This window comes from Companilactobacillus suantsaicola, from assembly GCF_004745525.1.
Classification (GTDB): Bacteria; Bacillota; Bacilli; order Lactobacillales; family Lactobacillaceae; genus Companilactobacillus; species Companilactobacillus suantsaicola.
This window is the reverse complement of the sequence record NZ_RKLY01000004.1, coordinates 57,672-111,348: the sequence shown is the minus strand read 5'-3', so window position 1 is coordinate 111,348 and position 53,677 is coordinate 57,672. Positions and strand designations below refer to the sequence as shown.

The window sequence follows — 53,677 nt, the reverse complement described above, 5'->3', positions numbered from 1 at the left end:
AAGCCACAGGAGGCATTCTTCTTGGCTTGCGGCTACTAATAATCTGGCACTCCAATCCTGATAGATCTTAAGTTTTTTTTATTTTTTCGGAGTGGCTAACTTGTTCTTGCAATTTGCGGACATGAATTAAATGGGAAACGTGAATTTATTTCATGTTTCCCCTTTTTGGGGGTAATAAAATGACAAACAAAGTAACTGTCGTGGGAAGTATTAATGTTGACAGTATTTTACATATTGATAACTTACCAAAACCTGGTGAGACTATTAAGATGAATTCATTTTCCAAGGCCGCTGGTGGAAAAGGCGCCAATCAAGCGGTGGCAGCAGCTCGCTCAAAAGCTGAGACTAGCTTTATCGGCCGGGTTGGGGATGATGCTAATGGAGAATTTATGTTGCAACAATTAAAGGACAATGATATCAACGTTGATCACGTGGTTGTAACAGAAAAAGAAGACACGGGACAAGCTTACATTTTGCTTCAAAAGAGTGGTCAAAATTCAATTATCGTTCAAGCTGGGGCAAATTTTCTCGTTACTCCAGTAGACGTAAAAAAGGCCCAAGCAACCATTCAAGCAAGTGACTTTGTGGTGACTGAATTTGAAACCCCAGTTCCTGTTGCGATTGAAGCTTTTAAAATTGCCCATGAAGCTAAGAAAATAACGATTCTAAATCCAGCTCCTGCCCATAAAGAGATTCCCGAGGAATTGTTGAGATTAACTGACGTCATTACGCCAAATGAAACTGAAAGTGAATTGATCACCGGAATTAAAATTACTGATACCGCCTCGATGAAAGATTCAGCACATTTCTATCATGAGTTAGGAATCGGCTGTGTGATCATTACTTTAGGTTCCAAGGGTTCATTTGTTTCTTACCAAAACGAAAGTGAACAGATTCCTGCCTTTAAAGTAACTGCCGTCGATACAACAGCGGCTGGAGATACCTTTATTGGGGCTTTGTCAGCGGAATTAAAGACTGACTTTTCTAATCTTCATGAGGCAATTGTCTATGCAAGTAAAGCTTCTTCGTTAACGGTTCAAAAATTAGGAGCCTTTCCATCGATTCCTAATCGTTCTGAAATCTAAAAAAGACACGTCGAAAAATTCGACGTGCCTTTTTATATAAGAGAGTTTATAAAATTGATTTGTACTTGGATCGATACAAATTGGGAGGATATTTATTATAAGTAGTATTAATGAGAAAATCACATTTTGTAATGTATATCTAAGGAGAATATTTGCCAGGTAACTATCTACCTGACACCTTTAATGTAGTTTCTTTTGGAGTGATAGTTAAATAATTTGATTGTCTTATTCGCGATATTTGCGTAATCCTGGTGCTTGAAAAGTGGTGATAAATTGTCCAATTTCGGAGAAGGAATCGCTGAATAGCAACGTTTGGCGGACCTTTTTATCTAGAAATCCTTGGGTAGTCATCTCATCGTAGAAACTTGCCAATTTGTCATAGTAGTGATTGGGATTAAAGAAGATACAGGGATGACTGCTTTCGCCAATAATGGTCCATGAAAACGCCTCTGAAATTTCCTCCAACGTTCCTGGACCGCCTGGTAAAGCGATATTGGCAACGGAATCTTTGAGCATCAATTCTTTTCGTTCAGACATAGTTTCGACGACGTCCAATTTGTTTAGGTTGGTATGAGCCAAATTCCGGTCGAACAACTTTTGAGTAATAATGCCGTGAACGACTCCTTGTTGTTCCAGAACACTATCAGCGACAATTCTCATCAAACCTTTAGAACCACCACCATAAGTAAGCCCATAATCATTTTCGACCAGCCAGTGGCCCAATTTTCTGGCACTAGTTTGATAAATTTTTTGGTTACCAGTTGAGGCACCACAGTATACAGCAATATTTTTCATAAATTTTTATCCTCAAATTTCAAAGTTAGTTTCACGCTTCAAACGTCTATAATACAAAACAGAAGCTGTGTCCAAAGCCTCTAAGGCACGTAGTTGATCTTCTGAAAGTGATTTGGTACTGAGGGCGACTAAGATAAACGTCGTATAAAGCTTTTTAGGTGCCAAATCAAGCCCTGTCGACTCACTATCTCTTTTCAAGTCACGATGTAAAGCGGTCACAGTCAAGAGTGGCGAATTGGCAGCCTTGTTTCGGCTCAAGAAGAGGTTGTCATTATCCCAAAAATTTTTGTAAGGCTCAATATAATTACGGTAGAGCTCTAGGAAATGTTCTTCGTCACGGTTGAATTTCAATTGATTGAATTTTTTATAGAAATCCACTTGCAGAGCTTCCTTGTAATTAAAGCCTTTGGAGATGATCAAAATCAAGAGTCTCGTATAGATGCTGAGATCCATTTGTAAATAATCAGAGAGCTTTAAAAAGACTTGTACCGGAAAGTCTGACTGTTTAGGTACAGTGACACTGTTAATGTTTAAAGTCGGTATTTCAGGTGTTTTTTTAACGCTGAAAAGGTATTTAAAGTAAACATTTAAATTACTGATGACCTTGTTGATCGTACTAGGACTTAATTGAAGATTTTCTAACATGAAGTCCTTGAACAGTCTGACATCCATTTCGTGGACATCAGTAATTTTTTCGGAAATTTTAAAATCATTATTATGTTGAACTGTATAGTTGAAGAAATCATTTAGCGAGTTCATATATTCAATATGAGCTTTTGGTGAGATGTGTCGAGTTTTTAAATAGGCATTGAATCCTGTTAAATAGGGGACTTTAACCATTTTCTTCACCTCCTGAGTTTATTATACCTTAGTTAAAGAATTGTAAAGAAGAGCAGGGCATAGCAGGCTAAGTTTTTACGTATTAAAACAAATCGGCCAAGGTAAATTATTTACCCTGACCGATTTTAAGTACAAAAATTTATGTTCTATTCATGCCATAAACTCAGGCAATCGAATTGTAAATCATTTGTTAATTGACACTGACATCCATTGCTTTATCGCCAGCCAAAACATCCTTCTCAACAAATTCGCCCATTTCTTTAACTTCATCAGAGTTAGTGATAATGGTCATTAGGGATGTATCTTTACCGGCTTCTTTAACTTGTTTCAAATCCATTGTAGCAATTTTTTGACCAATTTTAACGGTATCGCCTTCTTTAATGAACATTTCAAAAGGTTTGCCTTTTAACTCAACTGTGTCGATACCAAGGTGGAGCATAATTTCTAGTCCGTGTTTACTTGTGATCATCAGTGCGTGTTTAGTAGGGAAGACTGTCCCGATAACACCACCAATTGGTGCTACGATCGTGTCTTCAGTTGGTGCGAGTGCATAACCGTCTCCCATGAGTTTTTGTGAGAATACTGGATCACTGACTTTATCTAAATGAATCAACTTACCTGTGGCAGGTGCTACGAATTCATCAATCTTTTTTCTTGTGAACAACCCCATATATAATCTTCCTCTCAAGTTTTTCAGTAGATGAGTTCTACTAAAATGTTTACAACTTTACAGTTATATTATAGATGTTTTTAAAGCTTGTGAAAAATAATTTAAATAAGCCTTAAAAAAGCTCGATAATAGCTTGTAAAGAGTCACTGTAAGCGCTTAACTATTAATTAATAGTATAACTACCATTGTGTAATTTCAATAAAAATTGGTTAAAAGTGGTCTAGATTAATAAAAAAACAATAATTTCCCAGATTGTTAGGAAATTATTGAATAAATTTATTCAGAGAATTTGAACTTACTCCATGGCTTAATAAAGTCTAAGAGAATGAGTTCGTCAGGACTAATACTACCGATTTTATTTTTACGTGCTTCACTGTGTGGTTGTAATACTATTTGTAGTTCGTTTTTGTAAATTCCAAAGCCGTCGTTACCAACTAAAACATCCCCACGTTGAAATTCTTGTTCATTATCATGTGGTTTGTTAGGAACTTCTTTATATGTTACTCGAGGCATAGTCGAGCGAATAACTAAATTGTTCATGTCGCCACGTCTAAAGTGTTGTGGAGTAAGGGCAACTGTTTTTTCGATCTCATTGACGTCCGGTACAAAATTAATATGAAATTCGACTTGATATCTATTCAAACTAGACATTGCTTTCAATTCTTCTTCAGAAGCATAGGCATTTCCAATAATGACATCATCGATCATATTTGAAGCGAATAGATGTTTTGTTTGTACTTCAATTGGTAAACGACGATCCATTTCAAGGGTAGGTAGACCATCATTAACATTCCAAGGTCCCATATTACCAACTTGACTGGCCACAAAAGCAGCAGTATGAATATTGAATTTTCTAAATCTTTCACTACATTTCATAAAGAAATCATATGGCAAAGCAGTTCCCACTTGAGGATAGAAATTGTGACACCCATAGATATGGGATGTATTAGCTTGGTAACTAATGATGTTATTCAAATAATCAACATTGTTACTCATATTTAGTTCAATGATCAAGCCATATTTGTTGTAAGAAAGCATTGCTTCGGTTGCACCATCGAATCCTTGATCTAGTCGGATGCCGGCTACGTGAAGATCATGGAAGAATTCGAGGTCATCATAACTAATGTGTAATTGATCAAAAATTCTTGGAGAAACATCGATAATTGTTTGATAACCTAATTTATTACCAACGTCAACGATCTTTTGGTATTTAGCCTTCGTTTCTTCGACGGAGCCTTGAACTTCTAACATACTCATAAAAATCCTTGAAAAGCCATACTTGTGACCTAATTCTAAGTATGCCTTGTTCTTTTCAAAATCGCTGTGGTCAGGATAAATTGATAAACCTAATTTTCTCATTGTCATTTTTAATTACTCCTTAATTATTTATTCCATAGTGGCCAAAAGATGGCTCCTCGAGCATTGTTAGTATCTACAACGGACGCATTGATATCTGGGTAAGATTTCAAGACATTTTCCGTCAAAAACTTACGGAAAATGGCGTTGTGAACTAAGACAGATCCTGATAAAGCAATGTCCTTTGGATACTGGTCTTGATATCTTGAGAACAAGCCGATGATTTCGTCACTTAAAGCAAGAGCTTCCTCTTTGATTACTTCAATAGCTTCCTGGTCATCATTATCTGCTAATTTAGCAATTTCCAGTGCAATCGCTGCAATCTCTTTTCGATTTAAGGCATAAAAGTTTTTTACAGCTTCTTTGGGAGATTGTGCTTTTAATTGAGATAGGAGGGTAGATTGTAGTGATGAAGTTTTACCCAAATCATATTGATGAAGCATAATTTTCATGGCTGTAACCGTGATTTTATAAGCACTACCGGTGTCGCCTAGTAAGTTACCCCAACCGCCAAAGCGAAGCATATGCTGATTTTGGCGTCCATAAACGACTGATCCAGTTCCAGAAATCACTAAAGTTCCATCTTTTCCTTCCAGTCCGTTTAAAAGTGCTAACTGTGCATCACTGATCACATAAGTTTTTATTTGGAACTTTTCGGTCAATCTTTGAGCGACTTCTTTTGAATTTCCCTTCGTTTCAACGCCAGCGATACCTATTAGAATGTATTTGCAATTAGCACGACCGTGCTGAGTTGTTAAAGAATCAATTACTTCACTAAGATTCTTTAAAGTTTCTTCTTCATTGAGAAAAATATTACCAGGTCCACTTTGAACTTGCGAAAGTAACTGGTTATCTTCGTTAAAAGCTTGACCAACGATGTGGGTTCCACCGCTGTCGATACCTATTACGTAACTCATAAGAAAATCTCCTTTGACATTTTTGATGTAAGCCCTTACTCTTAATTATATTTATTTGAAATTTTTTTTCAACATTTAATTGAAAAATGTGATTTTTTGTTTTATAAATATAATTAGGATAATAAGGAGAAAAAGAGGTAATTATATGGCCGTTTTAAATTTAGCAAGATCTTCTAAGATATTGAGTAATCAAACTAATGTAGTCGCTATTTTACCGGATGAAATAAAAATTCAAGCAAAAATACCAGTGATCTGGTTATTTCACGGTTTAGGTGATAATGGAACTTGTTGGTTAAGAAAAACTAGTTTGGAAAGAATCGCTAGTAAATACAATGTGGCAGTAATTATGCCTGACATGCAAAGAAGTTTTTATACAAATACAGCTTTTAACGTTCGCTATTGGGATTATTTGACACAGGAATTGATACCTCAAATGCAAAGGTATTTTCCATTGAGTCAAAAAGCTAGTGAAAATTACTTAGTGGGTAATTCTATGGGTGGATATGGTGCATTAAAATTGGCAGCTAACTTTCCGGATAAATTTTCCGCCGTTGCAACAATATCTCCAGTTACTAATTTAAAAGTGGTACAAGATATTATGCCAGACTATCAAGCAATTTTTGATGATTATCAAGCAAGTCAATACCAGCTGGAAAGTATGTTTAAAAAAGCTGACTTAACACAACTGAAATCATTACAGTGGTATGTCGCTACTGGAAATGATGATTTTATGAAAAGTGATTGTGATAAATTTACCCAATTTTTAACAAAAGACATTGGCTTAAACCTTACTTATGATGAACAGCCCGGCAGTCACAACTGGGATTTTTGGGATATGGAAATAGCAAAAATTTTTGAATGGTTACCTTTAGGGAAAATATAGGAGAACGAAAAAATGAAAAGAATGACAGAAGCACGTAATAAAGAAACTATGCACATTGATACGATGAACACTATCGATATTTTGAGTGTGATCAATAAACAGGATCAAGCAGTCCCCAAAGTAATTGGTGATTCAGAAGTAATGAATGCTATTAGTAAAGTCGTTGATACAGTTGTCGATTGCTTAAAGAAGGGCGGCCGTCTCTTTTATACTGGTGCTGGAACTAGTGGTCGTTTAGGTATTTTGGATGCGGCTGAATGTGTGCCAACTTTTGGAACCAGTCCCGAGTTAGTTCAAGGATTGATTGCCGGAGGGAAAAAGGCAGTTACTGATGCAGTTGAAGGAGCTGAAGATTCAAAAGAAGAAGGTCAAAAAGATTTAGAAGATCATGAACTCAGTGAAAATGACTTTGTCTTAGGAATTGCAGCCAGTGGAACGACGCCCTATGTCATTGGGGGATTGGATTACGCTAAAAGTATAGGTGCCAAGACTGGAGCTTTATCTTGTAATCAAGATGCCTTAATTAGTCAACACGCAGATATTGCAATCGAGGCAGTAGTGGGTCCTGAAGTCGTAACTGGTTCTACAAGAATGAAAGCTGGAACTGCAGAAAAGTTGATCCTAAATATGATTTCGACTACTAGTATGATTAAACTGGGTAAAGTTTATGGTAACTTGATGGTTGATGTTAAACCAACTAATATTAAACTAGTTGATCGGGCTCAGAGAATTATTGCAGAAGCTACCGGTGTTTCAAGAACAGAAGCAACGAAGTATTATGAATTATCAAACCATCAACCAAAAGTTGCCATAGTGATGATTATTGGAGACTGTAACTTTGAGGCGGCTAACGATGCCTTGGATAAGAATGATGGATTTATTGCAAAAGCAGTTCAAAGTTTACGTTAATTTTTTAAGGTGAGTATTTGTCACCTTATTTTTTTAAAATGAAAAAATAGAAAAGAGGATGAGGTCATGTCAGTCAAGGGTCGAATACTGAATACACAATCGGAGTTATCAACAGCAGAGAGTAAGGTAGCAACGTTTATTTTAAATAATCCAGAGAAAACTATTCAAATGACGGCGGCCCAACTAGCTAAAGAATCAGGTTCGAGCCCGGCGTCAGTTATTAGACTGACTAAAAGTTTAGATATCGATAGTTTTACCACTTTGAAAATTCTTTTATCATCAGATCTAACAAAAAAAGAGTCGGATCCTAAAATGAATGATGATATCAAACCAAATGAGAATTTGAAATCTATTAAGGGAAAACTACTGACTAGTGCTTTAGATTCAATCAGAGAAACAACAGATCAACTGAACGAAGATGAGGTTCAACGACTAGTCAAGGCTATTTCACAGGCTGACCGTTTGTTTATTTTTGGTGTGGGTGCATCTCATTTGGCGGCTGAAGATATTTCGCAAAAATGGAATCGAATTAATTTCCCTACGATTGGGGATGATGACTTAAATGGTCTGATTCCTAAGTTAGTCAATGCTAACGAAAAGGACATTTTGTGGGTGATTTCAAATTCTGGTCAATCTCCTGAAGCTTTGATGGCCGCTAAGTTTGCTAAAAAATATGGCATCAAACTAGTTTCTTTAACTCGCTTTGGTAACAATGATTTAGCCAAATTATCAGATATTGCGGTGCATACTTCACAACCAAAAGAAAGCCCAAATCGAATTGCGGCTACTAATTCGTTGTTGGCCCAATTTATGATTATTGACGTCATTTTTTATTATTTTGTCAGTCAAACATTTGCTGAGAGTTCAAAAGCTCTAACTGCCTCACACGACGCGATTCAGGAGTTCAAACGAGCATTACTAAAATAAATTTATTTAAAAATAAATATCAAAAATTCACCTTTTTTAGAAATTATATTGAAATATAATTTCACCGTGTTACAATAACTTTGGAAACGGATACAAAAACAATCTTTTTAGAGGGGTGAATTTTTTTATGGATAAATTTATGAAAGTGGTGGAAGATAAAGTCGTCCCACCTATGGCCAAAATTGGATCGCAACGTCATTTGCTAGCTATTCGTAACGGTGTTGTTTCTACGTTGTCCTTGGTTCTAATTGGTACATTTTTCATGGTATTCGTAAACTTGCCAGTTGATGCATGGAAAAATGCTCTGGCACCATATACAAATACGATCGTATTGCCTTACCGTATCACAATGGGCTTGATGTCAATCTATGCAACATTCGTTATGGGTTCTGACTTGGCAAAGTCATACAAGTTGGATGCTGTAACCGGAGGTATTTTATCTCTAGGTGCATTCTTCATGTTACAAGTTCCAGTTAATATTTTGACACCAAAGAGTGCTCCACTTGGATTTGTTCTACCAATGAATTCATTGGGTGCTTCAGGTATGTTCTCAGGTATCTTAGCAATGATTTTCGCTGTTGAAATTTATCGTTTCTTCACGAATCATCACATTACAATTAAAATGCCTGAACAAGTTCCACCCGCAGTTGCTCGTAGTTTTGAGGCTTTGATTCCCGGAGCTGTTATTTTAACATCAGTTTGGATTATCCGTGATATCGCCAACATTGATGTTAATGGACTATTATTGAAATTATTCCAACCACTAACAAATATTCTTGGTAATAACTTGTTAGGTGCCTTGCTACCAATGTTCTTCATTCACATTTTGTGGTCATTTGGTATTCATGGTATGAGTATTGTTGGTTCAGCTGTAAGACCTCTATGGTTGATTATGTTGGATGGTAACGCCAAAGCTTTAGCAGACGGTACTTCAGCTACTCACTTACCATATATCGCACCAGAACAATTTTATCAATGGACTGTTACAATTGGTGGTGCCGGTGCTACTGTAGTTGTTGCTTTCTTGTTCTTAGTAGTATGTAAGTCTAAATTCTTAAAAGAAGTTGGACGTTTCTCAATTATTCCTGGTATTTTTAACATTAATGAGCCTATGATCTTCGGTGCTCCAATGATGTTAAACCCTTATATGTTTATTCCATTCAACGTTGTTCCATTAGTATTAACTACAATTAGTTACTTGGTTGTTAAGGCCGGTTGGGTCAATGGTTTCACCACGATCCCAGCTTGGACATTGCCTGCTCCAATTGGTGGTTATCTATCAGCCGGTAATGACTGGCGTGTAATCGTCTTGATCGTCTTTAACTTGATAGTTGCTACAGTTATTTACTATCCATTTGTTAAGGCTTATGATAAACATATGCTTGAAACAGAAAATGAAGATAAAGCTGCTGAAGATGCAGAAAATACTGACGCTAACACAGAAACAGCTAACGCTTAATTAGATTAAAAGAGGTGCTTTTATGACTTATCTTTACTGGTTTTTAACTTTTGTTGCTTTTATAGCATTACTATTCTTTTGTACGAGATTTCTTAAATGGATCAAAGCCCATGGTGTAAAAATTAATCGTTGGATTTGGGCTACGGCAGCCTTTTTAGTTGTTATAATCCCCAAAGCTTTGTTCCCACATTTGAATAGTGTGATTTCAATTATTCTCTATGTATTGTGTTCCGTTTTTGCACTAAACTTTATGATTGAACAACATGAGTGGCTAATAAAGTCAAAGATATAAAACACCATAAGAAAGCAAGTTCAAATAGGACTTGCTTTTTTTGTCACTAGAAAAGGAGAACATAATGGAAGCGATTAAATACCAATCGTTTAGTTTCAAAAATCATCAATATATTATTGCCGGCAATAACGATTCTTTGCAATTCGTTGGTTCCTGGGATAAAGGAGTCAGTGAGTTGATTGAGTTTTTTCCAAATTCTCAAATAGTTGAAGTAAAAACAGGTTTAGAGAAATATCAAAAGCAATTGAAAGAATATTTCAATCGTCAGAGAACTACTTTTACGATACCATTTGAATTCCACGGTACTGACTTTCAAAAAGCGGTTTGGAAACAATTGCTAGAGATTCCTTATGGTCAAACGAGAAGTTATACGCAAATTGCTCAGGCAATCGGTCGTCCTAATTCAGTTCGGGCTGTCGGTTCGGCAATTGGAAAGAATCCTTTGTTGATCGTAGTACCTTGTCATCGGGTTTTGACTAAGGATAATCGTTTAGGCGGTTATCGTGGTGGTCTGGAAATGAAGCAATCGTTATTGCAACTAGAAAAAAATTAAACTTAGAAAAAATGTCGGGCTAGAAAAATTAGCTCGACATTTTTTTATCCAGTATTATACTTAAATTATCAAAAGTGAGTAAACACTCACCTGAAGAAAAGAGGATGTCTTTTGGGTCAGAATGTAATTGAAATTAGTCATTTGATGAAGAAATTTGCTGCTCAGACAGTTTTAAATGATATCAACTTGCAGATTGCAAATGCGAAAATTATTGGTTTGATTGGACCATCGGGAGCCGGGAAATCTACTATCATTAAGATTATTTTAGGGATGGAGTTACCAGATAGTGGTAGTACGAAGCTTTTAGGAAAGCAGATGCCTAATCGGTCGTTACTTAATAAAATCGGTTATATGGCTCAGAGTGACGCCTTATATGAACAGTTGACTGGATTAGAGAATTTGAAATTCTTTGCGGGAATGAAGAAATTACATCATGCGACGAGTCTTATTGACCATATCGCCGAAGTAGTTGACTTATCAGATGCTTTAGATAAGCGAGTGATTAATTACTCAGGAGGAATGAAACGTCGTCTGTCGTTAGCAATTGCACTTTTAGGGGATAATCAAATCTTGATTTTGGATGAACCGACAGTCGGAGTCGATCCAGCACTGCGCAAGAAGATTTGGTCAGAGTTACAAAGATTGCGTGATCAAGGGATGACTATCTTAGTAACGACCCACGTGATGAGTGAAGCTGAGTTAACAGATGAAGTAGCACTCTTAATGGATGGAAAGATCATTGAATTTGACCAACCGGAGAAGTTAAAAGAAAAATATCAAGTAAAAACGGTTGAAGAAGTCTTTTTGAAAGCTGAGGAAACCTTATGAGAATTTGGATGATTGCGAAGAGAATTTTGATAGAACTGTTACGCGACAAACGCACTTTAATGTTGATTTTTATCGCACCACTATTAATTTTATTTTTAATGAAACTAGTTTTCTCTGTCAATTCTCAAACGGACGTAACCGTGGGGACTGTTGATGTAAATAGTTCATTAGTTGAGAAATTAGATAGCAAGCATATGAAAGTCGTCAATTACGCGACCGAAAAACACGCTCTCAAAGAATTAAACCAAAATTTAGATGCCGTAATCGTTTCCGAAAATGATGATTTAGACGTTACTTATAGTAATACCGATGCTAGTAAAACAAAATTCATCAAACAAAGGTTACAGATGGCTTTAATAAGTACTCGTTTATCACAGTTAACTAGTAGCGTGAAGAGGATTTACAGTGTACCTGAAAAAAAGTTTAAAATAACTAATCACTATCAATACGGTAACGAGGACACGAATTTCTTTGACAAGATCGTCCCAATTTTGATGGGATTTTTCGTCTTTTTCTTCGTCTTCTTGATCTCGGGGATGTCGTTGTTGAATGAACGAACTAGTGGTACTTTAAATCGACTATTGGCGACACCGGTTAGAAGAAGTGAGATCGTTTTTGGGTACATGTTGAGTTACGGCCTGGTTGCTATCGTGCAAACTTTAATAATTGTCTTTTTTACCATTTGGGCGTTAAAAGTTGAGGTAATCGGTAACCTCTTTTACGTAATTTTAATTAACTTCGTTTTAGCACTAGTAGCAATGGCTTTTGGCCTCTTAATGTCGACATTTGCTAAGTCAGAGTTTCAAATGATGCAATTTATTCCACTGATCATCGTGCCACAAATCTTTTTCTCAGGGATGATTCCATTAGAGACGATGGCTAGTGGCGTTCGGGTAATTTCTTACTTTCTACCAATGAAATATGCCGGAGACGCCTTGACTAAAGTAGTTATGTCAGGAGCAAATTTTGCCGACATCTACCAAGCGTTACTGATGTTACTAGTCTTTTTAGTAGTTTTAACGATGTTAAATATTTTCGGATTAAAAAAGTATAGGAAGGTTTAAACCTATGAATAGAGTTTTTGAAGATGTCGATAATTGGTTGAATCTAAAACAGATGCCTAAAGGAAAGCAAAAGGTGATCAAAGCAGCGATGACCTTATTTTCGCAGTACGGCTATCACGCGACCTCAACAGCAATGATTTCTGAAGAATCACAGATGAGTCAAGCAACGATCTTTAAATATTTTGAATCAAAAGAGGCTTTGTTGTTGGTAATTATCAAACCGATGATTGAGCACGTTTTGCCAACTTACGGGCAAGATTTTGTTGCTGAAATCAAAAATAATGGTGGCGATTTGGAAGAGTTGGTTCACTTTATGGCTTATGACCGTTTTTATTTTCTCAAACAAAATAAAGATGCCGCGATGATTTTGATTACGCAAGTTTTAAATGACGATTCGACTAGGAACATGTTACTCGAGAAAATCGAACTTTTTAAGAAGACTTTTGCCAATGAACTTTGGAGCGTTTTACAAGATACCGATGAATTGAGGGATGATGTGACCTTAGAAGATTTTATCCACGTCTTTGTCGGTCAAATAGTCTTTTATTTCGTGCAATCGCAGCGATTAATCGTTGTTGATGACGAAAAAATTATTGAAAAACAGTTGGATAAAATTATTCAAAACGTGATTCTAGCAATTAGAAAACAATGAGAGTGTGATATGCTTATTTTAGTATTTTTATGCAGGGGAGAAGTTGACCTTGAATTTAGAAACGATTTTAAAAGATGAATTCGGATACGATACTTTTCGAACCGGTCAAAAAGAACTGATCGAAATGGTTTTAGCTGGTAAAAAGGCTATGGGCATCATGCCAACGGGTGGCGGAAAATCAATCTGTTATCAATTGCCGGCCACAGTTTTACCAGGATTAACTTTGGTCGTCTCACCACTGATTTCTTTAATGAAGGATCAAGTTGACAGTTTGAATGAGGTAGGAATTCCCGCAACCTTTTTGAATAGTACTGTTGAGTGGCACGACCGAGAAGAACGGATGCGCTATATTGAAACCGGTGCGGTCAAATTACTGTTTGTAGCCCCGGAGAAAATAGTCAACGAGGAGTTTTACAGTTGGCTATCACAAATCGATATTTCTCTGATTGCAATTGATGAGGCGCACGTTTTGTCGTCCTGGGGGCACGATTTTCGGAGTAGTTATTTGAAGATGGTTGGACCCTTAAAGCAATTACCAGGTAAACCAGCTTGGTTAGCTTTGACAGCTACTGCGACTGAGCAAGTTCAAAATGACTTGGCGGATATTTTAGATATTCCGACTGAGAACATTGTCAAAACTGGTTTTGCTAGAACTAATCTAACCTTAAAAATCGAACGTGGTGTCGATAAGATGAAGTTTGTCTTGAATTACGTTGAATCACATCGCAATGAGTCAGGTATCATCTATGCTGGTCGGCGTGAAGACGTTGATAATCTCTATCAATTTTTACTGAATAAGGGGTTTAAAGTCGGTCGCTATCATGCAGGATTAAGTGATCAAGAGCGGCATCAACAACAAGAGGATTTCCTGTTTGATAAGATCGATTTGATTATTGCCACGAACGCCTTTGGAATGGGAATCAATAAGACTAATGTCCGGTATGTACTCCACTATACGATTCCAGGGACGATTGAAAACTATTATCAAGAGGTTGGTCGTGCTGGTCGTGACGGATTGCCGGCCGAAGCTGTTTTATTATTTGCTCCAGCTGATTTACAGTTGCATCGCTTTTTTATTGATAAATCCTTAGGTGATGATCAATATAAATTGAGTTTAAAGAATAAATTGTTCAAGATGAGTCAATATGCCGGTACGGAGTCTTGTTTAATGAAGTTTATTCTGGATTATTTTGGTGAAGAAGATACTCAGCCTTGTGGTCGCTGTTCTAACTGTCTCGATAATCGGGAGATCGTTGACATTACGAGTGATTCTCAAAAAGTACTCAGTTGTATTGTTAGAATGCATCAACGCTATGGCAAGAAAACTATCACCCGGGTTTTAGTTGGTAAAGATGATGTTGCTAATGATTGGCGTCATTTTGAAGAATTATCGACTTTTGGGATCATGAAGGATAATACTTTAAAGCAAACTGGCCGTTTGATTGATTTTCTATCCGCCAATGGTTATTTAAAGAGCAGCAATGGGAGATATCCAACGCTTTTATTGTCTGATAAGGGGCTTCAGGTCTTAAAAGGCAAGTTGAATGTAATCCGTCGCAAGGAAGAAGAAATACCCTCAGAGCCTAAATCAATCGTGGCTGACGGCAGCTTTGATGTAGATCTATTTGAAAAACTACGTAAGTTACGTTTGGAATTGGCTCGCAAGCAAGAGGTGGCACCATTTATCATTTTCTCTGATCGGACCTTGAAGAACATGTGTGAACTCTTACCAACTAGTAGCGAGGAATTTTTGAACGTCAGTGGGGTTGGAAAGATGAAACTGGAACAATATGGGGAAGTCTTTCTTAAAGCGATTGCTGAGTATCAAAGTGAAAAAGTTTCTGGTTAATTAAAGAAAGAGTATAACGAAATGTTTTACGAAAACAAGGCAATCTAAACAAACCAGGGTAGAAGACCGCTACAAAGGGATTCTTGGAAGTGGAGAAGTCTAAAAAAGTCGAAAATGAAGCTCAAAAACGAAGAAAAAGTCAATATAAGCGTTATATATGGGGCTGTTTTTGACTTTTTTGTGATGAGTTGATGCATTTCTAAACGAACTGAAGCACAGAGAGCGCATCTGATTCAAAAAGGACACGCAAATTTTTAAATAATAATAAATGTTTTACGAAAACATAGAAACAAAAATAAAAAGAGAGTAACTATGAAAAAAATCGCACTAATATCAGATATACATGGAAACTACACAGCATTTAAGAGGGTACTTCAAGATGCAAAAAAGCAGGGCGTAGAAGAGTATTGGTTTCTCGGTGACCTACTTATGCCCGGCCCCGGTACCAACGCTATTTTGAAGCTGCTCGACTCAGTTAATACTACTATCAAATTACGCGGAAATTGGGACGACTTCTTATTTGAAGATGTCTCTCAAATCAGTAAGCAATACATTGACGAGCCTCAAACTACCTACATATTGGAACTATATAAATACATTTATCAAAATCTCAATCAAAAATACATCGATCAAATGCGCCAATGGCCTATTACTGCCAAGACAACTGTCGGTAACCTCAATATCACCTTAGCGCACAACTATCCGCAAAAGAACTTTGGACATGAATTACTACCTTATGAGAAGCAGCAAAACTTCGATAAATTGTTATTTGATGACGACTGTGACATTGCTGTGTACGCTCATACACACCATCAGTTGCTCAGAACCAGCAGCAAAGATCAATTAGTTATCAATCCTGGTTCAATTGGACAACCATATACTGCCTGGAGCAAATTCAGTGCTGACAGACGCGCTCAGTACGCCATTTTAACTTTTGATCAATCAACTTATCGTGGAATCGACTTCAGAAAAGTTGATTATTCAGTTGAAGACGAATTACAGTACGCTAAAGATAATCAATTACCATTTTTTGAAATGTATGAAAAAATCTTTACTGAAGGCAAAGCTTTTACTCATGATAACGAAGTTTTAAATGCTGTGATTGCTAAACATCATTATAAAGAAGATGCTTTGAAATATTTACGGACTCTTGATTAGTTTCCGTAAAATAATGTAACTTCTTATAATACATATTATGTAACCTTAAACATCAAAATCTGATTTAGTGATTGGATTTTGATGTTTTTTGCTCTGCTCCACTTTTTACTCTTATTGTTCAAAATTTTAAATTCACCACTTTTATTTCTTTTTAAAATAAAACTAACAGTGAATTCTCTAGATACTTTGTTACGTATTAAATGTTTGATACTGAACCAATTCAGCAAGAAACTCATTTAGATCATTGATTGGCTACTGCATTAGCCATCTAATTGGATCTAGTTTGATAGGTTTGATTTTAAAAACGAATTTTACCACTAACCCGAGGTTTTTATAAATATATGTGCAGGTTCACATATTATAGCAAATTGCTAAAATCCAGTTTTTTTGCGCTTATTTTGACTGTTAAATCTCCAACTAATTATGTAATTTATCATACTGTTGAATTAATTATGATAAATGATCCGCTAATTTATCCGTATCTTGAATTAAAAACGATATTTCGTTGATTTGTTGCTATTAATTCCAATGGAAAATATCAATTACGCTGGTTTGCCGTTGATCCTGACTTTCAAGGTTTAGGGATTGGTAGTAAATTATTGGATACATTAAAGGACCAAGTTAAGTTAAAAAATATTGATGAGGTCTATCTTTGGACTGTTGATGAACTTCAAGGTGCACGCAATTTGTATAAACAGTATAGGTTCACTTTGATTGAGTCAAAGGACAATAATGATTGGTGTGATCACCCTATTCATGAAGAAAAATGGTTGTATAAGAAGGAGGACGAAACTATGACTGAAAAAAGGACCGAGTTAATGCATCTGATTGATGTTGCATATAACAATGTTAAAGATAATAAATACGAAAACTTTAGAAAAGAATTACCGCGATACTATAAGGATTTACAAAACGACGAAGATTATCTTAAAGTGATGCTCAGTTTAAAATCAGCCCTACTGCAAGCTGATTTAACTTTGAATATTAAACAACGAATTTCTGGACTACCGGCTGAATATGGGGATATCTATAAATTCATTGACCCACAATTAAAACAAGTTGATTCAAAGACAATAGATAAATATTCACATTATGGTTTTGTCCCTCTTAAATTAGGCAGTACCATTAAGTATTTCTAAAATGAAAAATTGGGTAATATAACATTCATCTAAACCAAACAGAACCTGGCAATCAAAATACAATTGCCAGGTTCTGTTTTTTTATCTATATCCTATTTAAGTTAAATATGAGATTCTTAAAGTTCTTTATGAGGATATAACTTGATCAATCCAGAAAATAAACTGAAATTGGGAAAAAGATAAATGCAATATTAATAAAAATCCAAGTAATAGCGTATTGTTTGTCAAGCATTAATGAATTAAGTATATCAACATTGTTTTTTACATTATTCTTTTCCAGATAATCATTAGTAACATTACTGCTTAGTCTATATTGGATTATCTGAATGATGGATAGGAAAATTGAAACTATTAAACAAATTGGAATTATTTGCAGGGAAATAATCAAGTCAAGTTGTCTTAATACAAATAAGACTAAAAAAGCTATATAAGAAATAAAGAAAAGCGCGATAAAGATTTTCGAAATAGTTTTAACTCTTAATAGCATTTTGGACTCATTTGGGTATTTTACAGCAATTAATTTTGCAAAGTTATGAACACTTGTTTTACTGACCATTTTAGTATTCTTATTTAACTTTATTAATTTGTTTACACTTATGATAATAATGGTAATGGCAATCAAGTATACGACTGAAATCGCTAATGATTTTATCATAAAATTCCTCCGCTAAAGTATTAACATTAATATACACCTATTGCCTGCGTACAAAATATTGGACTTTTTTTAAAAGAAATTAGTTTCTTTATCACATAACTATTTATTTTAATGAAAAATTTGAATCCTCCATCATTATATATAATCCTGTCATAACGTATCCTTACATTTTTATGTTACATTTGAACTATTAAGAGTTAAGGAGTGAATCAATTGACAATTCAAAATGAATTAATGCAATCTTTAAACGATTCAGCAACGGAAATTATCCAAATTCGTCGCTACCTTCATCAACACCCAGAAACGTCTTTTCATGAAAAAAATACCTCAAAATATATTAAGGACTTCTATCATGAATTAGGTATCGAAACTAAGGATTTTGGTGATGGCTATGGTTTTGTAGTCGATATAGATTCAGGTCGACCTGGAAAGTCAATTGCTTTACGCGCTGACTTTGACGCTTTAGCCATTCAAGAAGAAAATGATCTACCTTTTAAATCGGAAAATTCAGGTGTCATGCACGCATGTGGTCATGATGGACATACAGCTTACATGATGGTTTTAGCCAAGAATTTATACCAAATGAAGAACGAATTACACGGTAAAATCAGAATCATTCACCAACCCGCAGAAGAGATTACTCCAGGCGGTGCGAAAAGTATGATTAAAGATGGTGTACTCGATGGTATCGATGAGGTCATTGGCGCACACGTAATGACATCAATGCCAACTGGTTCCATCGGTTATCACTGGGGCGAAACTCAAACTGGTCGAGCAGATTTTTCAATTAAATTTATCGGTAAAGGTGGACACGCCTCAATGCCCCATTTGTCGAAGGATGCCATCGTTGCTGGTAGCTATTTTGTCACTGCATTGCAAACGGTTGTTTCGCGTAATATCGATCCTTTTGATACAGCTAGCGTAACTATTGGGTCATTTGATGGTGTCGGTTCAAATAATGCCATCAAAGCCTCTGTTGAATTAAAAGGTGACGTTCGAATCATGAAGGAATCAACTAGATCAACGATTCATCAACGTATCGAAACGATTGCTAACAGTGTTGCTACAATGTTTAATATGGAAGTCGAAATTGATTATAATAACAATTATCCAGTTTTGGTCAATGATGAAAAACTAACCAAGCAAGTAGTAAATTCGCTTAAAGATGCTGAAACTCCAGAAGTTAAGCAAGTCTTTGATTGCGGTCCACAAGATCCCTCTGAGGATTTTGCTTACTTTGCCCAAAAACGTCCTAGTTGTTTCTTCTATGTTGGTTGTGACCCTGATGATGGTAAGAATCATCCACACCATAGTCCAGAATTTTTAATGGATGAAAAATTCCTGCTTGTAGCAGCAAAAAGCATGGGTACAGTTGCTTTGAATTGTCTAAATAATTAGAAATATATCGTTTCATTTAGTAATGGTTGAAAAAATCATTACTTTTTTCTTACCCAATATTTAATTATGTAAACCGTACCAGTATAATAAATAAGTTATATCTTTTTATTATCTGGGGGAAAAATATGGCCACAAAAATTTCTAAACATCGTCTACATATCTTTATTGCGATGTTCACGTTGATCTCATTTATGCTCGGTTGTAATGAATTTATGGTCGTTGGCAACCTGACTTTGATCGCAGATACTTACAATGAATCACTGAGCCAAATCTCGGGACTAGTTTCGGTCTTTGCTTGGACATTTGCGATTATGACCCCTATTTTGGCAATTTTTACCAATAAAATTCATAAATACTATTTACTGATTACATTATTAGTAATCTTTCTGTTTGGAACAATTTTGAGTTCGATTGCTCCATCATATAATTGGCTCTTAATTTCGAGAATTCTAACCGGATCAGTTGCTGGAATGCTTGAGTCACTATTATCAGTAATTGCTTTTCAGACTATCGCCGACCCTAAACAACGTTCGATGGCAATAGCTTACATATACACGGGATACAGCATTGCCTCAGTCGTCGGAATTCCACTGGGAACAATCATCGCCAATCATTTACGTTGGCAAGATGCCTTTATCATGGTTGCAATTATTACTTTTATTGCTACGATTATAGCTCTTAGAGTCATACCGAGAAATTTGCCCGGTGGTAGTGGCAGTTATAAGAATCAACTAATCTTGTTAACTGATAAGAAAATTTGGCTCGGTATGTTCTTCGTTATTTGTGCGGCGGGTAGTTTTTACGGATATTATACCTACATCCGTCCCCTAATTCGGCAAACACTACATTTCAGTGCTGGTCAATTGAGCTTTTTATTAGTGATTATTGGATTGATCGATATCTTTGGTAGTCAAATATCTGGCAAAATTGCTGCTGGTAATGGTTTGCGGACGTTAAGACCAATTTACCTCTTAGATCTCGTAATTTTTGCAGCCTTTTCAACTATGATGCAGAACCAATGGACTGGGATTTTTACTTTATTTTTACTTACCTTCATGATGGTTTTATTTGATTCACCAATTCAGGTATTTTTCCTAAATCAAGCGACCGAAAAATATCCTAGTGCAATCAATTTAGCCTCTACCTTGAATGCAGTTTTTTATAACGTGGGAATTGCTCTAGCATCAATGACTGGTGGTTTCATGCTCAAATCAGCTGATTTATCTAATTTAGGGTGGAATTCATTTGGATACAGTTTAGTAGCAACCGTACTTATCTTTTTGTTGTCACGAAGAACAAGTAAATAATTTGTTGGCAGTTGATTTTTAAACTTCAGAAGTAAGATAATACAACTATTGAGTATTTAAGAATATGGGGGATTTTTCATGACGATACTTTTAGGCATCGGATTAATAGTTTTAGCAATCTTTGCTATCGTTGGTAACATCAGTAATTCGAAGCAATTTGGTAGAAAGATAATGTCGAACAAAATGTATTTTTACATTTTAATATTAGTTGGTGGAATAATTTTGATTTTTTTCTAAATATAGTTAATACTAACCATAACAATATCTAAGGAGTCTTGATTATGACGACAACTGCAACTACCCTTTCCGAAGCAAGAAAAAATCTAGAAAAACTAACTGATGATGTGGTTGATTATGGTAATCATGTAATCATTACAAAACCTCAGAATCGTAATGTAGTTATCATTTCAGAAGAAGAATTTATATCTTGGCAAGAAACGATGTATCTACTTGGTACAGAAGCTAATCGCAAAAATCTAGACGAATCCTTAAAACAACTTGAAATGAGTAATTTGACAACATTTTCTAAAGAAGAATGGGATAAATTCTAAAAATCTATAAATATTAAAAGCCAATCAGCTCACAATAAAAAATGAGTTGATTGGCTTTATTTTTACTATTCATTTCTAATAGATACGACGATACTTACTAAAATCAGTCCTAAGCCGACAAAAAATCCAACTTTAATTGATTCATTCAAAAATAACCATCCCAATAACGTTCCAACGATTGGTTGAAACAAGAAGAACAATCCTGAAGTTGGGCTGTGAAATAAGACTAAACCTTTATTCCAAAGGAAAAATGCAATTGCAGTAGAAATTATTCCTAAGTATAAAAGACTTAACCAAATATTTACACTGCTCCAGGAGATATTTAATAAGGTTCTCTTTTGTATGAAAATAACAGGTGTTAAACAGACAATAGCAACTAAAGTACCTAAAAAAGTAACCTGAATGATGCTGTACTTTTTATCAATTAATTCAATCAAGACTGACATCAAAGCCCAAGTTAGACCAGCAATCAACAAAAAGAGTACTCCTAGTAGTAAGTTCTTTCCTTCAAAGTGGAAACCGACGATTGATACAACACCCAGTATTGCTAAAGATAAACTGATCCACTTACCTTTGGTTGGTTTTATTTTTAATAATGGCCAACTGAAGATGATCATGAATGCCGGTGTTGCTGTTGTCACAACTGAACCTAATTGTGCTGAGGAAAACATCGTGCCTGTTTCTTGAGCAACGATAGAAATCGTATCACCAATTAATCCAATCAAAAAAATCAGTAGTAAATTTCTTTTATCCCAGTGCCACTGAATCTTTGTGACTAAAGCGATTACCAATAAGGCGATTGAACCAATCAGATATCGTAGCCAAACTAATTGAATTGGTGGAATTTCACTGACGACTGATTTGACGACGACAAACATCCCACCCCAAATACATGCTGCTAATGTTAAATATATGCTACCTATTATTTTATTTTTGTTCAAAATATGAAACCTCCGCTTTATTTACTTAATTAGTTAAGAAATCAGCGGATTCACACCACTGATTAGCGGTATGAAGGTACATCACATTCGAATAATGGTGAATATAACAAGATGAAAGCCTCCCTTTGAGAAAATATAGTTTTAATTATATGTTTGTATTAGTTTAATTACAAATTGGTATCTCACTCACCGAAGCTTTTTAGGGGGTTAAATTTTAATTATGATATCTAGTTTAACCATTAATCATCCAATCGTGAAATTCAGGATATTTTTTAATATCATAATTTCCATTTTCATCGAGAGTGATGGTTTCTTCAGGAGTATGATTTAACAATTGATTCCAATCCAATTTCTTTTTGAAAATCATTTCAGATTCGTTTCGTTTTGATAGTTTACTTGATTCTTGATTTTCTTGCATCTCTTAAATCTTCCCTGAAGGTTAAAGCATCTTTCAATTTAAATTGAGTATATTATAAAAAGTAGTTTCAAAAAAGGTATAGATTAAATCTAGAGAATTCATCCTAATCATGTTTCTATACTATTGAAGACTTATATTCATGTATCTTATGAGATTTTGACAACTAAGTTTCCTGGTAATAAGGTTGATGATTTCTTATTAAGGTTGTCGAAAATACTTAGATCATAATTTGTAAAATACAAAAAGAACCTTTCCAAAAATTAGGAGAGGTTCTTTATTTGTCATAAATTTTTTAATCGTTTCATTAAGTTAGAATGCTTGTCATATAACCTCTTAGCAATTTCAAGGATTTCTGGACGTGCTCGTTCACTATTTGATGATCTATGATTTTCATTTTCAATATTTGATATTTTTCCATCTTCTTTTGAAATTTGTATCATCCCCTCATATGCGCATAGCTTATTTTTTGTTTCTTTTTTCTATTATATTGGCGATTTCCTTTTCAGTTAAAGTCAAATCTACTGGATAAGAATTAGTCTTAGCAATCTGTTTATATAAAAGAGTTATTGCATCTTTTGTAGTCATCCCAAGATTCTTGAGGACTCTTTTGACATCTTTTTGTAGTTTCATATCGACTTGAATAGTAACCTCATCTTCTTTAGCCACAGTCATCGTTCTCCATTTAATATTAATTTCAAATATATAATACCAGCATTTAAAAATGATAACAGCTTTCTGCGATTAATTACTCTAATTTATCAAACGTCTGCTATTAAAAATTCCCTTAATCATCACCAGCACTTAAAATATCAACTAAAAGAAACAATAAAAAGGTGCCATCATAGTAAAAAATTATGATCACTATTTTACATTAGCATTGAAATATCGCTTAGCATACACATCAGTTCGACCAACGAAGCGCTCTTTAAAAAGCTCAACTTTCCTATTTAAGTCAGTATTATTTATTTTCTGCGAATCAAAATAACTAGCTAACTCCAAAAGTGGCATCGAATAGTAATCCTGAGTTCCAACCGTCCGATAGACAGCAATTTTACCTAAATTAGCTTTGCTTTGATCCCTTGCTATGGCGACAAGTTCGTAATCTTGGTTAAAAAGTTTAAAGCGTCTCATTCATTGACCCCAATCACAAATTTTAATCCTGTACTCATTCAGTGCTTATTTAAAACACTCCTAATATATTCAATTATATATTATATCGTTGGGCATCTAAACTAAGCAAAATAACAAAAAGAGCGGAGATAATTTTTATCTTCACTCTTTTTTACTAAATGTCTTCTATTAAAAATACCCTTAATCATCCCCAGCACCTAAAATATCACCTAAAAGAAACATTAAGAAGGTGCCGTCATGAGTAAAAAATTAAGACCGTTATTCTACATAGCCGTTGGTATATTGTTTGCTTTTGAAACTTATTGTCTTTTAACCGATAGTAAATATACCTTATTAATAACTAGTTTGCTGCTTTTTACATTGGCATTGAGTTACTGGTTAGATACTAGAAATTAGAGAAATTCTTTAACGGCTTCCGATAATTTGGTCAAAGGATGCCCTAGAACTCGTTCGAATTCAGAGTTATTAGCCAAATTTTCACCATTACCTTCATTCAAGGTATATTGTTGATAATTTTCGGTTACTCCAATCCAAATTTGAGAAATTCCAGCTAAAATTAGGTCTGGCGTAAATACATCTTTAGAAACCGATTTGATATCTAGCTCCCCATTCATTGCCACTTTAGTTGCTTGGGCAATTTCTTCATAACTTCTTGGAGTATTAGCCAAATTAATGATTTTCTTATCACTTTTCTCGACAATTACTCTAGCTCCAGCATACTCACGTCTTAAAGCAAATGACAACTTACCTTTAGTGGCAAAGTATTCAAATTTATTAGTTTGTTTAGCGTAATCGAATAACGCTTGATTGACTTCCATATACCAACTGTTACGCAAAATAGTATAAGGAATTCCCGAATCTTTGATCCATTGTTCAGTTTGTTTGTGATTGATTTCTAGCCCAAATTTGTCATATCCAGGTTGGTAAATACTAGTATAAGCAATGTATTGAACCCCAGCTTCTTTAGCGGCATCGATAACATTCTTTTGGATATTAGGAATCGGTGAAGAAACAAACAGCAAACGGTCAATTCCTTGTAAAGCTTTCTTCATCGAATCTAAGTCTGCATAATCACCAATTCTAATGTTAATTCCTTTTTCTTTTAAAGCAGCACCTTTATTTTCACTTCTAACTAGTCCATAGAGTTTGGCTTGAGGGATAAATTGTTGAAGATAGTCAAGAGCTCGACTACCATATCCACCATTGGCACCTGTAACTAAAATATTCATCAATGACACACTCCTTTTTAATCTATATCGAGTACTATACAAGCTAAATTTTCATTTGGAACTAGATGAAAGTGATAAACTGTATAAAAACTAGATATAATTGAAATTTCATATAAAAGGAGTTTGTTAAAATGGAATTGAAAAATCAAACTAAATTGCTTTTTGCTCGGGAATTGGAAGAAATGTTAAAGACCATTCCCATGGATAAAATTCGAATCGTCGATTTATGTAAAAGGTGTAATACCATCCCTCAAACCTTCTACTATCATTTTCATGATAAGTACGAATTAGTAGCTTGGACCTTTTTATATGATTTTTCTAAAACTTATGTTAGTCAAGTTCTTGAATATTCCGTTGAAAGTATTGTCGATAACCTAAAGCAGATGAATCAACGGAGAATTTTTTATCAAAAAACTTACACTCAACGCTCACAAAATTCGATTGACCAATACATTCAAAAATTCAATATTCATTCAGCAATAGATGCGATAGAAAAATATTATCAACAGCCTGTTGCTTTTGACCAGCTTTTAGAAATTAAATACCACTCGTACGGGATGATGGGCCTATTTCAAGAATGGATCAATGACAAAAATACTGTTTCTATCGAACAACTAGCTCAATTTCAATTCGATCATACACCAGATTTTTTAAAGATTGCTTATCAAAATTATTCATTTAAGAAAGTATCAAAAAATTTCACTAACGAATCCAATTATCAAGCATGAAGAATTCTTAAATTTTATTGAATAAGACATTTCTAGATTTTGTCCCAATCAACACCATTTGTTATATCAGTTTCACCAGAATCATCAGCAATGGCTTTATGAACTTTATTAAGCGTACCATCATTCATTAAGTAGAGTGTTTCCTGTAATGATCTATAATCTTTAGCACTCATAATAACTGCACTGTCATCTTCCGTTCGTCCATTTATTTCTATAGGAGTAGAATTTTCATTAACTGATTTAATAATTTTATAAAAGTCTTTTCTTGCTTGAGTAGGATTAGTCATTCTTTGCATTACATGATTCCTCCTTATATTTACTTGCATTCTTAGTATACAGGTACGTGTTTAAGTACGCCGAACAACAAACGCTTTTACCATAATTTCTTTTTGAGTTACAATTTCTATATCAATAATAATGAAAGGAAATTTACCTTGGCATTCAAAACACCCTTAGCTGATCAAATGCGTCCTACTAAATTGAACCAAATGGTCGGCCAACAAGAACTCTTAAAATCAGGTCAACCGCTTCGCCAAATAATCGATAAGACTGTCAACATCCCTTTGATTCTCTGGGGACCTCCCGGGACAGGAAAAACTAGTTTGGCGAGAATTATCGCCAAAAAATATAAATATCCCTTCGTTTCATTCAACGCTTCGACTGACAATAAAGCTCAATTAACACAATCGATCGACACCTACCCTTATCAGTCCTTCGTTTTATTAATTGATGAAATTCATCGCATGAACAAGACACTACAAGACTTTCTGCTACCTTATTTAGAAAATGGTCACATCATGTTGATCGGTTCGACGACTGAAAATCCTATCATGTCAATCGTTCCCGCCATCCGTTCAAGATGTCAGATTTTTGAATTTAAACCGCTAGATACTGAAGATATTACCAAAACTTTGAAACGAGCTACTGATGAGATTTTTAAATTAAAAGAGGATCAAATTGAAGATGACTCTCTAAAATTGATTGCTATTTCTTCTGGTGGTGATCTCAGGATTGCCCTAAATATTTTAGAAACGATTCATGCTATCAATCCCGATAAAATAACTGTCAAAGATGTCAAACGATTCGCTAAACAGCAACATTTCAGCTACGACAAGAAAGCCACTAAACATTATGATTATTTGTCGGCTTATTCTGACTCGATGGCCGGCTCTGAAACTGATGCTGCACTGTATTATTTAACTGTCCTTCTCAAGAACAACGATTTGCATTCGGTCGTTAGGAGATTACGAGAAATCCCTTATACTTATATTGGCCTTGCCAATCCACAACAAGCTACCCAAATAGTGATTGCGGCTAATCAAGCGGAAAAAATCGGGATGCCAAAAGCTAAGTATCCGCTGATGTTTGCAACAATGTTGATGTGTCTGTCACCGAAATCGGGTTCCTTTGATGAAACCTGGGAATTGTTAGATAAGGATACCGAGCATCCCAATTTACATCCAATGCCAAAAGGTTTACGGGATGCTCACTACAAACATTCAGAAGAAATAACTGGTGGTGGTTTGTTCAAAAGTCCCTTTGCATCACCATTTCAAATCGCTTCTCAAAACTATATGCCCGAGGGTTTTACTGGTAAGCGTTACTATTACCCTAAAAACAACGATAGTGAGAAGAAGTTTGGTGAACAATACTTAAAATTACATAAATTCATTTATCACGAAGACTACAAAAAATAGTTCACAAAATTCTATGAGCTATTTTTTTGCGTGACACAGATGATTCACGATAATAATTGCTCAAAAAAAAGGCCCTTCAATTTAATGAAGAGTCTTTTCTTAATTTACTTATTCCCAATCGTAGTTCGTTGGGTCATTTAGTCCACGTCCAGTTGCTTTGTCGAGCATGATTCTTTGTTCGAAGTGAGCAACGTTACGTTTTGTAGCTTTGACCATATCAGGGTTAACTGATACATAGTCAATACCACAACGGATCAAGAAGTCTGTGAAGTCTGGATATTCTGATGGAGCTTGTCCACAAATTGAAACTGTCTTGCCATCTTTGTGAGCTGTCTTGATCAAGTGGTTGATTGCACGTTTAACAGCTAAGTTACGTTCGTCGAATAGATGAGCAACAGTATCATTGTTTCTATCACAACCAAGAATCAACATAGCTAAGTCGTTTGATCCAATTGAGTAACCATCAACGTATTGATTGAATTGATCAGCCAAGATGATATTTGTTGGAATTTCTGCCATCATGTAAATCTTGAAGTCAGCTCCACGAACCAGGCCTTCTCCTCTAATGATGTCAGTAACTTTCTTAGCTTCATCAACTGTTCTAACGAATGGAATCATGATGTTCAAGTTCTTGAGTCCAAGCTCGTTACGAACTTTCTTAACAGCTCCTAATTCTAGTTTGAAGGCTTCAATGTATTTAGGATCGTAGTAACGTGATGCACCACGCCAACCTAATAGGTCAGCTGGTTCATGTGGTTCATACTTCTCTCCACCTTTGAGGTTACGATATTCACTTGACTTGAAGTCTGAGAGACGTAGAACAACTGGTCTAGGTGCCATTGCACGAGCAACTTTAGCAATACCATCAGCCAACATGTTGACAACTTTTTCTGGATGGCCTTGTTCGATCAAGTATAGTGGATGTTCATGAATGAAGGTTGTCCATAGGAATTCTTCTCTCATTAGTCCAATACCATCAGCTGGTAAGGTTGAGTACTTGTCAGCAAGATCAGGATCACCCAAGTTCATCATGACACGTGTTGCTGTTGGAGCAAATGTTTCAGCAGCTACTACGTTTGCTTGAGCTTTTTCGTCATTCTTCTTCAAAATACTGTCAACTTTACCTCTGTATACAGTACCATTTGTAGCATCAACAGTAACTACATCACCAGTCTTCAATTCGTCAGTAGCAGCAGCACCTCTACTCTTAGTACCAACAATACATGGAATCTGCATTTCTCTAGAAACGATAGCAGCGTGGCAAGTCATACCACCATTGTTAGTAACAATAGCAGCAGCTTTCTTCATAGCAGGAACCCAATCTGGAGAAGTCATTAATGTTACAAGAACTTCACCTGTCTTGAATTGGTCGATGTCATCAGGACTATCAATAACGTGAACAACGCTACTTGTTAGACCTGGGCTGGCTGGTAATCCGCGAACAGCAACTTCTGCATCTGCTTCTGCTACCACATTCTCATCCCCTGCATTCTTCTTTTCGTTCTTCTTTTGTGACCATACGGTTTCTGGACGAGCTTGGACGATCCAAAGTTTATTAGTGTTCTTATCCAAGGCAAATTCCATATCCATATAGCAACCATAGTGACGTTCAATTTCCTTAGCATAGCCAGCTAATTCAATAACTTGTTCGTCAGTAATAACTTGTTTGTCTTGTAATTCTTCAGGAACAGCCTCTTCAACAGTTCCTCCATCTTCAACTCTTTCCAATTGAATTGTTTGTTTAACAATTGTCTTGTCGTTAATCTTCATTGATTGTTTGTCAACTACAAAGTGGTTAGGTGTAACTTTACCTAAAACAATATACTCACCTAAACCATAAATTGAGTCGATCACAATCTTTGAAGGGTCTCCGTTAGCAACGTTAACAGAGAACATAATACCTGAAGCTTTGGAGAATACCATCATTTGAACTGCGGCTGATAGAGCAACTTTTTCATGTGGGAAGTGTTGCTTGTGTCTGTAGTAAGTAGCTCTATCAGTAAATAGTGAAGAATAACATTGTTGTACACGGTTAACAACATCTGCAGCCCCACTGATGTTTAGATATGATTCTTGTTGTCCAGCAAATGATGCATTTGGCAAATCTTCAGCCGTAGCTGATGATCTGATAGCAACGAATGGATCTTTTTGACCCATCTTTTCTGCTAAGTCAGCATAGCCTTTTTCAATGTCCTGTGCCAAATCATCTGGCATCTTTGCTCCAACAATCAAATTTCTAATCTTTTCGCAAGTTGCATGTAATTCATCTGAGTTTTCGTAGTCTTTGATACCCTCAAGCAATGCATTAACCTTGTCGTTCAATCCTGTCTGGTCCATAAAGTACTGATATGCACGTGCGGTTGTTGCAAAGCCATAAGGCACCGGTACATTCATCGAAGATGTCATTTCACCAAGTGATGAAGATTTACCTCCTACTAGATTGACATCCTTGCGGTGTAATTCATCAAACCATAGAACATTAGCAGTATCACGACTACTCATAAATATTACCTCCCTTTAAATTTTGCCTTGAATCTCTTCAAAACTATGATGTAACCGTTTTCAAATTACAATTTTATTATAGTTCACTTTGTAACAAAATGTTACCCCATTTTCTGTTTTTCTTATATTTTTTTATGATTATTTTTGACTGTTTGAATTGGTCTAATTATACTGCAATCCTTATATTTAGCTGATTGCTCATGATTGTAAATGATTGGTATTGATTGAGACAAAAAATATTTTTTGTTTCTTGCAAATTAATTGTTTCACAATATGGAATTTTTTTTGATCATTTGTATCAATCTTTTCTTCAAAAAATTGCCGTATCATCTGATTATCTTAAGGCAATACTCTCTTCTTCGTCTTGTAAGCACAAATCAGAAGTGATTTATCGATTTAGAGAAAACGACAACTGTCTAATGATGATTTGATTGAATAGTTAGCTATATTATGGTTTAAACTGTCTCAATTCCGCATATATCTGAGAGACGCATTCTATGAATCACTTGTGTATAGTTGGTGGTTTAGAAAATGAACTCGACCGTAGAATTAACATTTGGGAAAATGACCTTTTTATTGCCGAAACAGGGGTTATTTGTAATAAATAGCCCCTATAAAACATTGACGTAGCAAGCCAAAAAAATTACAATTAATAACAAAGGTCTATTTATCTAGTATTCTAAATAATAACCCCCACATTAAAGAAGCCTATTAAACCGCTATTTTAAGTAATTAACCTCTAAAATCATCATTAATTGTTCTGAATGGAGAAAAAATGAAACAACTAGTTTTACCAATTAAAGACAGTAACATTTTAAGTGAAGTTCAAGATACGTTGTTACGAAATTTTAAATATGGTCGCAGAAATTATACAATCTTTCAAACCGGCAAAGCTACCCTACTTCGGGTCTCTGATGTTTTAGCTTTGAAATATGACGATGTTTTTGATGACTATGACGAATTAAAGAAAACGGCTTTTATTCATGATAAAAAAACCGGAAAGCCCAATACTTTATACTTGAAACCGATCACTCGTGATTTATTGATTTATCAAAAATGGCTATTAGAGAATAAAGTGAATTCTGAGTGGTTATTCCCATCAATGCAACGACCAGAGCGACACATAACAGAAAAGCAGTTTTATAAAGTGATGGCTAAGACTGGTGATTTGTTGAATATTAATTATCTGGGAACACATACGATGAGAAAAACTGGGGCTTATCGTGTTTATGTTCAATCAAACTACAATATTGGTTTAGTGATGCGTTTATTGAATCATAGCAGTCAACAAATGACACTAGCCTATTTGGGTTTGGATCAAGAATCACGTGAAGCGATATTAGATCAAATAGATTTCGGCTAGTATTTTTAATTTTTAACCAAATCAAAAAGCAAACCAAAATATTTCTTCTTTGGTTTGCTTTTTTTAATTTTATTAATTAGATTTTCTAATGCTGAATCCTGTTTTACACAATTAATAAGTTTGCATTTATCAAGGTTACATAACATAAATTAAAACAAGTTGCTTCAAATTTAAATTTCCAATCAGCAATTAAATTATGATTTTTGCTATTGTTTTAGGATTTACGAATATATTCCTTTATTTTAAAACCTTATTTGTTAAATCAAATCAAACTTTTGGAAATGTTCCTTCAAGTAATCGAGGGTTAAACTATTTGAATTTTTGACAAGTTCCATTGGTTCGCCGGCCGCCATTAATTTACCACCATTAGCTCCGCCTTTTGGACCGAGGTCAATCAGATAGTCAGCGTTGGTCATTAAATCAAGATCGTGCGTAATGATGATAATTGTTGCTCCTTGAGACTTCAATTTGTTCATGACCCCGAGCAATGTTTGAACGTCAATTGGGTGCAGTCCAACCGATGGTTCATCAAAGACAAACATGGTCTTGTTTTGCTTTCCGGTCAAGTGATTGACTAACTTTAAACGTTGAGCTTCCCCACCAGATAATTCCGGAGTGCTTTCTCCTAAATGCAAATAGTTAAGACCAATTTCATCCAACAATTTTAATTGCTTTTCAATTTTCGGAACTGATTCGAAGACTTTCAAGGCATCCTTCACTGACAAATTCAATAAGTCTACGATTGAATACCCGTGCCAACGAATCTGTTGAATCTCGTCTTTAAAACGATTGCCGTGACAGTATGGGCAAACTTCAACCATATCGGGCAAATATTGAATGTCTAAAGAAATTTTTCCAATTCCACCACAGTGCTCACAAGCTCCCTGTTTACTGTTGTATGAGAAATAAGAAATCGTATATTTCTTAGCTTTTGATTCCGGTAAATCAGCAAACATCCTTCTTAGATTATCCATAATCGTCGTATAAGTTGCTAAACTTGAGCGGGTATTCTTCCCAACTGGTTTAGCATCGATGCTGACGACGTGGCTCAATTTGGTATCTAATTGCTTTATTTGTTTTGGCAAATGTTGTTTCTTTTCTTTAGCCTCAATAGCTGGAACTAAACTGTCTAAAATCAAACTAGTTTTCCCAGCACCAGAAAAGCCAGTTACTGCAGTAATCTTGTTGCCTGGTATCGAAGCAGAAATATTGTGTAGATTAAAGTAATCATCAACTTCAAAGTTTGTCGTTAGTTTTTCGGAATTTTTAATTGAAGAAACTTTTTCATGCATGATATTAGTTTGACCGGAAATGAAAGGTCCAATCAACGAATTTTTGTCATGGGTTAGTTCTTCGGGTGTTCCTTGGGCAATAATATTTCCTCCAGCATCACCAGAACCTGGACCAATTTCAATTACCCAATCGGCGGCACTGATAATATCGACTTCGTGGTCAACTACGACCAGTGAATTTCCTTGAGCAATTAATTTTCGAAAAATATTGATTAATCCTTTAACATTATCGGGATGTAATCCAATTGATGGTTCGTCTAAAACATAGAGTACTCCAGTTGTCTCTGTTCGAAGTGTCTTGGCTAACTGGATTCGTTGCAATTCACCAGTCGACAAAGTGTTTCCATTTCTGGACAAAGTTAAATAATCTAAGCCTAAATCTAATAGCGGCTGCAAAGTTTCTCGAAGATTTTTAAATAAAACTCGGGCCATAGCCTGCATTTCATCAGGAAGCTCTGCTTTAGTCTGCTTTTCCCAACCTTCCAATTTACCTAATGTTAAATCAGAAACTTCAGCGATATTTTTTTGACCAACAATTTGCGTTAACAATTCAGGATTCAAGCGAGTTCCATGACAAGTTGGACAAACTGAGAAATGGAAAAATTCATTGATCTTTTTGATTGAACGTTCACTCTTCACAGTCTTCAGTGACTCATAAACAGCTTCATAAGCATTCTCATAAAGAGTTTTATCAGTATGGAAAACGCGTCCCGTTGAAGTTCGAAAATCAACTGAATACTGCTTTTTCTCACCATGTAAGACGATATCTTTTTCTTTATCAGTTAAATCTTTATATGGAACATCAGTCCGGACGCCTAAAGTGGCTGCCACAGTGGGCATAAAATTTCTACCTGGTAAATGCCAAGAAGCAACCGCACCTTCGTCGAGAGTCAACGATTCATCCCCGATTAATTTACTTTCATCTAAACTGCGGATTTTACCGGTACCATGACATTGAACACAGGCTCCACCAGAATTAAAGGCAAAATCTTCAGCGGCTTTTGCCATAAATTGAACTCCACAGACTGGACAGGTGATCACACCCATTCGTTCTCCAGGTAAATCCATTGCTTGAGCAATCTTCAAGCTAGGCTCAATTCGATGGCCATTTGGACAAACAGTTGATCCTAAACGTGAGAAAATCAATCTAACGACATTAAAGATTTCACTCATTGAACCAACTGTCGATCTTTCTGAAGGAATTCCCGGACGTTGGCGTAAAGCTATTGCTGAAGGGATGTGTCTGACTTCTTGAACATCTGAACGCTTGCTTTGACTGATACGTCTTCTAGTATAAGTAGATAAAGCTTCCAGATAACGACGGGATCCCTCAGCGTACAAAATTCCCATCGCTAGTGAACTCTTCCCAGATCCTGATGGACCAGAAATCGCAACAAATTTGTTTAAAGGTATATCAACATTGATATTTTTAAGATTGTTGACTTTACCTCCACGGACCTCAATTTTATTATTCATGTAATCCCTCTTATTTATAAGATAATTTAATTGTTTCATTGGTATTTGATAATTGCCTAATTGTATAATTAGTGTAAACTATACAGTTGCGTTACAGTCAAGTAGATTTTTGTCAAAAGGAGTATCTCGATGTTAAAGATTAGTGAAATGGCTAATTTAGCCAATACGACCAGAAGAACATTGATTTTTTACGATGAACAAGGCATTTTTACACCCAATCATCGCAGTGACAACGGTTATCGTTACTATGATTACGACCAACTTTATGACTTATTATTCATTTTGGGATTGCGAAATTTAGACGTTCCCTTGAATGACATAAAGAAAATTCAAAATTCAGCCACTACTTCGGAGACTTTATTGGCTAATACACAGGAAAAAATCAATAAGAAAATCTCTGAATTATTAAGGATTCAAAAAGTCCTTAATCAAAAGGTGAAAAAACATGATTTTATTGACGAACAACATCTTTATGAACCGGCCATAAAAAAATTGTCAAAGCACAGCTTTTGGAATTCAATTAAATCTGTCGGTTGCACTGCCGATGAGGTTGCCCAATTATTTTCTGATTTTTATAAACAATTAGATAATTTAGCAATTATGGAAAATAGTCAATCTGGATTCCTTACTGACTTAACTGTAGATAATCCTAATGAATATCCAAATGCTTCTTTTCAAGTCATTAAGGAAGTCACGGGCAAACAGCAAGTTAATTTACCAATCATCACTAAGCCGGCTGGATACTATGCTTGTATCTTAGTTAGAAATAACCAAGAAGGTATCAATTTTGGATTAACCTCTTTGAAAAAATTCTGCTTCAGTAACGACTTAAAGGTTGATGACAATCTATGGCAAATCAATACCAACAATGAATTTGTTGAAACTGGCGCTTCCAAATATGGTTGGCTTGAATATGGCATTCGTAATTAAAAAAATTAAGTAAAAAAAAACTAGAGAATCATTAAAAAATTCTCTAGTTTTTATATATTAATTTCTAACTAATTGATTTTGTTGAATCCAGGCATTAGTACCGATACGATACATCTTAATCTTAGTAGATGGATTTACCGCACGTCGATCAACGATCCAAGCTGATTTAGCTGGAACTGTCTTACCTGTATAATAACCATTATCATCATAAACTTTTGCATTTGTTGTTGCTGTTACGGTTGTACCTGATAAAAAGCTAGCCCATGGCAAAGCATCTTTGGCTGAAACGAATCCGTTAGTACATACATGATAGTAGAAGTTACCATCAATAATGGCAATGATATCAGAAGCCCATGAAGTATTTGGAGCTAGTGCAAGGTCAACACGCTTGTTACCATTGCGGTCATAAATAACAGTCTTTTGATCTTTAGTTGTAACACCACCACGAACGTCAGCAACTTGATAATTATCGCGAGCTACATAGTCAGCATTTTTACGATTACCATCGGCTAAATCATATTTAGATACATTAGCATAATCATTTTCATTAGTTAAGTAGTAAGCATAAATATCGCTGGCATTGTATTTGCTGTGTGATTCTTGATTATTACCCATTTCTTGTGAGAAATAAATCATGCCGTCGGATCCAACAGAAACACCAATTCCAACGTATTCGATGTACGGATTCAACATGTTCTTACGGTGACCATAATTAGGTTCTGGATCGTATGTCTCACTGTAAAATTCATGAGTGATCTTTTCCGCAATGATAGTTGGATCTGTAGTACCGATCATTGAATATGGCATTTGAGCGATATTTTCTTCAGCATCTAGATAATATGGATACATGTTGGCTGAATTCCAACCAGCATGGTTATCAACACCAGTTTTGGTGAAGCTGTCAGTTCTTGATTGAGCATAGTTGTTCAATTCTGTGACTGAACTCAAGGCGTTTAAGCCATTTTGAGCACGAAGACGATTTAATTCATTTAGCATGGCAGTCTTAACAGCCATAATATCGATATTGCTGTAAGCAGCTTGCGTTTTAGCAGTTGCTGAATTAGTAGATTCGCTTACATGGCTGTCAGAATTATTGCTTGAACTTGATGATGGCTTAACAACTTGGTTGTTTGTATCACTATTAGTATTTGTAGCAGTAGAAACAGTCGTGTCGTTTTTAACATCAGTTGTATTGGTTGAATCAGTCGCATTAGCTTCGTCAGCGTAAACGACATTCCCCCCAAAACTAGTGGCTAGAAGCGCACTTGCGGCTAGTAGTATTGCTACTTTCTTAGTTTTAGAAAACATGATACTCCCCTTTTCCTTGTGAAGATAATGGTTACACCTATTTTAACTCATAAACTCTATTAATAAAACTTTGATTATAATTAATATTTTATAATATTCCGGTAAAATAAAAAAGCCTTACGGCTTTATATTAAGATTTGTCAAAATCTCTAATCCAGGCGATTGCCAAGGCGTCTTTACCCAAATGAGCTCCAATAACTGGTCCAAAATATGATCTGTCTAGTGTCACGTCAGGATATTTTTCTTTCAATTCACTAGCCCATTGATCACCATCAGTTTTATCATCAGCATCAATTACTAGTAATCGTAATGGATAATCTGTACTTGCCATAGCTTTAGCAAGTTTTTCTTCCGCCTTTAACTTAGCCTTTTTCATTGAGCGTACTTTGTCGTAAGCAACAATTTTATGACTTTCATCATCAAACTCTAAGAGTGGTTTAATATTTAGCATAGTCCCAATTACAGCTGAAGTATTTGATAATCTTCCACCTTTTACTAGGTTTTTCAAATCGTTAACGACAAAAGATTCACCAATTGAGTTTCTTAAACTGTCCAAGCGGGCAATGATTTCGTCCAGTGGCTTATTTTCTTGAGCCATTTCAGCTGCGACTTGTGCTAAATAGCCCATTAAGCGTACAGTAATATGTGAATCATAAACGACAACGTTGATGTTATCAATTGTTTGTGCAGCGCTCTTGAGATTGTTTACAAATCCAGAAATAGTACTCGCCAAATGAATCGAAATTACGGTATCATAGCCTTCTTTAGCCAATTTATCGTAAATATTCATCATTTCACCAATTGAAGGTTGTGCTGTGGAAGGTAGTTCAGGCGAATCCTGGAGGAGTTTATAGAATTCTGATGTAGAAATATCTATATCTTCTCGATAAGTTTTCGTATTAAAGACTACTTCTATCGGTACAACTGTTATATTATATTTATCGACTATTTCTTGTGGCAAATAAGATGTACTATCTGTTACAATGGCTATTTTCATAAATTTATCAATTCCTTGTTTGGTTACGTATAATGATTGTATAACCATTAGATTATATCATACTCAATCAAGTTTATATTTGTTACAGATTAAAAGTTTCAGAAATTCTCAGGTATTATTAGAAAGGAAGTCAAATATGTCTTTTGACGGAATGTTTACCCATGCTATGGTAGACGAACTGAACCAAAATTTACGTGGTGGACGTATTGCCAAAATTCAGCAGCCGTTCGCTAACGAATTAATTTTAACGATTAGAAGTAATCGCAAGAATCAACAATTACTTTTATCCGCCCATCCCTCATATGCGAGAGTTCAAATTACTCAACAACCGTTCGCAAATCCTGCTAAACCTTCGACATTCGTGATGTCCTTAAGAAAATATATCACCAGTGCCATCGTACAAGATTTTCGACAATTGAACAATGACCGGATCGTCATGATTGATCTCAGTGCCAAAAATGAATTAGGAGATATTCACGACTATACCGTTATTATTGAAATAATGAGTCGTCACAGTAATATCTTTTTGATCAATAAAGAAAATAATAAAATTATCGACTTGATCAAGCGAGTTTCTCCAGAAAATAATAGTTTTCGTGGGCTCTTACCCGGCGATGATTACAAGTTGCCACCCGCACAAAATAAGTTGAATCCCTTCACTGAACAATTGGCGGAAACACTTTCAGCAAGTGAATTACGTCAGAAGTATGAAGGAATTGGCTTAGATACTTCAGCGGAACTATCCGAATTTCTAGCCAATGGCAAAACTTTGAGTGACTTTACTGATCTTTATAGCCATCACCCAATGCCAAATACTGCTAATTCAAATGAAAAGAAAAAGTTAGGCTTCTTTCCAATTGAGTTCAAGTATACGACAACCAAGGTCAAAGATTTTGCTAGTTTAAGTGACTTGCTTGATAACTATTACTTAGACAAGGCCCGTGTGGATCGAATCGAGAATCAAACCAAGAGTATTACTCATCGACTCGATATTATCTTGAAAAAAGATAAATCTAAGATCAAAAAGTTAAACAAGCAATTACAACAAACCGATGTAATGAACAAGTACAATCTTTATGGAGAATTGTTGACGACTTACATGTCCAAAGTCCAACGCGGTAGTACTTCGATTACTTTGACAAACTATTACAACAATGAAGAAGTCAAAATTAAGTTGAATCCGGAATACTCACCTTCTGATAATGCTCAACATTATTATAAGAAGTATCGTAAATTGCAAAACTCTATTCCTCATATTAAAGAACAACTGGAAATCACTACTAATGAAGTCAACTATTTAGAATCAGTTTTAGCTTCATTAGAATATGTTGATATTGAAGATGTTGACGGAATCGTTGATGAATTGATCGATGCTGGTTATATCAAAAAGAAGCGCAAGAATGCCCGTAAGAAACGCAAGAAACATGTCGGAGAAGATTTCAAAACAACTTCAGGATTGGATATTACTGTTGGTAAGAACAACCTTGAAAACGACCAGTTAACGATGAAGCTATCTCAAAGGAATCACTACTGGTTCCACGTTAAGGATATTCCTGGTTCTCATGTAATCTTAAAAGACAGTCATCCTGATGAACAATCAATTACTGAAGCTGCTCAAATCGCCGCTTACTATTCAAAAGCACGTGATTCATCTAAAGTTCCGGTTGATTATGTTCAAATTAAAAATATTCGTAAACCTAATGGAGCCAAGCCTGGCTTTGTCATCTTTGAAGGTCAAAAGACTATCTTAGTCGACCCTGATCGTCAATTAGTGAACGAATTAAAGAGTAAATAAAAAACGCCAAATTTGGCGTTTTTTTATTTGAGCTCATTCATCGCTTTTTGCATACCTTCTTTGTCTAATAACTTATAACGTTTGTCGTCAATCGTTAAAAGATAATCCTCGTCGTAATTACTAAAGATTTTGTCCAAAGGCATATCGTCATCGATTTTATTACCTAATAATAATTTAACTAAGGTATCGATAACGTGCACTGAGCTGGCTAATTCGTGACGAATAATATCGTTAGTCATCCCCCGATATTTTTTCGAAACAAGCCAATGATCATTTTGTAAAATCAATTCAAAATTATAAATAGCAACTTCAGTCTCATCTTCGAGTTCCTGTTTGATCAATTTAGCAAATTGATTACATGTTTCCACTTGCATGAAATTATTAACTGAACTGACTTCATAAAGATGGTTATTGCGCTTAGTACGATAAATTACTGAAGGGACTAAGAAATTATTGCCGTCAGTAATTACCATCACCCGAGCAACAGTATCACCTTTTAAGCCAATATTTTTTAATTCCTGAGCACTGAACTGGAAGACTCGCTTGTCGTCAGTATCGATCAGGTTTTTTGATAAATCGATAATGTTCAAAATACTGTCACTCGGAATGAGATTCAAGGACTTCATTTCCATATGCGGATCGTCAATTTCAATCAATTTTCTACGCATAGCCAACGGAGCGTTCCAAGGTTCACGACCAATAATAATTGGTTCTAGTCCATTCTGGTCAATCGACTTGGTCAATTGGAATAAGACAAATTGCCGAATCGTGACATCAGTTTTTGAAGTAATGATCGGTGTGCGAACAACGATTTTCTTACGATCACTGAGCTTCAAATCATTTGTGATTCCGCTGGTAACAAAATAATTATTATTACCGTAATTCTTATTTGCAACTGAGATAGCCGATTTACTCTTCACAACGCTTTTAGTAACGATATCTGGACTATCAAGCAATAACTTACTGTGCCCAACACCTTTGATACCCATTTCAACCATTCGTTCGACATTTTGACCGTCGATCTCACCTTCACGAATGATCAAATTGTTATTGATAATATTTTGCAAGGCAGTTAAATAAGGCATATTGATACCAGTGATTTCGGAAAGAACTGGTTTCTCAAAGTTTCTGCGCATAGCTTCTAAGAGCACATCTAACATCCAATTAGTAGGATGAATGATTTTTTCAAACAATTCATCATCGTCTAATTTACGTAATTGCTCATAACGACTAAAATTGTTGTTTAATTTATCATTCAAAACCCCTTTGTTGAGAACTTCTTCAAGACTAAAGCCATTGACAATCACACTGGAATTGGAAGTTTTACTAGGTCCAAGATACTTTTGACCAGGTGTGTTCCATTGCGGAAAGCGCGAGGTAATGTGGTCAACAAATGGTTCAGTCGCACCATTGAAAAAGTTTCCAGCATCAAGTTGTAGTTTACCCAATTGATAACCGACACAGATCTCAGCTGTTGCGGTCGCAATCGGATAACTGGTTGCGTACTCTAAGAACTTAGTTTCTTCACTCAAACGGGGAATAAACTCGGTAATAAACGTTTCATTAGTAACGTGGTTGTAGGCAAAGTGAACCGTGCAGACTCCCACAATGTCAAATGACCGAACTAATTTAATCGAATAGTTTCTTAAACGTTGTAATTTTGAGTCATTCAATGAGATTGCTGGTGAAATCAAGTTGGAATCCAAATGATGAATACCAATTGGTTCAATGTCTTCAATCGTTCCAATCAAAGCTGAATTATCAAATCTGTCGCGCACGATAGTAAATGAATACTCACTAAAGCCACGAATCGAACGTTCAATTTCAATCTTGGTGTCTTTTAAGTCCTCTACAGCCATGAAATTGTCCAATTCGAATAGATTGTTGATATTTGTCCAACCACTAGAGTGACGGTTTGAATAGCGCCGTCTAGCAATGATTGGAAAACCAATCGAACGAATGAAACTGTAAATTTCTTTTTCGTCATCTGAAGAAATGAAATTGATCACGGGCAAATGAGCTTTGTTAAGTTTCTTGATAAACAAATCACGCTTGAAAGTTGCCAGTGATGAAGCGTAATTGGCACCCAAAATCCTTGTGTTGCCTATTTTCCCATTCAAACTAGAAATGATTCCTAAGGCATTTCGGTCACCAACGGTTGGTAAGATAGCATCAGGGTGGTATTTTTGAACAAACTTTAAAACATTTTCACCGCTGACTTTTTCAACAACAACTTTGTCAAAAAAGTGTCCAGCTGATAACAATGATGTTGGATCTTCAACAATAATAGAAATTTTATAACCTAGTTGATGCAAAATATCAACTGAGTCATAAAGCGCTGTCGATAGATCAACGTTCTTGTCACTGATAGTCGGTCCAATAATTAAAATGCTATGAATATCGTTTAATTCCATTGATTTCTATCCCCTTCCTGTTGTTTGACTGATTCAATTAAATCGATGAATTCGTCAAAAACATAATAACCATCAGTTGGCCCTGGGGCAGCTTCTGGCTCAAAGAGAACACCCATAATTGGTAAATACTCGTGCCGAATTCCTTCAATCGTTCCATCGGCAACACAAATATTAGTTACAATAAAATCTGAAGAACCGATGTACTTTTGATCCAAAGTATATGAGTGATTGTGATTGACGAAATCAATTTTGCCACTGGCGACTTCTTTCACAGCTAGTGATGACTCGTGATGTGGTGTTGGCAACTTTTCAATTTCGCACTTGTTAGCCAATGCAATCAACAAACTACCGAGACCAATTCCCATAATCGGGTACTTTCTTTGTAAGGCTTGGATAACTGTCACCACATTGGGGAGATCTTTTGGATCTCCAGGTCCATTCGAAAAGATGATTCCATCGGGATGGAGGTTTTTAATCTCTTCAATACTTGAATTGTAATTAACGATTACCGAATTACAGTCTCGATAAGATAATTGTCGTAAAATTGAATACTTTAATCCTAAATCAACAATGACGATTTTTAAGCCCATATTGGGATTAGGATATGATTGTTTTGTTGAAACTCTTTTAACTAGATCTGGCGGTAAAACTAAAGCTTTGATCTGATCGATGGCATGTTCATCGTGAGTATCCATGATACTAGCTTTCATTTCACCGTGTTCAGCAATGTGGGTTGCTAAAGCTCTGACATCAACGTTTTTGATTCCGGGAATCTTTAAACTAGTGATCCAGTCTTCAAAAGAAACCGAATTGTCGACTGTTGACAAACTAGACGAACCGATAACAACACCTTTACATTGTGAATTGATTGATTCATAAAAATCGCGATTAATACCTGAGCTACCAACTGATGGAATTGTAAAAACAATAATTTGACCTTCAGAATTAGGGTCAGTGACTGATTGTTCAATTCCAGTTCGATTATTTGATATTACCAATTGTCCGGTAGTAATGATAGAAGACCCGAATCCCTCACCGGGAAAAACGGTTCCGTCTTCTAAAATTAAATAACGTTTCATAGTTTAGCAACTCCTCAATAATAAATAATTACTCGATTTCAATCTTATCTTCGCCATCGATTTCTTTCATCGAAACTTTAATTTTTTCTTTTTGAGAGGTTGGAATATTCTTACCAACAAAATCGGCTCTAATTGGTAGTTCACGGTGCCCACGATCAACTAGGACAGCTAGTGAAATTTTCTTAGGACGACCAGCACTCATCAAAGCATCCATCGCTGCACGAATCGTTCTACCAGTATAAAGTACATCATCAGTCAAAATAATGTGTTTGTTATTGATATCGATATCTAAAGGTTCTGTCTTTACTTTAGAAATATCCTTTTCCTCATGTGTTTTATCGTCACGATAAGGGGTAATATCTAATTCGGCAACTGGAATAGAAATATTTTCGAGTTGTTTCAAACGTGATTCAATTCGGTGAGCTACAAAGACACCGCGTGTTTTGATGCCGACTAAAACTAAATCATCAATTCCTTTGTTTCTTTCAATAATTTCATACGTAATTCTGGTCAAAGCACGTGTCATTGTTTGACCGTCAATAATTTCTTTAGCCATCTTTCTCCCTCTTTCAAAAAAGCACTCACAAAGAATGTGAGTGCTTCAATTTTATTTATAATCGCACACAATTCTATTTGTAGATTATAGCACGACTTAATGTTCTGTACGTAATTGCTTGAGCGTATCAAGGAAAATTTTTGGTGGTTCAACTGAAAATTCCATCCACTCGTGAGTTCTTGGATGTTCAAATCCTAATGTTTTCGCATGTAAAAATTGACCGTTACCCTTTAAGGTGTTTTTAGGACCATACAAAGGATCTCCAGCAACCGGATGACCAATGTATTGCATGTGAACTCTAATTTGATGAGTTCGACCAGTCTCCAATTTCAATTTTAATAAGGAATAATTTTCAAATTGCTTCAGGACCTCAAAGTGTGTTACGGCATGGCGGCCATTTTCAACTACCGCTTGTTTTTTACGATCAACTTTTGATCTACCAAGTGGCGCATTGATTTTGCCTGTTTTCTCTTTAAAATTGCCGTGAACGATTGCTAAATACTCACGCAAATTACTTTTTTCCTTCAATTGTTCCATCAATGATTGCTTAGCTAAATTGTTCTTTGCAACCATCAACAAACCTGAAGTGTCTTTGTCGATTCGATGAACGATCCCCGGTCTGATCACATCATCATCGTTAATTTGACAATGATAGAGAATAGCATTGACTAAGGTTTTATCTGGATGACCGGCAGCCGGATGAACAACCATCCCTTGTGGCTTATTGACGACTAATACGTCTTGATCTTCATAGACCACATCTAAAGGGATGTTTTGAGCCACGGCTTCAATTGGCTGTTCTTCAGGAATCGTGACTGAAATCTTGTCACCACTGACAACTTTGTAACCAGTTTTTGCAACCGGTTGTCCGTTTACCAAGATATTTTCATCCTTAATCAATTTTTGAATCTGGGAACGAGTTAAATCATCTATCTCGTCATTTAAATACGCATCTAAACGCATCTTTTTTGGTTCATTATATTCTAAATCAAAAGACTTACTTATTATTTTTCTCACCTGCTAATTGGATAATCAATGACACAACTATTAATATTACACCAACAGTAATGTAAGTGTCCGCTAAATTAAAAATTGGAAAATTCATAAAGTCTAAATTAAACATATCAACCACAAAATGTCTAGTAAAACGGTCAATTGCATTACCGATAGTTCCTGCCAATAAGAAAATCAAGGCGAAACGATATAAGTATTCTTTTTGATCAGCTTTAACGAATAAGTAAACTAAAACAACTACTGCAATGATAGTAACTAGATAGAAGAACATCATCTTCCCTTCCAGCATACTCCACGCTGCACCCGTATTAGTGATATGTGTAATGGACAAGAGTCCAGGAATGAACTCGTGAACACTCATTGGTGCGATATAACTTGTGACATAAGCCTTTAAGCTTTGATCTCCAATAACCAAAACTGCTGCAAGCAGCCAGTAGATCAACTGCACTAGAACAATCCTCCGATTGTACCTTCGTTATCAACGTCCATGTTTAAGGCCGCTGGTTTCTTAGGTAATCCGGGCATAGTCATGATATTACCTGTCAAGACTACGACAAATCCGGCACCAAGTTTTGGAACAATTTCAGAGACGTGCAAGGTGAAATCTTTAGGACTGCCGAGTTTCTTAGGGTCATCACTCAATGAATATTGAGTTTTGGCGATACAAACTGGCAAGTCGTCCCAAGCATTATCTTTTAAAGTTTGTAATTGTGTCTTTGCTTTCTTACTGTATTCAACGTTGTTAGCGCCGTATACTTCAGAAGCAATTGTGGCAATTTTACTTTCAGTAGTTTCACCGTCCTCATACAAACGTGTGTAATTGGATTCTTTTTCAGTAGCTTTAACGACAGCTTTTGCCAAAGCTTGACCGCCTTTACTACCATTGTGATGAATTTCAGCCAATTCAACATCAACTCCGACTTCGTCACAGAGACTAGTCAATAATTTGATTTCATTGTCAGTATCAGTTGCGAACTTGTTGATTGCTACAACTACTGGAATATGATAATAACGCATGTTGTGAATATGACGTTTCAAATTCTTGAAGCCAAGGTTCAAGGCGTTCAAGTCTTCACTTTGAATATCTTTTAGGCTTTGACCACCGTTATACTTCAATGCTCTGATAGTAGCAACGATAACAATAGCGTTAGGAGCGTGACTTAATCTAGGAGCCACGATGTCCATGAATTTTTCACCACCAAGATCAGCTCCGAATCCAGCTTCAGTAACCGCATAGTCGCCGAGCTTCATAGCTAGTTTAGTAGCCAAAATACTGTTACATCCGTGAGCGATATTGGCAAATGGTCCACCATGAATAATTGCTGGTGTATTTTCTAGTGTTTGAACTAAGTTAGGTTTCAACGCATCCTTCAAAAGAACCGTGATAGCACCCTCGACATGTAAGTCACGAACGAAGATTGGTTTCTTGTCAAATGTGTAAGCAATTAAAATACTTGAAATTCTTTCTTTCAAATCATCAATATCTTGTGACAAACAAAGAACCGCCATCAATTCACTAGCAACCGTGATTTCAAAATGTTCTTCACGAGGCATTGAACTAAAAGGACCACCTAAACCAATAACCGTATTTCTCAAAGAACGATCATTAATATCTAAAGCACGCTTCCAAACGATTCGACGAGGATCGATGTTTAAAGCATTGCCTTGGTGAATGTGATTGTCGATCAAGGCAGCCAAAGTATTCACCGCACAAGTCAAGGCGTGCATATCACCAGTAAAGTGTAAATTGATGTCCTCCATTGGAACAACTTGGGCATAGCCACCACCGGTAGCTCCACCTTTCATTCCCATTACAGGACCAAGAGATGGTTCACGAAGTGCTAAAACAGTCTTCTTGCCGATAGATTGTAAAGAATCAGCTAAACCAATTGCTACAGTCGACTTACCTTCTCCAGCTGGAGTTGGATTGATTGAAGTAACTAAGATAAGTTTGCCATCATCTTTTTCCATGGCTTTTCTGATACTTTGACCAGAAAACTTAGCTTTATAATGTCCGTATGGTTCAATATCATCTGGTGTTAAACCAATTTTTTTGGCAATTTCGTTAATATTTTTCATATTATCATGCTCATTGATTTGAGCAATTTCGATATCACTTGGAAATGACATTGCGTTCACCTGCTTCTTTTCTAATTAATTTTAAAATACCCTTTGTGGAAGTAATCTTAAAAGGAAAATAATCATGATTACTGAAATTAAATTCCAAAGACCATTGATTATTCGCCCTTATCTTAACATCACTGCTTGGAAATACACGAGTTTTGTAGTAAGGTTCCTTGATTATCACTTGATTATTTGTAAACCTCACCCACGAATTAGCTATAATGTAAATTACGTAGATAACGTCTAATATCCAGATCAAAAATGGATAGACACTAAACGCCATGATCTCCAATTGTAAAATAATCCCCAGACATACGAGACTAAGCGCAACTGACCACATAATAATCCCCCATGGGCCAGCTGGTTGAACAAAATGTTTCTTTGACATAATTTCTCCTGAAAGGTTTTTAATAAATATGATTAAATTGTACACCGACGCCGGATTAAATACTAATTTAAATCTTGGTGTTGTCAGCTTCGTAATAAGAATAAATAAAAATGATTATACCAATGCCCTGGTCAAAAATTATAACGATAATCATTATTTAGAATTTTTGGCATTAAAAATTGCTCTTGATGAAATTATAAAAAATGAATGGAACAATGAGATAATTCTAATCCATTCCGACAGTCAAATTGTCGTTGACAGCGTTGAGAAAAAATATTCTAAACATTATCAACCGATTCTAGATGAAATTTTGACTGATTTAGAACAATTTCCTAGCTATTTTATCAAACATATTGCCGACAAGGAAAACGGTGAAGCTCATACCCTTGTTCATCAAAAGATGTTAAATATTCGTAAACACAGTGGTAAGTAATACTCAAAATTTAACAACTGTGATACTATAAAAACGTTTCCAATTTAGATGAGGGGGTACTCTAATGTACTACGTTGTTATGAAAGATCGCGATATTCGTGATAATTTAGCTACAGAGCAATATCTAATGAACTACGTTAAGTTCGATGAACCACTAGTCCTTTTTTACATTGAAAAACCTTGTATCATCGTCGGTCGTAATCAAAACACGATCGAAGAAATTAATAGTGATTACATTGAAGATAATCACATCACTGTCACTCGCCGTATTTCTGGTGGTGGCGCGGTTTACCAAGATCTTGGTAACTTGTGTTTTAGTTTCGTGGTTGACTCAAATGACAAAAACTTTGGTGATTTCAAGTCATTCACACAACCGATTATTGATGCCTTGCACCAAATGGGCGCTACCACAGCTGAAGTTTCCGGAAGAAATGACCTTCTAGTTGATGGTAAGAAATTCTCCGGTAATGCGATGTATTCTCGCAATGGTAAGACGTTCTCACACGGTACTTTGTCACTAGATGTCGATTTAGACGTCCTTACAAAGGCCTTACACGTCCAAAAGGATAAGATTGCCTCTAAGGGAATTAAATCCATTAGAAGTCGTGTTACGAACTTACGTCCCTATCTTGCTAAGGAATATCAAGATTTAACGACCGAACAATTCCGTGATCGTCTGTTACTTGAATTATTCCATGCTAACAGTTTAGATGAGATCAAAGACCGTGAGTATCAAATCACTGACAAGGATCAACAAGAGATCGACAAGATCAAACAAGAATACTACTACAATTGGGATTGGGTCTACGGCAAGTCTCCTGCTTTCACCGCTAAGCAAAGAAAGCATTTTGATATGGGAACCGTCGATATTCGTTACAACATTGCCAACGGAAAAGTCGACGATGTGGAAATTTATGGTGACTTCTTTGGTATGAAAGATGTTAACGATATTAAACAAAAGTTATTGACTATTAAATTTGATCGTGAAGATGTTCTAAATGTCTTAGATCAATTTAATTTAGATGATTACTTCAAAGGTATCCCACAAGATGAACTAACGAAATTATTCACTCCATAAAATTTATTCTATTAAAAAAGTGGGTCGAGAAAAAAATAATTCTCGACCCACTTTTTATTTTTGGTATCATTAATCTTAATGGGGATATAAAAAATGATTAATGAAATAGCTTTAAACGAACGACATAAATTAATAGATGTTCATTCAACTAGTAATCTCAACAATTCTGATCGAACTAAGCTGATTGAAGATTACGATTTAACTAATGAAATTTTAGATTATGCGGACGATGAAAATGAGCGAGCCCGTTTTGAATACGACGAACTGAGTCACACCTATTTGATTGTCTACAATGTTCAAAATGAAAATAACCAAACTGACAATCTTTCGCAAAGGGTCTTACCAATTTCTTTTGCTATCAAAGACAACCAGCTCTTTTTGTTCACGAATGATGCTACACATTACATCAAAGACTACGTCTTAAACGCCATGAATCATTTTAGTGAAGAGAAAGAAAATCCTTTGTGGGAGTTTATTTTCTATACTTTTGACCAAATTTCCAGTGACTACAGTGATCAAATCAGTGAAACTGATGCGAAACGAAATAAGATTCAAATTTCCATCAAACACCACCGCTCATCTGAAAATTTGATTTTAGACTTAGCCGACTTACAAGATTTAACTACTTATCTGAACACTTCCATCAGTGATAACTCCACAGTTGTCAACGAAATCGAGCTCATCTCAAGTGGTAAGGTGCAGCAGTTACATTTGACCAAATCAACTCGGGAACACTTACATGATTCCGTGATTGAAATTGAGCAAATTAAAAACCAAGTCAATTTGAGCTCGGACATTATTGATCGAATATCTAATACGTACAACAATATCTTAAATAATCGAACAAATACGACCATGAAGGTGCTGACAGTTTACACTATCATTTTGAGCATCCCCACGATCGTATCAGGTTTTTACGGTATGAATATGAAACTACCAGTTGCTGACCAAGGTTGGTCCTGGATTTTTTCCCTAATCATTACCATCGTTATTATTTTAATTATTTTGTGGGATCTGCACCGCAGAAATTCGCTTTAGTGTTTAGCCCAGTATTGATACATATCAGTTCTCAATGAACCGTTGTATAGCTTACGTTTTTTAGTAGCAAGTTCGCCATAATACTTTTCAAATTCAGTATCACTCGTCAAAATATATTTATTCCAAGTGGGAGCAGTTGAGAAAACTTCTCCCATTTCTTTATACAATTTTCTGACTCCAGCCATGTCACTCATACGTTGACCATAAGGAGGGTTAGAAATAATAGTTCCAAACTCCCCTTCGATCTTCAAATCTTTGACAGCGATTTGCTTGAATTTAATATCGTGCAAAACGCCAGCATCATGAGCATTGAGTTTAGCAACGTCGATCATTGAACCGTCAATATCACTCGCACGAATGTCTAAATCTAAATTCTTTTTAACTCCAGCAACAGCCGCTTCTTTCAAGTTTTCTAGAATTTTTGGATCAAACCAATCAAAGTTTTCGAATAGAAAATGTCTCTTGATCCCAGGTGCGATATTTTTAGCTAAACGTGCAGCTTCAATAGCAATTGTTCCTGAACCAGTAGTTGGATCTAAGAATGGATCTTCTTCTGGATGCCAAACAGTTAAGAGAATCATCGCTGCCGCAAAGTTTTCCTTTAAAGGAGCTGCACCATGTTCAACACGATAACCACGTTTATAAAGTGATTCCCCGGTTGTATCTAAAGTGACTTCAACCATATCTTTATGAATTCGAGTTTCAATTTGAAATTTTGCGCCTGTTTCTGGCAAGCGACCACGACGCATGAAAACGTCAGCCATCTTATTAACAATGGCTTTTTTAGTAATCGCTTGGATGTCACGTTCTGAATGTAATTTTGATTTAACAGTTCTAGCTTTAATTGGAAAAGCTGCATTGAGTGGCAACCAATTATCCCAGTCAATCGCATAAACCTTATCGAACAATTCTTCAAAACTAGTTGCTTTAAAGGTGCCAATCAAAATCTTGATTCGATCAGCACTTCTAAGCCAGAGATTAGTCTTAGCAATATCTTCATTCTCGCCGTCAAAATAGACTTTCCCATTCTCGGTCTTTGTCTGGTATCCCAAATCTTGTAATTCTTTTGCGGTTACAGATTCAAAGCCGCTTGACATAGTCGCAATTAATTTCATATTGACCCTCTTTTTTAATTTTTTGTATAAAAAAAGGACGAACAAGTCGTCCCTTCGCCTTAGTAAATTCCTATAAGCCACGTTTTGTTCATGCACTAGACTGGCAATCTAGTGCAGTCAGTAATCATCTATCTACAATTAAGCCTTCACAGTAGATTCATTTCTCGTTATGAAGCGCCCCTACCAAAGTTTGGGTTGCCAGCTTGCGGGGTTTACCGCGTTCCATTATTGTAATTTCTTACAACACTGCGTCTCTGTGGCACTTTCAAGCTATTCACACATAGTTAAAAACCGTAGTGCTTTCACTGCCGTTACCCGAAGGTACCTTGGCTTGTTGGGCCAAGCACAAACACTGCAAGCATCTCAGCTCGCGCTGGCGTGGACTTTCCTCAGCCTAGATAACTAGACCGCGATTACTCGTAATTTACCAACTCGACTAGTATACACTAAAACCTATTAAAATTTCCACCATTATTTTGATTTCCATTAAAATTATTTTGATTTTGTCCGTTATTGTTATTCATTGGACGATTATTACCAAAACCATTTTGATTGAAGTTACTGTTCATTCCCGGATTGATCTCAGTGTGACCACTCTCTACTCCATCATGATTATTCATGTTGTTAGGAACAACAGCTGAAGCAAATTGCTTAGGACCATTGTTTTCTGGCACGCCGTTAGCAAAATCATGACCAAAGACACGTTTTTCAAGATTTGACAAACGTCTCAAAATATCATAATTTGTTGAAGCTTCAGCAACTGAACTTGAAACAGGTTTTTGTTGTGGTTGTTGTGGTCTTCTACTATGCATTTGTTGAGGACCATTATTACGATTTTGCATCAAACTTTCGTTTTCAGCTTTTAATTGGCTGATCTCGTTTGCAAAAGTTTCATAATCTTTGATGATTCCATCTAAAAATTGGTCAACTTCATTAGGATCATAACCACGCATCTTGGTTTTAAATTCTTTTTGCAGAATATCATTTGGTTGATAATTCAATGCGAAGTCATTCCCATTGTTGTTATTGCCGTTTTGGTTCATTCCATTCATATTATTCATTATTAAACACCCCAGTGTTAATTATTATTCTATAAAAAGGTGGACCTTAATCATTTAACATATTAGCAAAATCCTGCATGGAATCAAAATCAATTAATTCTAATTGATAATCGACACCACGATCTTGATAAGACTTAATTGCCTCATAGTCATATTTAGGCTTGCCACCACTATCTGGATCGTAAAAAATTACAGCTCCGTTAGTATGCTTTAACATAAAACTCTGCCATACTTTTAATTGTCTACTAGAATGATAACTCATATTGGAAACTTTGTTGACATAGTCAGCATTTCTTAAAAAATTTTTTAGTAATAGCTGATTGGTCTCATTCCACTTATTACCAAATTCTGCATAAGGTAACATCACTGCATGTCTAATATTATAGCCTTTTTTCTTAACTTCTTGTATAGCTTTACCGACAATTTGTTCAGTTCCTAATTGGGCTCCAGTAATTATCCATTCTGTACCATTTTCCACGTAATTAATTATCCTTTCTTGAAAAAAGGCTTGAATTACTTTTGCTTTTGGGTCATCATCTTTAAAAATACCTAACTCAAAGGAGCGATAACCGGTTATCCATATATTTTTAAGCATTAAAAATCTCCCTTAATTAATATCTTTGCCATCATGGTATAATTTGCACAGTAGGAGTTGATATTTTGAAAATAAACTACCCCGATGGTCGAATCTTTAACAGTCAGCCATCAAAATCTTCTCTGCATACAACTAACGCCAAAAAGAAATTAATTTTTGGTGATCGTGGTATGACACTTGAAGAAGAAATTAATGAAAGCAATAAATATTATCGCGCACACGATATAGCGGTAATATATAAGAAACCAACACCAATTCAAATCGTTAAAGTTGATTACCCTAAACGAAGCAAAGCCGTCATTCGTGAAGCTTACTTTCGCCAGGCATCAACCACTGATTACAATGGTGTCTATAATGGTTATTATGTTGATTTCGAAGCCAAGGAAACGAAGAATAAAAATACCTTTCCTTTAAAAAACTTTCACCAACACCAAATTGACCATCTAAAAATGTGTCAAAAACAAGGTGGTATCTGCTTCGTTATTATAAAATACGTTGAATTAAAACGCTATTTTGTAATGCCTGCGGATGAAATCTTCATTCATTGGGATGCTCAGTTCGACGGAGCCAAATCAATTCAGTTAAAAGATATTGAGAAAGGTTCAATCGAAATCAAAGCAGATTATAATCCTACTTTACCCTATATTAATGCTGTTCAACAGTTAATCGAAAGTGGGAAGGAGAAAAAATGAAGAAAAAGAATACTAGTGTAGTAACATTCAAGAATATTCTGAAATGGTTCGCAGCAATAATTGCTGTTCTAGCGGGAATATTTTTGTTCATCTTCGTCTATTATGCATTCAGTGCTCCTTCAATTAGTCAGGAGAATCTCCAAAGTGGTGGTTCTTCAACGATTGTTGATTCAACTGGAAAGCAAATTGCGTCTCTAGGAGATAACAAAAGAAATTACGTGACGATCGATAAAGTTCCCCAACAAATGGAAGATGCGGTCGTTTCAATTGAGGATAAGAACTTTTACAATGAGCCCTTAGGAATTGACCCTGTCAGAATTGTTAAATCAGCTTTTAACAATATTACCCAAGGGACCTTGCAAGGTGGAAGTACGTTAACTCAGCAATTAGTTAAATTAACCGTCTTCTCTACTGAAACTAAAGATCAAACTTTTAAACGTAAAATGCAAGAAGCTTGGTTAGCTATGAGGGTTAGTCAAAAGTTTTCTAAGCAGCAGATTCTCGAATTTTACATGAACAAGGTTTACTTGAACAATGGTATTTACGGTATTGAAACTGGTTCTAAATACTATTATGGCAAGAGTCTTGATAAATTAAGTTTGGCCCAAATGGCAATGCTTGCTGGCTTGCCAAATGCTCCAAGTAATTATGATCCATATACTCACCCTGAAGCTTCAAAGAACCGTCGTGATTTAGTAATTCGCGCAATGTATGACAATAACAAGATCACTAAGGCTCAGGCAGAGGAAGCTATTAACACGCCAATTTCTTCAGGTTTACAACCTTATAAAAAAGTAAGTAACAGTAATAATCAGAAACGAATCATCGCTGATCCTTATATTAAGGAAGCCATTACTGAAGTGAAGAAAAAAGGCTTTGACCCTTATCGTGATAATTTGAAGATTACCGTTAATATGGACTATGCAGCACAAAAACGTCTCTATAACATCGTTAATTCATCAAATTATGTTGCTTTCCCCGACTCTAAACTACAAG

Annotated in this window: 52 protein-coding genes, 1 other RNA gene and 1 pseudogene (1 of these 54 running past the window's edge); 26 read left to right on the top strand and 28 right to left on the bottom strand. The window is 35.6% G+C overall.

What is annotated here, in order from left to right; translation table 11 throughout:
* The first annotated feature begins 179 nt into the window (after window positions 1-179).
* Window positions 180-1,085, top strand: coding sequence for a ribokinase (gene rbsK, locus EGT49_RS02695; RefSeq protein WP_135371425.1), 906 nt, complete (start codon window positions 180-182; stop codon window positions 1,083-1,085).
* Window positions 1,086-1,310: 225 nt separating this feature from the next.
* Here the strand turns inward: rbsK and EGT49_RS02690 are convergent, their stop codons facing one another.
* The 5 genes from EGT49_RS02690 to EGT49_RS02670 all read right to left on the bottom strand — a co-directional run bounded on the left by EGT49_RS02690 (window position 1,311) and on the right by EGT49_RS02670 (window position 5,663).
* Complete coding sequence (locus EGT49_RS02690) at window positions 1,311-1,880, bottom strand: LOG family protein (RefSeq protein WP_135371424.1); 570 nt, start codon at window positions 1,878-1,880, stop codon at window positions 1,311-1,313.
* Window positions 1,881-1,892: 12 nt separating this feature from the next.
* The gene (locus tag EGT49_RS02685) at window positions 1,893-2,720 is read right to left on the bottom strand and encodes a site-specific integrase (protein WP_135371423.1); all 828 of its coding nucleotides are present in this window, start codon (window positions 2,718-2,720) and stop codon (window positions 1,893-1,895) included.
* Window positions 2,721-2,910: 190 nt separating this feature from the next.
* Window positions 2,911-3,390, bottom strand: coding sequence for a PTS sugar transporter subunit IIA (locus EGT49_RS02680; protein ID WP_135371422.1), 480 nt, complete (start codon window positions 3,388-3,390; stop codon window positions 2,911-2,913).
* A 276-nt stretch (window positions 3,391-3,666) separates the two neighbouring features.
* A complete protein-coding gene (locus tag EGT49_RS02675) occupies window positions 3,667-4,755 on the bottom strand; it encodes a DUF871 domain-containing protein (protein ID WP_135371421.1) in 1,089 nt (362 codons plus the stop codon).
* A 17-nt stretch (window positions 4,756-4,772) separates the two neighbouring features.
* Window positions 4,773-5,663 carry an N-acetylglucosamine kinase gene (locus tag EGT49_RS02670; protein ID WP_135371420.1) on the bottom strand — a complete coding sequence of 297 codons (891 nt, stop codon included), beginning with the start codon at window positions 5,661-5,663 and terminating at the stop codon, window positions 4,773-4,775.
* 145 nt (window positions 5,664-5,808) lie between these two features.
* Between EGT49_RS02670 and EGT49_RS02665 the strand changes: the two genes are divergently transcribed.
* From EGT49_RS02665 to EGT49_RS02610, 11 genes are all read left to right on the top strand, one after another.
* Window positions 5,809-6,546, top strand: a complete 738-nt coding sequence (locus EGT49_RS02665) for an alpha/beta hydrolase (RefSeq protein ID WP_135371419.1) — start codon at window positions 5,809-5,811, stop codon at window positions 6,544-6,546.
* A 12-nt stretch (window positions 6,547-6,558) separates the two neighbouring features.
* The gene (murQ, locus tag EGT49_RS02660; RefSeq protein ID WP_135371418.1) at window positions 6,559-7,455 is read left to right on the top strand and encodes an N-acetylmuramic acid 6-phosphate etherase; all 897 of its coding nucleotides are present in this window, start codon (window positions 6,559-6,561) and stop codon (window positions 7,453-7,455) included.
* A 66-nt stretch (window positions 7,456-7,521) separates the two neighbouring features.
* Window positions 7,522-8,382, top strand: a complete 861-nt coding sequence (locus EGT49_RS02655; protein ID WP_135371417.1) for a MurR/RpiR family transcriptional regulator — start codon at window positions 7,522-7,524, stop codon at window positions 8,380-8,382.
* Between the two features lie 127 nt (window positions 8,383-8,509).
* Window positions 8,510-9,841 (top strand): PTS sugar transporter subunit IIC, encoded by a 1,332-nt coding sequence (locus EGT49_RS02650; protein WP_135371416.1) that lies wholly within the window; start codon window positions 8,510-8,512, stop codon window positions 9,839-9,841.
* Window positions 9,842-10,197: 356 nt separating this feature from the next.
* A complete protein-coding gene (locus tag EGT49_RS02640) occupies window positions 10,198-10,686 on the top strand; it encodes a methylated-DNA--[protein]-cysteine S-methyltransferase (protein ID WP_135371414.1) in 489 nt (162 codons plus the stop codon).
* A 111-nt stretch (window positions 10,687-10,797) separates the two neighbouring features.
* Window positions 10,798-11,514, top strand: coding sequence for an ABC transporter ATP-binding protein (locus EGT49_RS02635; protein WP_135371413.1), 717 nt, complete (start codon window positions 10,798-10,800; stop codon window positions 11,512-11,514).
* Complete coding sequence (locus EGT49_RS02630) at window positions 11,511-12,578, top strand: ABC transporter permease (protein ID WP_135371412.1); 1,068 nt, start codon at window positions 11,511-11,513, stop codon at window positions 12,576-12,578. The genes EGT49_RS02635 and EGT49_RS02630 overlap by 4 nt, the downstream gene beginning before the upstream one ends.
* A 4-nt stretch (window positions 12,579-12,582) precedes the next feature.
* On the top strand, window positions 12,583-13,230 hold the full coding sequence (locus EGT49_RS02625) for a TetR/AcrR family transcriptional regulator (RefSeq protein ID WP_135371411.1): 648 nt from the start codon (window positions 12,583-12,585) through the stop codon (window positions 13,228-13,230).
* Between the two features lie 49 nt (window positions 13,231-13,279).
* Window positions 13,280-15,079, top strand: coding sequence for a DNA helicase RecQ (gene recQ / locus EGT49_RS02620; protein ID WP_135371410.1), 1,800 nt, complete (start codon window positions 13,280-13,282; stop codon window positions 15,077-15,079).
* 312 nt (window positions 15,080-15,391) lie between these two features.
* Window positions 15,392-16,237: a metallophosphoesterase family protein gene (locus EGT49_RS02615; RefSeq protein ID WP_135371409.1), complete on the top strand. Its 846-nt coding sequence runs from the start codon at window positions 15,392-15,394 to the stop codon at window positions 16,235-16,237.
* Window positions 16,238-16,755: 518 nt separating this feature from the next.
* Entirely contained in the window at window positions 16,756-17,376 is a 621-nt protein-coding gene (locus EGT49_RS02610; protein WP_135371408.1) for a GNAT family N-acetyltransferase, read from the top strand.
* A gap of 145 nt (window positions 17,377-17,521) precedes the next feature.
* Here the strand turns inward: EGT49_RS02610 and EGT49_RS02605 are convergent, their stop codons facing one another.
* On the bottom strand, window positions 17,522-18,031 hold the full coding sequence (locus EGT49_RS02605) for a hypothetical protein (protein WP_135371407.1): 510 nt from the start codon (window positions 18,029-18,031) through the stop codon (window positions 17,522-17,524).
* A 213-nt stretch (window positions 18,032-18,244) separates the two neighbouring features.
* On the opposite strand from EGT49_RS02605, the gene EGT49_RS02600 reads away from it, so the two are divergent.
* The 4 genes from EGT49_RS02600 (at window position 18,245) to EGT49_RS02590 (ending at window position 21,287) form a co-directional block, all read left to right on the top strand.
* Window positions 18,245-19,429, top strand: a complete 1,185-nt coding sequence (locus EGT49_RS02600; protein ID WP_135371406.1) for an amidohydrolase — start codon at window positions 18,245-18,247, stop codon at window positions 19,427-19,429.
* A gap of 125 nt (window positions 19,430-19,554) precedes the next feature.
* The gene (locus EGT49_RS02595) at window positions 19,555-20,736 is read left to right on the top strand and encodes an MFS transporter (protein WP_246013785.1); all 1,182 of its coding nucleotides are present in this window, start codon (window positions 19,555-19,557) and stop codon (window positions 20,734-20,736) included.
* A 78-nt stretch (window positions 20,737-20,814) separates the two neighbouring features.
* The gene (locus EGT49_RS12405; protein ID WP_167849728.1) at window positions 20,815-20,973 is read left to right on the top strand and encodes a hypothetical protein; all 159 of its coding nucleotides are present in this window, start codon (window positions 20,815-20,817) and stop codon (window positions 20,971-20,973) included.
* A 44-nt stretch (window positions 20,974-21,017) separates the two neighbouring features.
* A complete protein-coding gene (locus tag EGT49_RS02590; protein ID WP_135371405.1) occupies window positions 21,018-21,287 on the top strand; it encodes a type II toxin-antitoxin system Phd/YefM family antitoxin in 270 nt (89 codons plus the stop codon).
* 65 nt (window positions 21,288-21,352) lie between these two features.
* Here the strand turns inward: EGT49_RS02590 and EGT49_RS02585 are convergent, their stop codons facing one another.
* The 6 genes from EGT49_RS02585 to EGT49_RS02565 form a co-directional block, all read right to left on the bottom strand.
* On the bottom strand, window positions 21,353-22,228 hold the full coding sequence (locus EGT49_RS02585) for a DMT family transporter (protein ID WP_135371404.1): 876 nt from the start codon (window positions 22,226-22,228) through the stop codon (window positions 21,353-21,355).
* 232 nt (window positions 22,229-22,460) lie between these two features.
* A complete protein-coding gene (locus tag EGT49_RS02580; RefSeq protein WP_135371403.1) occupies window positions 22,461-22,646 on the bottom strand; it encodes an AbrB family transcriptional regulator in 186 nt (61 codons plus the stop codon).
* Between the two features lie 281 nt (window positions 22,647-22,927).
* Entirely contained in the window at window positions 22,928-23,086 is a 159-nt protein-coding gene (locus EGT49_RS12400) for a hypothetical protein (RefSeq protein WP_167849727.1), read from the bottom strand.
* A gap of 19 nt (window positions 23,087-23,105) precedes the next feature.
* Window positions 23,106-23,312 (bottom strand): type II toxin-antitoxin system RelB/DinJ family antitoxin, encoded by a 207-nt coding sequence (locus EGT49_RS02575; RefSeq protein WP_167849726.1) that lies wholly within the window; start codon window positions 23,310-23,312, stop codon window positions 23,106-23,108.
* A 195-nt stretch (window positions 23,313-23,507) separates the two neighbouring features.
* Window positions 23,508-23,777, bottom strand: coding sequence for a hypothetical protein (locus EGT49_RS02570; protein ID WP_135371401.1), 270 nt, complete (start codon window positions 23,775-23,777; stop codon window positions 23,508-23,510).
* A 392-nt stretch (window positions 23,778-24,169) separates the two neighbouring features.
* On the bottom strand, window positions 24,170-25,006 hold the full coding sequence (locus EGT49_RS02565; RefSeq protein ID WP_135371400.1) for an NAD(P)H-binding protein: 837 nt from the start codon (window positions 25,004-25,006) through the stop codon (window positions 24,170-24,172).
* A 131-nt stretch (window positions 25,007-25,137) separates the two neighbouring features.
* Between EGT49_RS02565 and EGT49_RS02560 the strand changes: the two genes are divergently transcribed.
* A complete protein-coding gene (locus EGT49_RS02560; RefSeq protein ID WP_135371399.1) occupies window positions 25,138-25,734 on the top strand; it encodes a TetR/AcrR family transcriptional regulator C-terminal domain-containing protein in 597 nt (198 codons plus the stop codon).
* A 32-nt stretch (window positions 25,735-25,766) separates the two neighbouring features.
* Here the strand turns inward: EGT49_RS02560 and EGT49_RS02555 are convergent, their stop codons facing one another.
* On the bottom strand, window positions 25,767-26,030 hold the full coding sequence (locus EGT49_RS02555; RefSeq protein WP_162256560.1) for a type II toxin-antitoxin system Phd/YefM family antitoxin: 264 nt from the start codon (window positions 26,028-26,030) through the stop codon (window positions 25,767-25,769).
* Window positions 26,031-26,168: 138 nt separating this feature from the next.
* Here EGT49_RS02555 and EGT49_RS02550 point away from each other — a divergent pair, with 138 nt between their 5' ends.
* Window positions 26,169-27,431 (top strand): replication-associated recombination protein A, encoded by a 1,263-nt coding sequence (locus tag EGT49_RS02550; protein WP_135371397.1) that lies wholly within the window; start codon window positions 26,169-26,171, stop codon window positions 27,429-27,431.
* A gap of 108 nt (window positions 27,432-27,539) precedes the next feature.
* On the opposite strand, the gene ppsA is transcribed toward EGT49_RS02550, so the two are convergent.
* Window positions 27,540-29,933, bottom strand: coding sequence for a phosphoenolpyruvate synthase (gene ppsA, locus EGT49_RS02545; protein ID WP_135371396.1), 2,394 nt, complete (start codon window positions 29,931-29,933; stop codon window positions 27,540-27,542).
* 775 nt (window positions 29,934-30,708) lie between these two features.
* Between ppsA and EGT49_RS02540 the strand changes: the two genes are divergently transcribed.
* Entirely contained in the window at window positions 30,709-31,296 is a 588-nt protein-coding gene (locus EGT49_RS02540; RefSeq protein WP_135371395.1) for a site-specific integrase, read from the top strand.
* Between the two features lie 257 nt (window positions 31,297-31,553).
* On the opposite strand, the gene EGT49_RS02535 is transcribed toward EGT49_RS02540, so the two are convergent.
* Window positions 31,554-34,064 (bottom strand): excinuclease ABC subunit UvrA, encoded by a 2,511-nt coding sequence (locus tag EGT49_RS02535; RefSeq protein WP_135371394.1) that lies wholly within the window; start codon window positions 34,062-34,064, stop codon window positions 31,554-31,556.
* Window positions 34,065-34,193: 129 nt separating this feature from the next.
* Between EGT49_RS02535 and EGT49_RS02530 the strand changes: the two genes are divergently transcribed.
* Window positions 34,194-34,994, top strand: coding sequence for a MerR family transcriptional regulator (locus EGT49_RS02530; protein ID WP_135371393.1), 801 nt, complete (start codon window positions 34,194-34,196; stop codon window positions 34,992-34,994).
* 57 nt (window positions 34,995-35,051) lie between these two features.
* Here the strand turns inward: EGT49_RS02530 and EGT49_RS02525 are convergent, their stop codons facing one another.
* Both EGT49_RS02525 and EGT49_RS02520 read right to left on the bottom strand, forming a co-directional pair.
* Entirely contained in the window at window positions 35,052-36,302 is a 1,251-nt protein-coding gene (locus EGT49_RS02525) for a CAP domain-containing protein (RefSeq protein WP_135371392.1), read from the bottom strand.
* A 130-nt stretch (window positions 36,303-36,432) separates the two neighbouring features.
* A complete protein-coding gene (locus EGT49_RS02520) occupies window positions 36,433-37,299 on the bottom strand; it encodes a DegV family protein (RefSeq protein ID WP_135371391.1) in 867 nt (288 codons plus the stop codon).
* A 136-nt stretch (window positions 37,300-37,435) separates the two neighbouring features.
* On the opposite strand from EGT49_RS02520, the gene EGT49_RS02515 reads away from it, so the two are divergent.
* Window positions 37,436-39,094, top strand: a complete 1,659-nt coding sequence (locus tag EGT49_RS02515; RefSeq protein ID WP_135371390.1) for an Rqc2 family fibronectin-binding protein — start codon at window positions 37,436-37,438, stop codon at window positions 39,092-39,094.
* 23 nt (window positions 39,095-39,117) lie between these two features.
* Here EGT49_RS02515 and EGT49_RS02510 read toward each other — a convergent pair whose 3' ends face one another.
* The 7 genes from EGT49_RS02510 to EGT49_RS02480 all read right to left on the bottom strand — a co-directional run bounded on the left by EGT49_RS02510 (window position 39,118) and on the right by EGT49_RS02480 (window position 46,669).
* Window positions 39,118-41,508 (bottom strand): ATP-binding protein, encoded by a 2,391-nt coding sequence (locus EGT49_RS02510; RefSeq protein ID WP_135371389.1) that lies wholly within the window; start codon window positions 41,506-41,508, stop codon window positions 39,118-39,120.
* Window positions 41,499-42,587, bottom strand: coding sequence for a carbamoyl phosphate synthase small subunit (locus EGT49_RS02505; protein WP_135371388.1), 1,089 nt, complete (start codon window positions 42,585-42,587; stop codon window positions 41,499-41,501). Before EGT49_RS02505 ends, EGT49_RS02510 begins: the two co-directional genes overlap by 10 nt.
* Before the next feature lie 28 nt (window positions 42,588-42,615).
* Window positions 42,616-43,143 carry a bifunctional pyr operon transcriptional regulator/uracil phosphoribosyltransferase PyrR gene (pyrR, locus tag EGT49_RS02500; RefSeq protein WP_135371387.1) on the bottom strand — a complete coding sequence of 176 codons (528 nt, stop codon included), beginning with the start codon at window positions 43,141-43,143 and terminating at the stop codon, window positions 42,616-42,618.
* Window positions 43,144-43,239: 96 nt separating this feature from the next.
* Complete coding sequence (locus EGT49_RS02495; RefSeq protein WP_179949606.1) at window positions 43,240-44,148, bottom strand: RluA family pseudouridine synthase; 909 nt, start codon at window positions 44,146-44,148, stop codon at window positions 43,240-43,242.
* On the bottom strand, window positions 44,141-44,605 hold the full coding sequence (lspA, locus tag EGT49_RS02490; RefSeq protein WP_135371385.1) for a signal peptidase II: 465 nt from the start codon (window positions 44,603-44,605) through the stop codon (window positions 44,141-44,143). The genes EGT49_RS02495 and lspA overlap by 8 nt, the downstream gene beginning before the upstream one ends.
* Window positions 44,605-46,287: a formate--tetrahydrofolate ligase gene (locus EGT49_RS02485; protein WP_135371384.1), complete on the bottom strand. Its 1,683-nt coding sequence runs from the start codon at window positions 46,285-46,287 to the stop codon at window positions 44,605-44,607. Before EGT49_RS02485 ends, lspA begins: the two co-directional genes overlap by 1 nt.
* Window positions 46,271-46,669 carry an EbsA family protein gene (locus EGT49_RS02480; RefSeq protein WP_135371383.1) on the bottom strand — a complete coding sequence of 133 codons (399 nt, stop codon included), beginning with the start codon at window positions 46,667-46,669 and terminating at the stop codon, window positions 46,271-46,273. Before EGT49_RS02480 ends, EGT49_RS02485 begins: the two co-directional genes overlap by 17 nt.
* A gap of 28 nt (window positions 46,670-46,697) precedes the next feature.
* Here EGT49_RS02480 and EGT49_RS02475 point away from each other — a divergent pair, with 28 nt between their 5' ends.
* The 3 genes from EGT49_RS02475 (at window position 46,698) to EGT49_RS02465 (ending at window position 49,218) form a co-directional block, all read left to right on the top strand.
* Entirely contained in the window at window positions 46,698-47,102 is a 405-nt protein-coding gene (locus EGT49_RS02475) for a reverse transcriptase-like protein (RefSeq protein WP_135371382.1), read from the top strand.
* A gap of 64 nt (window positions 47,103-47,166) precedes the next feature.
* A complete protein-coding gene (gene lplA / locus EGT49_RS02470; protein WP_135371381.1) occupies window positions 47,167-48,180 on the top strand; it encodes a lipoate--protein ligase in 1,014 nt (337 codons plus the stop codon).
* A gap of 93 nt (window positions 48,181-48,273) precedes the next feature.
* The gene (locus EGT49_RS02465; RefSeq protein WP_135371380.1) at window positions 48,274-49,218 is read left to right on the top strand and encodes a magnesium transporter CorA family protein; all 945 of its coding nucleotides are present in this window, start codon (window positions 48,274-48,276) and stop codon (window positions 49,216-49,218) included.
* Here the strand turns inward: EGT49_RS02465 and EGT49_RS02460 are convergent.
* The 4 genes and pseudogenes from EGT49_RS02460 to EGT49_RS02445 all read right to left on the bottom strand — a co-directional run bounded on the left by EGT49_RS02460 (window position 49,215) and on the right by EGT49_RS02445 (window position 51,989).
* Window positions 49,215-50,333 carry a THUMP domain-containing class I SAM-dependent RNA methyltransferase gene (locus tag EGT49_RS02460; protein ID WP_135371379.1) on the bottom strand — a complete coding sequence of 373 codons (1,119 nt, stop codon included), beginning with the start codon at window positions 50,331-50,333 and terminating at the stop codon, window positions 49,215-49,217. The two genes, EGT49_RS02465 and EGT49_RS02460, sit on opposite strands and share 4 nt — an antisense overlap.
* A gap of 68 nt (window positions 50,334-50,401) precedes the next feature.
* Window positions 50,402-50,758, bottom strand: an RNA gene (gene rnpB, locus EGT49_RS02455) — RNase P RNA component class B.
* 180 nt (window positions 50,759-50,938) lie between these two features.
* Window positions 50,939-51,376 (bottom strand): annotated as a pseudogene (gene gpsB / locus EGT49_RS02450) (cell division regulator GpsB); the annotation flags it as partial.
* Window positions 51,377-51,440: 64 nt separating this feature from the next.
* Window positions 51,441-51,989 (bottom strand): SLOG family protein, encoded by a 549-nt coding sequence (locus EGT49_RS02445; RefSeq protein ID WP_135371378.1) that lies wholly within the window; start codon window positions 51,987-51,989, stop codon window positions 51,441-51,443.
* 65 nt (window positions 51,990-52,054) lie between these two features.
* Here EGT49_RS02445 and recU point away from each other — a divergent pair, with 65 nt between their 5' ends.
* Together recU and EGT49_RS02435 are read left to right on the top strand one after the other, a co-directional pair.
* Window positions 52,055-52,681 (top strand): Holliday junction resolvase RecU, encoded by a 627-nt coding sequence (gene recU, locus EGT49_RS02440; RefSeq protein WP_135371377.1) that lies wholly within the window; start codon window positions 52,055-52,057, stop codon window positions 52,679-52,681.
* Window positions 52,678-53,677: the 5' portion of a transglycosylase domain-containing protein gene (locus EGT49_RS02435; RefSeq protein WP_135371376.1), read on the top strand. The gene runs 1,469 nt beyond the window's last position; 1,000 of the gene's 2,469 nt are visible here — the first part of the coding sequence; the start codon lies at window positions 52,678-52,680; its stop codon lies beyond the right edge, outside the window. Before recU ends, EGT49_RS02435 begins: the two co-directional genes overlap by 4 nt.

What these genes read in the sequence shown, in the direction of transcription:
- EGT49_RS02580 (WP_135371403.1), bottom strand. Translation starts at nt 22,646, where the DNA reads ATGCAAGAAAATCAAGAATCAAGTAAACTATCAAAACGAAACGAATCT.
- EGT49_RS02640 (WP_135371414.1), top strand. Translation starts at nt 10,198, where the DNA reads ATGGAAGCGATTAAATACCAATCGTTTAGTTTCAAAAATCATCAATAT.
- EGT49_RS02510 (WP_135371389.1), bottom strand. Translation starts at nt 41,508, where the DNA reads ATGGAATTAAACGATATTCATAGCATTTTAATTATTGGACCGACTATC.
- EGT49_RS02480 (WP_135371383.1), bottom strand. Translation starts at nt 46,669, where the DNA reads ATGTCAAAGAAACATTTTGTTCAACCAGCTGGCCCATGGGGGATTATT.
- EGT49_RS02670 (WP_135371420.1), bottom strand. Translation starts at nt 5,663, where the DNA reads ATGAGTTACGTAATAGGTATCGACAGCGGTGGAACCCACATCGTTGGT.
- EGT49_RS02555 (WP_162256560.1), bottom strand. Translation starts at nt 26,030, where the DNA reads ATGCAAAGAATGACTAATCCTACTCAAGCAAGAAAAGACTTTTATAAA.
- EGT49_RS02690 (WP_135371424.1), bottom strand. Translation starts at nt 1,880, where the DNA reads ATGAAAAATATTGCTGTATACTGTGGTGCCTCAACTGGTAACCAAAAA.
- EGT49_RS02615 (WP_135371409.1), top strand. Translation starts at nt 15,392, where the DNA reads ATGAAAAAAATCGCACTAATATCAGATATACATGGAAACTACACAGCA.
- EGT49_RS02565 (WP_135371400.1), bottom strand. Translation starts at nt 25,006, where the DNA reads ATGAATATTTTAGTTACAGGTGCCAATGGTGGATATGGTAGTCGAGCT.
- ppsA (WP_135371396.1), bottom strand. Translation starts at nt 29,933, where the DNA reads ATGAGTAGTCGTGATACTGCTAATGTTCTATGGTTTGATGAATTACAC.
- EGT49_RS02605 (WP_135371407.1), bottom strand. Translation starts at nt 18,031, where the DNA reads ATGATAAAATCATTAGCGATTTCAGTCGTATACTTGATTGCCATTACC.
- EGT49_RS02590 (WP_135371405.1), top strand. Translation starts at nt 21,018, where the DNA reads ATGACGACAACTGCAACTACCCTTTCCGAAGCAAGAAAAAATCTAGAA.
- EGT49_RS02535 (WP_135371394.1), bottom strand. Translation starts at nt 34,064, where the DNA reads ATGAATAATAAAATTGAGGTCCGTGGAGGTAAAGTCAACAATCTTAAA.
- EGT49_RS02485 (WP_135371384.1), bottom strand. Translation starts at nt 46,287, where the DNA reads ATGTCATTTCCAAGTGATATCGAAATTGCTCAAATCAATGAGCATGAT.
- EGT49_RS12405 (WP_167849728.1), top strand. Translation starts at nt 20,815, where the DNA reads ATGACGATACTTTTAGGCATCGGATTAATAGTTTTAGCAATCTTTGCT.
- pyrR (WP_135371387.1), bottom strand. Translation starts at nt 43,143, where the DNA reads ATGGCTAAAGAAATTATTGACGGTCAAACAATGACACGTGCTTTGACC.
- EGT49_RS02680 (WP_135371422.1), bottom strand. Translation starts at nt 3,390, where the DNA reads ATGGGGTTGTTCACAAGAAAAAAGATTGATGAATTCGTAGCACCTGCC.
- EGT49_RS02530 (WP_135371393.1), top strand. Translation starts at nt 34,194, where the DNA reads ATGTTAAAGATTAGTGAAATGGCTAATTTAGCCAATACGACCAGAAGA.
- lplA (WP_135371381.1), top strand. Translation starts at nt 47,167, where the DNA reads ATGTACTACGTTGTTATGAAAGATCGCGATATTCGTGATAATTTAGCT.
- EGT49_RS02460 (WP_135371379.1), bottom strand. Translation starts at nt 50,333, where the DNA reads ATGAAATTAATTGCGACTATGTCAAGCGGCTTTGAATCTGTAACCGCA.
- EGT49_RS02675 (WP_135371421.1), bottom strand. Translation starts at nt 4,755, where the DNA reads ATGACAATGAGAAAATTAGGTTTATCAATTTATCCTGACCACAGCGAT.
- rbsK (WP_135371425.1), top strand. Translation starts at nt 180, where the DNA reads ATGACAAACAAAGTAACTGTCGTGGGAAGTATTAATGTTGACAGTATT.
- EGT49_RS02560 (WP_135371399.1), top strand. Translation starts at nt 25,138, where the DNA reads ATGGAATTGAAAAATCAAACTAAATTGCTTTTTGCTCGGGAATTGGAA.
- EGT49_RS02475 (WP_135371382.1), top strand. Translation starts at nt 46,698, where the DNA reads ATGATTAAATTGTACACCGACGCCGGATTAAATACTAATTTAAATCTT.
- EGT49_RS02570 (WP_135371401.1), bottom strand. Translation starts at nt 23,777, where the DNA reads ATGAGACGCTTTAAACTTTTTAACCAAGATTACGAACTTGTCGCCATA.
- EGT49_RS02515 (WP_135371390.1), top strand. Translation starts at nt 37,436, where the DNA reads ATGTCTTTTGACGGAATGTTTACCCATGCTATGGTAGACGAACTGAAC.
- EGT49_RS02655 (WP_135371417.1), top strand. Translation starts at nt 7,522, where the DNA reads ATGTCAGTCAAGGGTCGAATACTGAATACACAATCGGAGTTATCAACA.
- EGT49_RS02650 (WP_135371416.1), top strand. Translation starts at nt 8,510, where the DNA reads ATGGATAAATTTATGAAAGTGGTGGAAGATAAAGTCGTCCCACCTATG.
- EGT49_RS02445 (WP_135371378.1), bottom strand. Translation starts at nt 51,989, where the DNA reads ATGCTTAAAAATATATGGATAACCGGTTATCGCTCCTTTGAGTTAGGT.
- EGT49_RS02465 (WP_135371380.1), top strand. Translation starts at nt 48,274, where the DNA reads ATGATTAATGAAATAGCTTTAAACGAACGACATAAATTAATAGATGTT.
- EGT49_RS02540 (WP_135371395.1), top strand. Translation starts at nt 30,709, where the DNA reads ATGAAACAACTAGTTTTACCAATTAAAGACAGTAACATTTTAAGTGAA.
- EGT49_RS02630 (WP_135371412.1), top strand. Translation starts at nt 11,511, where the DNA reads ATGAGAATTTGGATGATTGCGAAGAGAATTTTGATAGAACTGTTACGC.
- EGT49_RS02685 (WP_135371423.1), bottom strand. Translation starts at nt 2,720, where the DNA reads ATGGTTAAAGTCCCCTATTTAACAGGATTCAATGCCTATTTAAAAACT.
- EGT49_RS02525 (WP_135371392.1), bottom strand. Translation starts at nt 36,302, where the DNA reads ATGTTTTCTAAAACTAAGAAAGTAGCAATACTACTAGCCGCAAGTGCG.
- EGT49_RS02595 (WP_246013785.1), top strand. Translation starts at nt 19,555, where the DNA reads ATGGCCACAAAAATTTCTAAACATCGTCTACATATCTTTATTGCGATG.
- murQ (WP_135371418.1), top strand. Translation starts at nt 6,559, where the DNA reads ATGAAAAGAATGACAGAAGCACGTAATAAAGAAACTATGCACATTGAT.
- EGT49_RS02625 (WP_135371411.1), top strand. Translation starts at nt 12,583, where the DNA reads ATGAATAGAGTTTTTGAAGATGTCGATAATTGGTTGAATCTAAAACAG.
- EGT49_RS02520 (WP_135371391.1), bottom strand. Translation starts at nt 37,299, where the DNA reads ATGAAAATAGCCATTGTAACAGATAGTACATCTTATTTGCCACAAGAA.
- EGT49_RS02665 (WP_135371419.1), top strand. Translation starts at nt 5,809, where the DNA reads ATGGCCGTTTTAAATTTAGCAAGATCTTCTAAGATATTGAGTAATCAA.
- EGT49_RS02505 (WP_135371388.1), bottom strand. Translation starts at nt 42,587, where the DNA reads ATGAAACGTTATTTAATTTTAGAAGACGGAACCGTTTTTCCCGGTGAG.
- EGT49_RS12400 (WP_167849727.1), bottom strand. Translation starts at nt 23,086, where the DNA reads ATGATACAAATTTCAAAAGAAGATGGAAAAATATCAAATATTGAAAAT.